This window comes from Streptomyces sp. NPDC088252, from assembly GCF_044740965.1.
Taxonomy (GTDB): domain Bacteria; phylum Actinomycetota; class Actinomycetes; order Streptomycetales; family Streptomycetaceae; genus Streptomyces.
Genome location: NZ_JBIURS010000025.1, coordinates 1 through 56,615, shown reverse-complemented (window position 1 = coordinate 56,615; position 56,615 = coordinate 1). Strand labels below are relative to the sequence as shown.

Here is a 56,615-nt window from a genome sequence, read left to right as displayed (position 1 = left end):
GGCGTGCGGGCTTGTCCGCAGGATTGTCCATGCCTCCTCGACAGCACGGGAGGCCGCGACCCGGGCGTCGGCCGCATCCCTCCACCCGGCGCCCCGCTGTTGGGTGGCTTCCTGCTTGAGTTGCCGGTGTTCCTTGCGGGAGGTGCCTGCCAGGCGGAGCGCGATCCGGCCCTTGCTGTCGGCGGCCGCGAGCTGGCTCAGGTGCTCGTCCGCCGTCGCCGCGTGGACGGCTGCCGCGGTTTCGCGGGCCTGTTCGGCACGCGCGACGGCCAACTGCTCGTCGGCGCGATCGAGCAGGGGGTAGATGGGGGCGACCTCACGCCGGCCCCGGGTCTCCCCGCGCGCCTTGTCGGCGGAGATCTGCTCCAGCAGGAGTCGTTCGGTCTCTGCGGCCTCGGCCGCCGCCCTTTCCTCCCGTCGCGCGTTGATGGGGCTGACTGCGATCAGTCGTGTCAGCTCCTGGTCGCTCCGGTCGCCGTACGGGCGCCTGGTCCACGGGCTGACCCGGGCCAGCTCCCGCTCCTCCTTCATGTCCGCGAGCTGCTGCTCCTGCTCGTCGGTCAGCCGGTACTCACGCCTCTGCTCGGGGGCCGCTCGCCGCGCCGTCGTGGACACCGACCGTGCGAGGGCGGCCCGTCGGTCGACGGTGCGGTTCTGCGACGGCACGGGCACGGGGGCCGGCGGTTCGTGAAGCAGGTCGGAGACCATCGCGTCCGGCTGCGACTGCCCCAGGAAGCGGGCGAAGGCGTCGACGACGCGCTCCAGGCGCTCCTTCTCGGTGCGGGCCGCACCGAGGCGGGCCTGGGTGGTCTCGTTCTCGATGACGGCGAGCGGCAGCCACAGGTGATTGGCGCGCTTGCCCCGGGTCAGGCCCGGGTACGCGGCGAAGGCGTTGGCGTCGTGCCCGTACAGCAGGCTGGTGTCGCAGGTCATGCCCTGGGAGGCGGCGATCGTCATGGCATATCCCAGCGACAGGGCTCCGGAGGCGACCTGGTCCGGCGTCAGCCACGCGGACACGAACGCGTCGTCCGCACCGCGGGTGCGCCATGTGATCTTGATCCGCCCGTCCTCGGCGATCTCGCTGACGACAGCCCGGTAGCCGTTGAGCAGGTCCGGGCCCTGTCCGCGGCGACTGCGGTAGTCGTTGGCGCGCACCCTGACGGCGTCGCCGATGGCGAGGGTGAGCCGGTCGCCGCCGGGCAGGGCGTAGGTGTGCGCGGTGCCGAGTTCGCCGGCGGCGCGGCGGATCTGCTGGGCCCCCGTGTTGAGCGCGTCGACGTCGGCGTTGCGGGCGGCGAGGACCACCAGTTGGTCGACGAGGTCGTGGGTGTCGGGCCACCGGTCGCGGCGCAGCTCGTCCCACGCGGTGAGGATCTGTGAGCGGGCCTCGTCGGCGGTCTCGACCGCGTGGACGCGGCCCCGGTCGGCGAGCAGGCGCAGCGCCTGGTCGTGGTCGCCGGTCCGCCAGACCTCCAGCGCGTGGCGTTCGGCGGCGTGCTCCTGGCGGCGGTACTCGTGCAGGGTGAGCCCGCCGACCAGCCGGTGGACCTCACGGAACCACCCGCCCGCCGCGATGTCCTGGAGCTGGATCGGGTCGCCGAGCACGCCTCCATCAACGTCGACTTGCCAGCCCCGGCGACGCCGACGACGGTGTCGATGCCGTGCCCACCGGTCAGCAGCTGGGTCACCGCCGCACGCTGCTCGTCGGACAGCTCGAAGCCGACCGCGACCTGGAACACGTCGACAGCGGACGCCGCCTGATCCCCGGTCAGCGCCACCGAGCCTTCGCCGTACCGGGCGAGCGCCTGGCCCCGGACGTACTCCTCCGCGTCCAGGATGTCCTGGGTGGTGTAGCGGGCGGTCGACGTCATGACGGTGGACCCGTAGTCCGGCACGCGGACCGCGTACCCGGCCACGTCCAGGACATCGTCGGCAATCTCGTCGAGGCGTCCGGGGGCGTCGTCCAGGCCATGCTCCAGCGAGTTGCCGACCGCCGCGAGCAGCTGCGCGCGACTGAACGTCTTGTCGCTGCGGGTGAGGCCGGTCTCCGGGTGGAACACGATCGCGGCGAGGTCGGACGGCGGCGGAATCCGCGGCCCGGTGTCAGGTCCGCCGGCGGCCGTGACGCGCGCCTCGGTGCGGTGGGGCGATGCCGACGGAGCAACGCCGCGCCGCACAGCGGGAGGCGGAACGCCCGGTGTGCAAGCGCTGCGGGCGGAAGTTCACGGACGAACGCTGGCAGGAGATCACCGTGCACCGGACCGCCGTACGGGCCGGGGACAAGTCCGTGTGCGGCCCTTGCCGCGCCGACGACGTCGCCCGCGAGGAAGCCGCTGCCGAAGCCGCCCGCCTCGAGGCCGCCGCGCTTCCGGAGCCGCAGGACGGCCCCGAGCCGGGCCGGGGCCGCGGATGGTTCCGCCGGCGGACCTGACGAAGGGGTACAAGTACCGGCTGGCCGCCGGAGACCTCGCCCGTTCGAGGGAACCGGCGGCTCGTGGCTTCGGCCGGTGCTGCCATGCCGGTTAGCATCCTGCCCGGCTAGTGGCGTACTGCCGATCACCGCCCGCTTCCGGAGCCACGCCGCCGGACGCGGAGGTCAAGGTCCTGCGGGGCCCGCTCCCAACCGTTCTGCGTTCCGTCGTGATCTACGGCAGTCGTACGAGCCGGTCCCGGTGGCGTGGCCCGGTCCGGCAGAGGAGTACGTCATGCCGAAGAACCAGTCCACCGCCGCGCAGACCGCCCGCCGGGCGAGCCGGAGCGGGGGCAAGTACACCGAAGCCCTGCGCCGCGCGACGACCGACGACGCGCCGCGCCCACCGCACGTCCTGCGGTTCCTGGCGGAGCGCTCGGGGAACCTCTACCACCTGGTCGGCGGGATCGCGGCGGCCTGGGCATACAGCGGACAGCGGGTCCTGCTCCTCGAGGAAGCCGAGGACTACTGGCGTTGGACCATGAGTGGCGTGGGTCGCAGCCGGAGCCGCCGCAAGAAGGAGACCGAGCCGGCCGCCCCGCCGGAGCCGACGACCAGCATGCTGTGGTCCTCCCCGGACGGCCCTGGCCTCCTGACCCGCCACACCTGCATGTGGGAGACCCGCCACCCGGCGCAGGAGAACAACCGCGGCTTCCCGCACACCGACCGCAGCCCGCTCGCGGCGGCGGTGGCCGATGCCATCGACACCTACGACGTGATCGTCCTCCTGCCGAGGTACTGGTCCTACCCCGACCGCGAGATCGCGACGGCGCATGTCGTTCTCGGGGAGATCGACGTCTTCCCGGACACCGACTGCAGGACCGTGCTCCCTGGCCCCGGAGGTGAAGAGAAGGGTGTCCCGCTGAGCCCCGAGCAGAGCGCGGCGGTTCTGCGGGAACGCTGTCTGGGTTTCCTCTTCGGATCCCCTCACCTCCCCATCGCCCTGGACGGGGTGATCTGGCAATCGAACTGGGAGCTGCCCGTCGATGCGGACTACCTGGAGGGCGTCGACCGGGACATGAACCGCGCCGGGCTGCGCCCCTTGGGCTGGTCGCTCGCCGGGCGGCGGCCCCTTCCGCACAAGCAGCTGCCCGAGCCCGACCAGATGAAGGACCCCAGCTTCGCCCAGCGCTTCCAGCCCATCGCCGCGCGCCTGTGCACAGCACTGGCCGCACGTCCCGCCGGCAGGAACTGACCTGGGAGGCTGGCCCGCACCGCGCCCGTGGGCCAGCCCTCCAGCTTCGCGGTCCTCTTGACCGGCTCTCTGCGCTGCGGGACGGTCGGTGCGCGCACCTATGCGCAACCACGTCGCAGGGGAGAGTGCCATGACGTTACGGTTCGTCGGGATCGACCCGAACACCGGAGGCGAGGGATCGCCCACGGTGTGAGTGGAAGAGGAGAGCGCGGACCTGGTCATCCAGGGCGAGGAAGCCGATGAGCTCCTGAAGGCCGTGGTCGGCTCCACCGAGTGGGTGGCCGGTCACAGGGCCGGGATTCCCCCGCACGAGCGGGTGATCCGGATTCCGTTCCGCATGGTGTCGATTCTGAGGGAGGCGTGCGATGCCGCTGAACGCGCAGCAGCTGAACACCGCGACGTTCGCTGAGCTGCTCGCCGACACCCATCACACGGCGGTCCACCTGGAGATGCGCGACATCTACACGGTCGGCGACGAAGCCGAGGACTTCGAGACCTTCCTGCGCACCGGCGTCCCGAACCTCGATCCGGCCCGTTCGTTCTGGCCCCAGTGGATGCCGCTCGTCAAGGACGCGGTCGCCCGCGGCGTGGTGATGCGCCGCGCGCGGATCGTCTCCGAGCCGGTCACCGACTACATCCGCTACGAGCATGCCATCACCCCGCTCAACCTCCAGGCCGGAGAGGACGTGCGCTGGCTGCCCCGCCGCCACGCCTCCGACATCCCGCTGCCCGGCAACGACTTCTGGCTCCTGGACGGCGAGATCGTGCAATTCCACCACTTCACCGGCACCGGCGACTGGGCACCGGACGGGAAGGAGCGCACCACCGACCCGGCCGCGGCCGCGCTGTGCCACGCCGCGTTCGAGGCGGTGTGGGAGCGCGGCATCCCGCACAAGAAGTACACCGTCCAGGCACCCTGAGCTGCTCATCCCCGTCTCCCCATCGTCCAGCGCACAAGCAGCCCGCGAAGCGCTCGCCGTGCGGTTGCAGCACCTGCGCAAGGACGCCGGCCTCACCGGGAAGGAACTCTCCGCCCGGTGCGGTTGGCATCCGGCGAAGACCACCCGCATCCAGAAGGGCGACGCCGCGCCCTCGGACACCGACATCCGCACCTGGTGTTCGGCGTGCGGCGCCGACGACCAGGCCGACGACCTCATCGCCACCGCACGTGTCGTCGACTCCATGTATCTGGAGTGGCGCCGCCTGCACCAGGGCGGCATGCGCAAGGTCCAGCAGGACTGGAACACCCTGCACGAGCGCACCCGCGTCTGCCGGGTCTACGTCTCCAACGTCCCGCCGGGCTTCTTCCAGACACCCGGCTTCGCCACCGCCCTCATGGAGCAGATCACCGCCTTCCAGGGCACCCCCAACGACGTCGCCGAAGCGGTCGCCGCCCGCATCGCCCGCTCCCGGTTCCTCTACGAGGGCGGCCACCGCTACGTCGTGCTCATGGAGGAATCCGTCCTGCGCTTCCGCACCGCCGATCCTGACGCCATGCGCGGGCAGCTGCGCCACCTCCTGGCCGTGATGCCGCTCGCCTCCGTCTCGCTCGGGATCATCCCGTTCACCGCGCAGCGCACCGTGTGGCCGCTGGAGGCGTTCTACCTCCACGACGACGTCCAGGCCGTAGTGGAGACCCTGACGGCTGAGATCAAGGTGAAGCAGCCGCGAGAGCTCGCCGACTATGCCAAGGCGTTCGCCGGCCTCGCGGAGATGGCCGTGTACGGCGAGCCCGCCCGCACGCTCATCCAGGCCGCGATCGACGCTCTGGAGTGAAGTCCCGCAATTCTCCGCAACTTCGTTGAGCGTGCGGACCGCAGGTGCGTAGCGTCGACGGCACCGACGGACCACCAGCCGGAGAGGCAGGGCCTCATGCGCGCACACACCGACTCCACCGCCCCGGCCCGGGAGGGCCGCGGCCTCCAGTCGCCCGCCTACGGCGTCCCCTCCCCGGCCCTGCTGGCCCGCGCGGACCGCGGCTTCGCCCGGTTTCTCGGCCAGCACAACGAGGACCAGGTCGACGGAGCCGACGGCGGCGAGGACCCCCAGCTCGGTCAGCCCCTGGCCGTCGTCGTCGTTGCGGATCCGCAGCGGCCACCCGGCCAGCACGCCGTCGACCTCGGCCGGGGCGCTGGTGATCAGGATGCCGTTGCCGGACTGCCTCACGTCCAGGTGCTGCATGCCAGCGGTGGAGTGGAACGCGGTGCCGAACCACTCCGTGGCCGACTCACCCGTGACCGGCTGCTCGCTCCCACCGCGCGAGCGGCGCGGCTTGTGCTGCTTATGACGTCCCATGATGTTGCCTCGCAGAAGTGACCCCGTGCACGGGCCGAATGGTCCGCTCAAACGGACAGCCCGATCACCCGGGTACGCCCAGAGAGTCGGCGTTCATCCATCCGGCCCACGGCGACCGCAACACCCCCTTGCAACAGCAGGGGTGCAACAGAGCCGTGTTGCACCCCTGATCTGCGGAAACACCCGATCTGAGCTGGGGCTCGGGGAGTGCGTTGCACTCTCGGAACAGCAACTGTCCTGTCTCGAACGATCTGGTCCTTGGAGGCTGCCCTGACCTGCGACGGCCTGATCAGCTGAGACGCGACGGGAGTCGGAGTCTCAGTTGGTCTGGTTCGCTGGGACTGGTTGATGGCACCGTCTCATGCGTTCTGGTCCGGCTCGGCTGTCTCGACGTGGTTCCAGCTCCATTGAGGCGGTCATCCTGCTCTACGCCTCCACTGAGTTGCGGGCTCAACCACGTCCTCTGGCGTGCCTGTTAAGGTCTTGCCGCCATGAACGGGTAGCGGTGATGCGCCAGGGTGATGGGGGCGGAGATGCGTCGCGGCGGGTCTGCTGGGGCTGGGTTGGTTGTGGTGTTGCTGCTTATGACCGGGTGCGGAGGAGGCGGCAGGAGCGAGACCGGCCCCTCGGTGACCCCAGCGCTGACCAAGGGGGTGAACACGGGCTGCGGCCACTACCTGAAGCCGGAAACGGTCGCTGCGGCGCTCGGCGACAACAAGTTCGCCGACGTCAACGGGCATTTCCAGGACGGTAAGGGGTCGTGCCTGGTCAATATCTCGGTCAGGGAGGCGGGCCGCAGTGGGAGCGGGCCGCTCCACACCGTCGCGAAGCTCTCGCTGGAGATCCTTGACTGGAAGGATCCCGCCCAGGTGGCCGAGTACGTCGGCGGGAAGTGTCACGCCACGTCGGCCGACGGAGTCACCAAGGCCTTCAAGGGGACCAAGGGGGCGTGCGGCACCTACCGGGCCGACCCTCCCGAGGAGTTCCTGGTCGGCGGCAGGGTGGACGCCTATGCGGGCGAGGGCGGGAAGCTGATCACAGTCACCGTCGACGGAGTCGACGGCACGCTGAAGCAGGACCGCAAGCACGCCTTCCAACTGCTGGCCGATGCCCGCGCCAAGATCTCCGGCAAGTGAAGCGCGGGGCTCAGTGCGCGTAGCGGGGACATGAACCGTCGGGGCTCGCTGCCTCAGAACAAGAGCAGGCCCGGGAACGGCCCGAGCGCGGGTGGGTGAGTCCAGAGAGGCGCGGCCCCCTGAGGCCAAACGAGGGCGGATAGTTCCGGGCACGCTCGCGCGAACACCCCTCCGTCCCGGCCAGATCGCTTGAGACCGCAGGCGAATCGGACCAGATTGTCTGAGACAGGGGCCAGGTCATCAAAGACGGGACAGCAACGGACCCCGGGCCTCCAAGAAGTCCGGGTGACCTGTCTCACCGGAGTTGGGTCGTGTCTCACTGAAGATGGACAGATGCTGGTCCGTCTCATCGAAGGTGGACAGCAGGCGCGCGACCAGCTCGAAAGTGGAAGGGCAAGGTGCCCTCGATCTGAGGAAAGCGCCGTCCGTGCGGTACGTGTCGCGCTACTGTTCCTACCTTGCGGCACTGACATGTTGGGAGATAACGATGGACCGGACAGAGCTACAGGCCAAGATCGACGAGCTGATGCGCCAGTACCACGACGAGGAGATTGACGGCGCAACCTACGCCCAGGCGATGATGGAGTTGACCGCCTCCGCCCAGGAGTGATGCCCGGTCCGCAGTTGATCCTCTCGGCATAGGGTGCGCAGCCGACCCGTCTGACCGAAGGTGTATCGATGCGCGGTAGCGCTGGTCACGCCCGATCTATCGATTACTTGGCCAGGGCCTCGGCGTCAGCGCGAGGCTACGGTCGTCTCACCGGCAGGCGCCTCTCCGGTGTCGGAGGCGGCGCACCATCGACGGTGAGTTCCGACTCCGGCTCCACTTTCGAGCTGGTCGCGCGCCTGCTGTCCACCTTCGATGAGACTGGGTTCTGGCGCGCTTTCCGTGAACCGGTCACGGTGGGTCATGCGACGTAGCTCAAAGGCTGTGGTTCCGGTGTGCTTCTGTGGCGAGAAAGTCTCGCGCCGCGGAGGTGACCCGGGTGCGAATGTGCTGCTGGTCCGGAGGTTGATCGTTCGGCAGGTCGAGCTCTCTCGCCAGATCAACGATGGGTTGCAGCACGTCGGGGTAGCCGAGTTCGGCTGCAGCTTCTTCATAGATCAGCTTCGCACCGCGCACGGGATCGAGTTGGCACGCCACGATCTGGCCGGCCCACCACTGGGCTGCGGTCCATCGCGCCTTGGCGAGATCGTCCGAGGCCAGCGGCAGCAGACCCAACTCTTCCAGCACAAGGTCGAACAGCTCGCGGGCCTGGGGATGCTCACCACGCGCGAGGCCGGCCAGCAAGGGCAGCGACGGAGCCTCGATGTCGGACATCAGGGCGTCCAGGCCCAACTGGACCAGGTAGGCGTCCGAGGGGCGCTGCCAGGGTTCCATGGCCAAGTCTGCAGCGGCCATGCGGATCAGGCTGATCGCTACTACTGCGTCCATGCTGTCGCACCCCTCATCATCTTTCCGCGGAGGCAAGTCCTATCACCGAGAGCCGGATGGTTGATCAGGTGGCCAGCAATACGCGCTTGCGTAGCAGAAACAGGCTCGGCCGAACATCTGCCGCTTGAGCATCTTGATCCTGTTGACGTGTCCTTCGACGACGCCGGAGTTCCAGGGCAGGGTCAGGCCGGCGATGACGGCGTCGCGGTCTCGGTCGATGCCGGCCGCGAGAGTATGGAGGCTGGGAAGGTCGTCCTGGCGGGCGGCGTCGAGCCACTGCGGGAGTCGTTCCCCCTGCCGCTCGGTGAGCATGTGGGCGAAGGATCGGACGTGACCGGTCAGGGCGTCGAGTTCGGGGCAGTTGGCAAGGACGGCCTTGAGCCGGATCTGTTCGATCTCGGTAAGCGTCTCGGGTCGGCTGAGGATCCATCTCGTCACCACGCGGGGTGCCGGCGGTTGCGCGGTGACCGGCCGTGGCGAGGTGCGCTTCTCTCGCAGGTAGGCGCTGACCCGGCCGTAGCTGCCTTGATAGCCCAAAGGAACGATCTCCTCCCAGAGCTTCCAGGCGTTGGTGCAGCCCTCGTCCCAACGTTCGTCCAGGTAGGGCTTGTACTCATCGAGGACTGAGGTCCGGTTGTGCTGCCACTGGCCGCGAAAGCGGTCTTCCGGCTTCGCAGCGTCGGCGAGGCTCTTGACGGTGCGGTGGGTCATGTTCAGCTGGCGCCCGATGGAACGGCGGCTGTGGCCGGATTCCAGCAGCGCGTGGACCGTGGCGTGCCTGGCTCGGACGCGGTTGGCGAACCGCTCGCTCCGCCATGGAGAGTCCGACTTCTCCTCGGGCGGCGCCTGTTCATCGGCCTTCGCCTCGCGATCGGGGACCGGGACGCGAAGGCACTGGCGGTGGCGGGCCACAGCCCGCTCAGCGGCCTCCACGAGGTTGTGCCACAAATGCCAGCGGTCGGCGACCTGCGTCGCCTGTGGTGCCCCGGCTGTGGCGCCTTCCGCGAAGAACGGCGCGCGGTCCCGGCAGACGATCTCGATCCCGGGTCGCTTCGCCAGCCATGCGGCCAGGCTGGACGCCTCTCGGTCAGGCAGCAGATCCACCGGCCGCCGGGTCTCGACGTCGACAAGCACAGTGCCGTAGACCCGTCCTTTGTGTGTGGCGTACTCATCAACACCAACCACCCGCGGGGCCGGGACTTCGGGTTCGGGCAATGCATCGAGCAGCCGCAAACACCGCGCTGCGGCTGACGGACACCCCGAAGGCCCGTGCCATCCGAGCGCCGGCCCGGCCGGCAAGGGCGAGACCCACCGCGGCGAGAGTCGACCGCAACCGCTCCGTCCACCTGCTGTGCCTCCGCGTCAGTCCCGGCATTTGCTCAGCGAACGCCCGCCGAGCACACGAAGGCTCCGGACAGAAGAACCGCCGTACTCGCAGTTGCAGGACGACCAGACGTCCCCCACTCGGCACGTCCGCTGGAAACCGCAGGTAAGAGCTGTGCACCCGGGTCGACTCGCTCCCACAGTCCGGGCATGCCGCCCCGTCCGCCGTACTGCAGGCGTATTTTCAGGCAACTTCCCGGAGCCCGATCGGAGCGTCAGCCGTCACTCAGCGTGCGCACATCACGGAAAGCGAGCCAGAACCCGACTTCGGGAGGCACCCCGCCGCTCCAAAACCGTGACGACGACCTCGCCGCCAACCGCGAGCTCATGGCCCAGCTCAACCGATCTGCACCACCGGGTCTGCTTGAAGTAGGAAGCTGTGCGCCAGGCCCATTGATCAACAGGTAGGGCGCGCGGGGGACGGCGCAGTTGATGGGCACGGGTCGGCGTCCGGCGAGAGTGTCGGGCATTCGACGGCAGGGCCGCTGATGGAGGGCGCTTCCGGCACGGGTGCACTGCCCCGGCGACTGCTATCCAGCCCCAGCAGCAGCCCCAAGGCCGCGATCACGCCCACTGCGGCAGAGATTGCGCCCACCAGGTCGCCGCGGGCCGGGAGGCCCCCGTGGGTACGCACGGCGTACTTGAAGACAGCAATCCCCACGATGCAGCCCATGATGAGGATCGGGGGTGATCTGAAAAGTCATGGAGGCCTCCGAATCAGAGGGCCCGTCTTGGCAACCGGGCCCGGGCTCCGGATCCCGTGTATCCCGTGTGTACACAAGGGACCTCAGTCCTTCCGGACGGGTTGGAGCCTGGAACCACCACCATCGACCAGCGCAATCGAGACCGGCTGCGGACGGCCGGCGGGTACTGCGCTATGGCGCATCCCGAAGGTCCGCCCGGATCGTGCACCCGCAGGCCGGGGCACCCGGACCATCACCGGGATTGTTGCCAGCGGAAGTCGCCACCGGTCCTCACTTGGACAGGACAGATGCCGAGTGCGTGTGAGACCGCACGCTCGTGCGCCGACGGGGCGGGTACGACGGGACACGGAGCGGCCCCCGACTTTCGAGCCGGGGGCCGCTCTCCATCCGGAAGTCACTGCGCCTGTACTGGGTCGGCGTGGTGGCGTCATACCGATCCGCGTCGACGTTGACGGACAGGTTCTTGCCTGGCTTCGGAGGGATGCTCACCGACCTCACCGTCCCGCGCGGCGCGCTCACGGTCGAGGAACGCGGCCACCGCGGGGAATGCGCGGTCGACCGACCGGCGGACGGACTTCCGCTTCGGCCTCCTCGGCGCGCAGCTTGCCGCGCAGGTAGTCGACGTCCAGGCGGTGTCCCGCGGGTCCTCGGCAAGCGCGGCCGTGGCGACGTTGCGGGCCAGGGCGGCGCGGTCGAGGGTGCGCCGGTCGTAGTCGGGAGTGTCGCAGGGGAGGGCGCGTGCGTCGAGGACGACCGCAAGCAAGTCGCGGACGGCCAGGCCGTTTCCCTAGGAACGCGTGGGCAACCGGGCGGCGCGCTCGCCAGGACGCGTTGCCTCTGCTTTCCCGGATGAAAGGACCCGATCCTGCTGGTGGTCCCGCCCGAACAGCCCGCGGCCGGGCGCGGCCACTGCTTCGTAAGCCGCGTCACCGTCGCAGGCGACAGCCCGGCCGCGCCGTCGAGGGACTGCTTCAGTGCTGGAACGAAGTCCCCGGACGACAGGCCGTGCAGATACAGCAGCGGCAGCACCTCGGAGATCTTCGGCCGCTCGCCATGTCCCTGACCGGCGGAATCCGCAACGACGTCACCCAGCTGCTGCCCCTGCTCGACAAGGTTCCCTCCGTCGCGGGCCTCGTCGGCCGGCGACGACGGCGCCCCGACATACTGCTCGCCGACCGCGGCTACGACCACGACAAGTACCGCCGCCTCGTCTGGGCCCAGGGCATCAAACCGGTCATCGCCCGCCGCGGCATCCCACACGGCTCGGGCCTCGGTGTTCACCGCTGGGTCGTCGAGCGGACGATCGCCTGGCTCCACGGCTTCCGACGCCTACGCGTCCGATGGGAACGATGCGACGACATCCACGAAGCCTTCCTCAGCCTCGCCACCTGCCTCATCACCCACCGACACGTCCAACGCCTTTGTTAGGACCTCTAACTGATCCGCTCACTCAGCGTGTCCGCACCACGCCAGTCACGGACGATGCGCCGGCTCCGTTCGGCACGAGCCCCGATCGTTGGGTAAGACGGCGTAAGAGGTGGCGCGGAAAGGGGTGCGGTCATGGTCGGCGGTTCGGGCGTTCGTCCCAGCGGTGAGTCATCCATGCTCGCCGGATCAGGCTGCGCACGGTGATGATCGTGTCGGTGAGGTCGAAGAATGCGTTGACGACGGGGGCGCGCCGCTCGTAGCAGCGGGCGAGCCGGTGGAAGGCTGCCATGCATGGGTGCGTTCGACGTGCCAGCGCTGACTGGCCTGGATGGGCGCCTTCTGGCCTTTGTGCGCGATGCGGCCGTGCAGGCCGCGTTCGTCGAGCATCGTGCGGGTCTTGTTCGAGTCGTAGCCGGCGTCCAGGTGGACGGTGACCTCGTCGGGCAACGGACCCAGGTCGTCCAGGCGGTCCAGGGTCGGGGCGAGCAGCGGGGAGTCATGGCAGTTGGCGCCGGCCAGAACACGACCGAGTGGAATGCCGTATCCGTCCGTCATGCCCGAGCGTTTCAGGCCCTGTTTGCCGCGGTCGACCGGGGAACGCCCGGCCACCTCACCGCCTCCTGGAGCTTTGGTGATGGAGCCGTCTACGGCGATCTGGTCGAGGACGAGACCGACGATCCGGTCGTAGGCGTCGAGCGCGATCTGCTTGAGTCGGGCGAAGACGCCCAGTCGTATCCATTCGTCACGGCGGCTGCGGATCGTGGTGGCCGAGCAGGTTGTGTCGGTGATCGCCTCGTAAGAACAGCCGAAGCGCAGCAGTTGCAGCATCTTGTCGAAGATGATCCGGTCGCTGATGCGTCGGCGGTGGCAGCCAAGTGGATGGTCCGGGTGGTATTCCGGCCGCTCGGGTAGCAGGACCGCGAATTGGTCCCAGAGCGGCTCGGTCAGCCATGATGGAAGCGCAGGCACAGGTCTCCTCGGTGATCACAGAGCGTTAGCAACTCCATGATCAACGGGACCTGTGCCCGCTCGGCTACCTACCTTCCCAACCGCGCCTATCCGCGCGGCCGAACAGCGTTGTCGAGCTTACGGCTACTTGCGCCCTCCACTGCCCTGCCCGCCGTTTCCGGCGCTTCAGCCGGTCGTGTTCCCGACAGGCCCGGCGAACCAGGGTGGTCGACCTGACCACTCGACAACGCGCGTGCCGGCAATGGCTGAGGAACTCTTCCCACGGAGCCTCTGCACACGGATGGCGAGAGCTTGGGCACTCAGATGCTGTTGGCGATGCGCTCGTGGTCCCGTTCGCCCTCGCGGGTCTGGATACCAGCGGCGAGCAGCTTGTGGGCGAGCTCGGTGACCTCATCGCCGAACGCCGCGAACAGGCCCTCGTTCTCAACGGCGTACGCCGCACGCGGAATCGGCTGCGCGACCGCGTCGACCGCAGCCTTCGTGATGGAGATCACCTCCGGCCGGAGGCCGGCGATCCGTCGGGCGAGGGTGTCGACGAAGGAATCGAGTTCTGCGGCGGGCAGGGCACGGTTGATCAGGCCGTACCGTTCCGCGAGCTCCGCGCCCACGAGTTCGGCGCCGAGGATGAGCTCCAGCGCGCGGGCCCTTCCTGCCAGGCGTGTCATGTTCACCGTGCCGCCGCCTCCGGGGAGGATCCCCATCAAGGACTCCGGCTGCCCCTGCCCCGACTTGCCGATCGCCGCGAATCGCATGTCCAGGTACATGAAGAACTCGTTGCCCGCGCCGCGCGCGAAGCCCGCCAGCTTGCCGATGGTGACCTGCGGCAGCGAGCGCACCTCCTCGCTCATCGCCTGGAGGATGTTCAGGCCTTCCGGGACGGTCGAGCCCGGCGCGGCCGCGATCGCAGCGCGAGTGGCTGCAGGCAGCGCGTCAGGGTCGGTGAGGTAGGCCATGTCACCGTGCGCAATGAAGAACTCCGGGTCAGCGCTCTCGAAGACAATGACGCGGATGTCGGCGTCGTCCCGCACACGCGCGACGAATGCCCGGAGTGACGGCAGGAGGACCGCGTCCATCAGATTGAGCGGCGGGTGATCGATGGTCACCGTCGCGACCCCGTCCGAGACGTCGATCGTCAGGGCGGGAAGGTCTTCGTAGCTCATGAGGTGGCTCCATTTCGCGGTAAGGGACGGCCCGTGATCGGGCCGCCGGCTGGGGACAGCGTCGCGAATCTCAGCGTCGCGACTGACACTGAGTGTCAGATTAGAAACCTGTATCCGAAGAAGCAAACGAGTGTGTCGGAGTACACTCGTGCCCATGAGCGCAGCGCCAGTCGGTACCCGTGAGATCAGCCGCCACGCGGTGCGAGCAGAGCTGGCCCGCGTCGCGTTCAACCGGTTCTGCCTCACCGGCTTCAACCAGGTCACCTTTGCCGACCTCTCCGAAGCCGCCGGAGTGTCGCGGAGCACCTTCCTGCGCTACTTCGGCACCAAGGAAGACGTGGTCCTGTTCGTTTTCGACCCTGTCGGTGACGTCATCACTGACGCGCTCGATGCTGACCGGGCCAACCAGGACGACTGGAGCAGGCTGCGCAACGCCCTGGAGTCAGCCGTGACGTTCCTCGTGCGCGACGTCCAGGAACTCGTGACGATCCTCGGCCTCATCGAGCAGACCCCAGCCCTGTGCGCACGCCTCCGCGAGAAGCAGGCTGAATGGCGACCAGGGATCGTCGCCCGACTGCAGAAGACAACCTCCTCGACCGACGGGTCATCGGTCATCGCCAACGTTCGCGTAGCGGCGGCGCTCGAATGCTTGTGGATCGTCCTCGGGCAATGGAGTGCGAGCGACGGCGAAGAGGACCTCGGCAAACTGCTGGACGCTGCGTTCGCCGCCTTCTCGACCCCGGCATGCCAGCAGACGGACGCTTCGTCGTAAAGGGCCGAGGCGGCGGCTTCCTCGGCGGTGCCGAAGCGGCCGAAAGGAGTGGTCGATCCGCCGGCGGTGATCGCGTCGTCGGAGTCCAGCCCGGCCGCGAGTGCAGGAGTGGGGTGTCGATCCATCCGAAGCGGATGGTGTCCACGCGCAGCCGTGCGGGGCCGACGAGGCCCCCACAGCGCCTATCTGCGCGACCTCTAAGTTGCGCCGCCACAGGATGGGCGGAGACGAATGACGGATCAACTGGACCCGTGGGAAGCCGAATTCAAGTGGCTGGAGAAGGGTGAGCGAGAGCCCGAGCCGCCCTGCGGTCGTTGCGAATGGTGCCAGGTTGCGCAGTCGGCGTTCGGCAACCTCCTCGACATCGCCGACGGCCTGTGGCGTCGTTACCAGTCTCCGGAGCAGAACAGCTTCACTGTCAATGGCCGCAACCTGCACCGGACGGTCTGCTCCTACATCCGGCGCGAGATGCCGACCGAACACGTTCGCCTGGAAGGGGAGGCGTACGACCTCGCTCTCCAGAAGTGGGCGCACGAAGATCACGACTACCACAGCGTGGGCGCAGCCAGGCGCTACAGCGCCCACCTCCTGCTCGAAATCATGACGCTTGGCGAAATTCAGGAGTGGATCGCTTCGAGGGTCCGGCCGCGCGGAAAGGCGGACTACAGGCTGTGCAAGGTGTGCCGTCCAGAGGTGCCTGCAGCCTCGTAGCGCCGCTGGCGTGAAGGCGATGAGGATGCGAGGACGGCATGCGGCGTTCAACAGCCCGATGCACACGCGGCCTGGCGGTCAGCTGTGGCGGGGGAGCCAGACGGGGGCGCTGCTGCCGCGGGGCAGCAGGACGTTGTGGAAGCGTCCGGGGGTCCTGGACATGATCACCTGGTCGGTGACGCCCTGGTAGTGGCCGCAGGGGGTGTCGGCGGTGAAGGTGTCCGGGTCGAGGTAGGCGTGCGGGGAGGTGGGGTCGGGGTTGAGTGCGATTTCGTGGGCGTAGGTGCGGTCGAAGGCGCCGAGGCTGAGGATCCAGGTGGCGACGCGGGTCAGGTTGAGGGTGACGTGGTAGCTGCCGCCGTCGGTGGCGCGGCGCATGAGCGCGGCGAGTGCGCCGGTGGTGGCCAGCCAGGACAGAACGTAGTCGTTGACGACGCTGATGTACGGCAGGCCCGGCGTGCTGGTCGGCTTGGCCGCGACACCGTCCTCGCCCTCCATCAGCATGATGCCGCTGAGCGCACCGGCCGTCTGGTCGAAGCCGACGCGCTGGGCCCACGGGCCGGTCTCGCCGGCCAGTGAGAAGCTGAGGTGGATGATGCCGGGGCGGATAGCCGCGGCCTCTTCGGCGCTGAGGCCGATCTTCTCCAGATAGCCGGGGCGGCGGTTGGCATAGAAGAGGTCGGCGTCACGCAGCAGTTGGTGGATCTTCGCCTGCCCCTCGGGGCCGTAGGGGTCGATGGTGGTGGAGCGGACGCCGACGTTGGCGCTGTTGTACGTGGAGTCGTGTTCCAGCTCGTTGGGCCGCCAGATGTTCAGCACGTCCGCACCGTGCTGGGCCAGGTCCCGGCCGACTCCGGCACCGGCGATGATGTGGCCCATGCCGAGAGCACGTACGCCTGACAGCGGCTGGTCGACGGCGGCGGTCAGGGGTTCGGGCTCGCTGTCGCCGATCTTCTCGATCTTGATGAGCGGTTCCTGGGCGATGTACTCGTACGCCGGTTCCCTGAGGAATTCCTCCGTGGTGCGCAGCATCGGCATGACCACGCCGATCTCATCGCCTGCCTGTTCGAGGTCCGCGGCGTTCCACTTGGCGATGGCATCGGCGACGGCCTGCTTCTCGGGCCAGGTGCGCAGCAGCTTGTAGACGTGGCTCTTGATCTTCGGGTAGGGGTTCAGCGGCATGACCCAGCGGCCGTCGCGTGCCTGGTAGAAGTCGAAGCCGAGAGGGTTGGCCGGATCCGAGGGGGTGCCGCCGGGGTAGCCGTTGAGCAGCTCCCACTTCTTGTCGTAGAAGGGGCACAGCCGGTGGGGGGCCCTGCGCAGGTCCATCGTGATGTCCTGGCCCTCGCCGCCGCGGTGCCGCCAGAGCGTGGCCAGGGCAACGGACTTTGCGGTCATGCCCAGGGCGGGAACGGCGCCCAGGCGCATGATGCTCGGGACGACCGGGTCGCTGCCGATGAAGGTGATCTTTCCCCCGCTGTCTTCGGGGCGCAGGCCGACCGAAGCGAGGACTTCGCGCAGGGCCTGGTGAATGTCGAAGCCGTCGTCGTGGGTGAGGGGGTTGCCGAGGGCCTTCTGGATGCGGTCGGCGAGTTCTTGAGCGCTCATGAATGGATCAGCCTTTGTGGTGTCTCAGGGTTTTCGATGGCGGTATGGGCCGGGGTGGGCCGGCGGTGCGGTTCCGCGGTCGGCTCAGCCGTCGAAGCTGTCACCGAGGGCCCGCATGAGGGCGATCTGCTTGCGGTCGCGTTCGGCGGCGAGTTCCCCGACGGTGCCGCCGAAGTCCTTGACCTGCTCGGTCAGCAGCTGCTTGGTGCGCTCGTCGAACGCGACCTTCTCCTGGGCCGTGTCGGCCCAGCGGCGCTCCATGCCGACACCCAGGTGGCTCATGAAGTGGGGCAGCCCGCCCTCGCCGCCGCCGAGGTGGAAGGAACGGAAGGGGCCGGCGACGGCCCAGCGCTGACCGAGGGAAGAGGTGACGATGTCATCCAGTTCTTGCATGGTGACGACGCCTTCGCTCACGAGGTGCACGCACTCGCGGAAAATCGCCGACTGCAGCCGGTTGGCGACGAATCCGGGCACCTCCTTGCGCAGCACCTGCGGACGCTTGCCGAGTTCGCGGTAGAAGGCGCGGGCGCGTTCGGTCGTCTCCTCCGAGGTCCACTCGCCCGGCACGACCTCCACCAGTGGCACCAGGTGCGGCGGGTTGAAGGGATGGCCGACGACGAGCCGTCCCGGGTGCGTGAGGACCGTGGCGATCTCGGTGGCGGGGATGCCGGAGGTGGAGGTGGCGAACAGGGCACCGGTCGGCGCGTTCTCCTCGATGGTGCGCCACATCTCGTGCTTGACCTCCAGCCGCTCCGGGCCGTTCTCCTGCACCAGATCCGCCGCGCGGACCGCAGTGGCCAGGTCCGGCTCGAAAACGAGCCGGACGGTGAGCTCCGAGGTGTCCAACCCGAGCGCCTGCAGCGCGGGCGCGGCCTGCGCGATGTGCCCGCGCACGGCCTCGTCGACGTCGGGCTGCGGGTCACTGACGGTGACGGACAGGCCGCGGGCCAGGAACAACGCCGCCCAGGAGGCACCGATGACACCTCCCCCCACCACGGTGACGTTGCGGATTCCAGCGATGCCGCCGTTCTCTGACATGCGGGATACCTTCTCTTCTCGGCGTGGGGGAGTGGTCAGGCCAGGTAGTCGTGGACGACCCGGGCGCGGCCCAGGGTCAGGTCGGTGAGGATGTGGGCGGCGGAGACGACCTCCAGGACCGGCAGGTCCGCGAGCGGGGCCAGTGCATGGGCGAAGAGCTGCAGTCGCGCGGGGCCACTCCAGGCGCCCTTGACCGTGATGTCGCTGATCTGTGACCTGACGAGTTCGCAGATGCGCGGTGAACCGTCGTAGTGCGGCAGCTTCTTGAGCATGAACGTCGGCTGTGTCAGCTCCTCGCGGGCCGCCTCGGTGGCCAGCGGCCGGTGCTTGTAGCCCATCGTCGCGCGGGCGACGGGCAGCGAGCCATGGTCGAGGGTGCCGACGAGAGTGTCCTGGTCGACGAACAGCCGGGGCCGGCCGGCCTTTTTCGGGAAGGCGCTGATCTCCCGCCCGCTCGCGATGGCGGGGAAGTTGTCTACATGCATCGACAGGCTGTACTCGCCCGTCTCGCCCTCGTACTCGACGACGGCGAGCTGACCGGATTCCGTGTAGTCGCCCAGCCCCGTGACGTCCGGCATCCGCATGACCTCGAAGCGGACCAGCGGCTCCACCACCCGCAGTGGCTCCGGCACGACCCGCTCCAGGGCCTCGGGGGCCGTCCGGTAGGTGATGTTCAGGTACTCGCGGTCGGTGAACCGGTACGGGCCCGCCGGGAAGGCCGGGGCATCCAGTGGTGTCGTCGGTGCGCGAACGACGTCCTCGGCTCGCATGGCTCTCGCCTGCCTCTCATATCCTTCCGGACTATCCGGAGCATAAAGGGGTTAAACGGGCAAACATCTCGGTCGACAGTCCTGGAGGGGTGTCCGGTGAGGCTTGCGCCATGTTGTGAGTTGCAAAACGCAACAAAGGCACTGTAGGTCAGGACCCTCGTTGTTGTAAAATGCAACTTGAAGTGAGGTACGTGGCGGACGTGTGATCACGTGCACGAGGCAGGGAATTACCCGGGCCCGGCCCGGCCCGACGCCACCGACCCGCGTTCGGGCGGGGCGCGGACGACAGGGAGGGACATACACGTGACCGATGACGACAGAGAGCTCCCGGGACTCGTCCGCGAGCTGGTGACCCTCTCGCGGCGCTTCCGGGCCAACGCCGAGCGGCTCCACCCGGACCTGAGCTTCGTCGACTATTCCCTGCTGTCGGAGATGGCCGAACGGAACGGGGTCCGAGCGGGAGACTTGGTGGGCCTCTACGGGCTCAACAAGTCCACCATCAGCCGCCAGGTCACCGCTCTGCAACGCGCCGGCCTGGTGGTACGCGAGGTCGCCCCGGACAATCGCCGCGTCCAGCTGTTGCACCTCAGTGACTCCGGCCGGCAACTCCTGGCCCGCGCCGATGCCCGGATGTTCCGCGAGGTCGACGCCCGCACCGCAGGCTGGTCCCCGGACGAGGTCAGGGCCCTGCGCAGCCTGCTCGTCCGCTACAACGCCGCTGCCTCCGCCATCACCGAGGACACCTGACCGATCCATTCGGACGTGCGTCAGCGGCCCGGGGGTGCGTGCCGGGGGCGGGTGGGGCGCGGTCGACGGCACGCACCAGGCACCCCGGCACCCAACAGGTCGCCACCTGGGACCTGCCCACCGACCCGGCGGTCGTCGCCGAGGCCCGCAGCACGAGCACCCGGCAGCTCGCCGCCCGGAGTCTGGATGAGCGCGTCGTCGTGGGCGGTGGCGGACGGGGCGGGGGCGGTCACGGGATCCTCTTGGTGCCGAGGGGCGGACGGAAAAGCGGCCCGGCGCCCTCGCGGGCGTCCGGGCCGTGTACGGGCGAGGGGTCAGGGCAGGCGGTGGTCCGCGTCCAGGACCGCGCCGCGCTCAGGGTGGTTCTCGTCGTAGCCGCGGGTGTTGCACTGGAGACCGCCGACGACGCAGTGGTCGACCAGGGCCTTGAGGGTGCGCTCCTCCCACGCGTTGAAGAAGTCGTAGTGGAAGGAGTAGCCGCGGCCGCTGGAGAGGTGGACCTGTGACATGTCGCCGTTGACCGGGAAGGCCATCTTGAACTCGATCATCGGCAGGGCGACCGGGTGGGAGGCCGGGCACACGTTGTCGTTGGTGCCGGGCTTGACCACCGGGTAGGCCATGTGGCTCTGGTGGTCGGGGGTGTCGAGGTACAGGCCGTTCCAGCAGCTGGGGGCCTGGAAACGGATGTTCAGCTGCACGTCGGGCCGGCTCGGACAGCTCGCCGGGAAGTCGACGTTGAAGAAGCTGTCACCGCATTCCCAGCCCTCGACGAAGCCCTTGTGGCTGCGGAACTCCTGGGCGCTCTGCATCGGACTGCCGACGACGTACCGCAGCCCCTTGGGGAAGGGACGCACGCTCCGGTAGTCGGTGACGCCCGACTTGTAGTAGATGACCTGCGGGCCCACGGGCAGGATCTTCTGGTCACCCTTGAACAGCGAGGGCATCCAGTACGCCGAGGAGTCCGCCGGCGCGTTGCACGTGGTGGGTCCGCCCGTCAGGGAGGCGGTGGTGGACTGGGCGTTCGTGGACGTGTTGCCCATGAACGTGTGGTCGTGGGAGGCGCCCGCCTGACCGGGGTAGACGATCGGGTCGTCCGGCGCGGTGTGGGTGACGGAGCAGTTGGCCTGGAACTCGTGGAAGTAGGCCGCCGGCGGTGTCGCGTGGGACGGGACGACGTCCGTGACCTGCGGGACTGCGGGGATGTAACCGTCGCCGTCGGCGTCGTCCGCCGAGGGGAGCGCGGAGGCCCCCATGACGTGGCCCTTGGCGGCACCCGACGCGTGCGCCCCGTGGGCGCCGGCGGCCGGGGCGGTGGTTTCCCCGTGGGCGGTGGCGGCGGTGTAGGTGTCGACCGTCAGGGCGGAGACTCCCAGGGCGGCGGCGAGCAGGAGGGCGGACAGGGTCCGGCCGCGGATTCTCATCGTGATCTCCTCGTTCTCCTCAGGGGGTCAGCTGTAGATGCCGAACTCGTAGAGCGAGTAGCCCCAGCCGGTGCCGCGTGCGGTGAGCTGGAGCCGGACGTTGGAGGCGGGGCAGGGGCAGTCGCCGTAGGAGGCCTGCGAGGAGGAGGCGGTGGTGGGCCGGTTCAGGGCGATGTTGGTGCCGGCGACGGGCGGGGCGACGACCTTGACGGACTTCGTCTCGATGCCGGCGTTGCCGCGGCCGTCCTCGGCCTGGACGTACACCTTCCACACGCCGAGCTTCTTGGGGGCTGTGACGGCGAAGGCCCCGTTGCCGAGGGAGCGGTACTGCGCGTCGATCAAGCGCTTGTCGCCGTTGGCGTAGTTGCCGCTCAGGTAGATCTTGGTGGTGACGGGGTCGCCGTCGGGGTCGCGGACGTCGGCGCGGACCGTGAACTCACCGCCGGCCGGGACGGATCCGGCGGGGGTGACGGTCATGCCGCTGATGACCGGCGGGGTGTTGTCGCCCTCGACGGAGCCGGTGTACGCCTTCTTGAGGGCGTAGTACGACAGACGCTTGAGGCCGTCCGGGATGAGGTTGAACCAGACGCCGCCGAAGTCGTGTTCGGTGCCGTAGTGGAAGACGGTCGCGCCGAGGGCGACGCCCCGGTGGCCGGTGACGCAGTTCCAGGCCCGGGTGTAGCCGTCGGCCTTCTGGACGTCGCTGGGCTCGTCGGGGACGCCGTTGGCGTCCTTCGGGGTCTCCCACTCACCGGCGGGACCGGTCTCGGTGATGATGTAGGGCTTGGTGTAGCCGCCCTCGACCCAGTCCTGCTGGACCCCGCACACGTCGCCGTATGCGTTCATCGAGTAGAGGTCGAGGTCGGGCGCGTTGCGCTTGTAGTAGGGCCAGGCCCCCGTCCAGGCGTCCGTGGAGGTGACGGGGTGGTCGGGGTCCATCGAGTGGATCTTCTTGGCGACGTCGTTGACGAAGGTGGTGTACGCGTCGCGCTGGGCCTCCAGCTCGGCGCCGCCGTAGCAGTTCTGCAGACCGAGGACGGACTCGTTGCCGACGTTCCACATGAGCGTGGCCGGGTGGGACTTGTAGGTGTCCACCCACTTCGCGAACTCGGTGAGCATCGTGTTCTTGTACGCGGTGTCCGTCACGTAGTTGACGCATCCGCCGGAGCCCGGCCCGCCGCCCGGCTGGAGCCAGAAGCCGTTGATGACCTTGACGCCGTTGGCGGCCGCCGCGTCGAGCAGCGGCTTGGTGGTGGCGTCCGTGCCCCAGGTACGAACGGTGTTGACGCCCAGGGACCGCACGTCGGGCATGTAGCGGGGGGCGTCGGACATCGCCGGGCCCCAGGTGACGCCCTTGACGGTGTACGGCTGTCCGCTGACGGTCAGCTGCCAGTTCCCCTGGCCGCCGGTGACCCGGACGGCGCCGCCCGGCTCGGGCTGGGCGGTCCCGTCGCCGTACACCCGGAACTCCCACAGGGAGTAGCCGTAGCCGGTGCCCCGGGTGACGCCCTGGAGGCGCACGTAGCGGCCAGCGCCGCTAACTGCCAGTTCATCGGTGCCCCCGTCGCCGTCGGTCACGGACCTGACGGTGCGCCAGTCGGTGCCGTTGTCGGAGAGCTGGATGTCGTACGCCTTGCCGTAGGCGCCCTCCCAGTCGAGGACGATCCGGCTGATTTCCGCGCGGGTCCCCAGGTCGACCTGGATCCACTGGGCGTCGCTCCACTGGCTGGCCCAGCGGGTCCCGGTGAGGTCGCCGTCGAAGGCGGCGGACGCCTTCCAGGCGTCTCCCTCGACGGAGGAGGCGGTGGCGGTCTTCCCCTGGGAGAGAAGGGTCTCGGCGGCGGAGGTGGGCGCCGCGCCCAGCATCGTGGCCGAGGAGGCGAGCAGGGCACCCAGGGAGACGAGTGAGCCTGTCGTGCGGGCGCGGTCACGTGCGCGCCTTTGTGTCGTGGGGGCGGTGGTCGCGGTCATGGAGGCTCCTGGACGGAGGGGGGAGGGGATCGCCTTCCGGGCGGCGCGGCGGGGACCGGGCGCCGCCCGGAAGGGGTGAGGGGGCCGGGAGGTGCCGGACGGGCGTGCGTTCCGGCGGGACCGTCAGGGGAAGGACACGACGGTGGACGGCACGGTCGAGGTGCCGGCGGGGACCGTGGACGCCCCGGTGTCGTTGATGACGTGGTTGTAGTGGCCCATACCGCCGAGGGACACCACCAGGAGGCTGTGGAACTTCACTCCCGGCTTGACGGGTGCCTTGAAGCCGTGGTCCTGGCGGATGTTCGGGTCCACGTCGTAGTTGCAGTAGCTGCCGAGGCCCCATGCCTCGTGGGTGTTCACGGAGTCGTCGACCCGGTAGGCGGCGTACCCCTTCGCCGCGCCGTTCTGGATGGCGGCCTGGTCGGGGGCGTCGTACGCCTTCTCGTTCTGGTAGAAGATCGTGCGTCCGCGCTCGCCGTACCACTCGACGTCGTACTTGTTGAAGTGCTCGACGAACAGTCCGGTGGCGAGGACGTCGTCGCCGTTGACGCGGACGCCGTAGTCGGCCCGGTTGGTCTCCCAGCCGACGCCCTCGCCGTGGTCGGCGCGCCACACCCAGGTGTGGTCGATGATGGCGTCGTCGCTGTTCACGACCATGCTGGTGGTGGCCTTGCCGGGGCCCGCGCCGCCGATGCGGATGTACACGTCCTGCACGGTGGTGGGGTTGGCAGCGTGGTCGGCGGAGGAGTTCTGCGGGCCGAGCTCCAGCAGGACCGGCGAGTTGACGGGGCCGGCGTCGATCAGGAAGCCGGCGAGGCGCACGCCGTCGACGTCGGCGACCTTCATCGCGGTGACGCCGTTGTCCGGGATGATCGTGGCGAGGCCGAGGCCGAGGACGATGGTGTTGGCGCGGTTCACGTCGATGGTCTGGTCGATGTGGTAGACGCCGGGCGTGAACAGCAGGTGCAGGCCCTGGGCCAGCGCACGGTTGATGGTCGCGGCGGTGGCACCCGGCTTGACCACGTAGAACTGGCTCAGTGGGATCGACTCGCCCTGCGGGGTGCCGCTGGCCCAGCTGGTGCCGCGGGCGTTGGTGCGCTTGGCGGGCGCGAAGACCTTGTACTCGTTGCCGTCGAGGTACAGGTAGGGCTTCTCGCGGGAGATCGGGGTGGTGTCGAGCGTGGTGTAGCGGGGCTCCGGGAAGGAGGTGGCCGGAGCGCCCTCGACCCCTGAGAAGACCTGGTTCCAGACGCTGTTGGACCAGCCGCCGATGGAGCTGTCCCGGGTGTACCACTGCTGCTGCGAGTAGTTGCCGATCTGGCCGTCGACCTTGGAGTCGGCGATGTAGCCGCCGCTGGCCCAGCCGTAGCCGTTCGGGGCGAGGTTGAGGCCGCCCTTGACGTGCATGCGGCGGAAGGAGGAGGCCTGCGAGACGGCCCAGCGGTCGGTGCCGTTGACCGGGTTGAGGGTCAGGCCCTCCGCGCCGCGCCAGAAGTTCTGGGTGGCGTTGCCGTTGAACCATCCGGCGTCGACGGTCACGTCGCCGTTGATGGTGGTGTCGCCGGGGCGCAGGCCCAGGCCGGCGATCTGCGTGTAGAAGCCGATCTGGGCGTTGAGCCCGTCGTATGTGCCCGGCTTGAAGAGGAAGGCGTGCCGGCCGTTGCCGAACTGGGCCGACTCCTGCTCTTGGAAGACCTGGTCCAGCTTGGCCTGGATGCCGGGCGTGGAGGGGTCGAAGACGTGCACGTTGGGGCCGAGGTCGCCGCCGCCGGGGAGGGTCGGGCCGCCGTCGTCGGTGGAGCCGTACACCTGGAACTCCCAGAGGGAGAAGCCGTATCCGGTGGCCCGGGTGTGGCCGTTCATCCGGATGTAGCGGCCGGTCCCGGAGAGGGGGACGTTGTCGGTGCCTCCGTCGCCCGCGGTGACCGAGGTGACGGTGCGCCAGTCGGTGCCGTTGTCGGAGGCCTGGATGTCGTAGCTCTTGCCGTAGGCGGCCTCCCAAGTGAGGACCGCGTGGCTCAGCGTGGCGCTGCTGCCGAGGTCGACCTGGATCCACTGGGCGTCCTGCCAGGCGCTGGCCCAACGGGTCCCGGTGAGGTCGCCGTCGACGGCGGCGGAGGCGGCGAACGCGTCGCCCTCGATGGAGGAGGCGGTCGCGGTCTTCCCCTGGGAGAGCAGGGTGGGGGCTGCTTGTGCCGTCGTGGCGGGGCCTAGGGCGAGCAGGCCGCCGGCCAGTGAGGTGACAAGTGCGCCGACGGCGGCCCGGCGGACGCGTGAGGCGGGTCGCCGGAAGACCGGCGGGGACCCGACGGAAGACATGGGGGTCTCCTCTGGATGCATGGGGGAAACATGGGAGAGCGCTCTCCCGAACCTTGCCTGCAGGGCGAGTTGACGGTCAAGGCGTATGGCACGACTTTTCTTTTGGCTTTCATTAAGTATCGACACGAACCCGCACGGGCCTGTGACAACGTCGCGGATACAGTGCACGGGTGGGGAATCGAGGACCGACACTGGAAGACGTGGCACGCGAGGCGGGGGTGTCGCGCGCGACTGTGTCCCGCGTCGTCAACGGTGTGCGCAACGTGGCTCCCGACATCCAGCGCAGCGTCCGCGACGCCATCGCCCGCATTGGCTACACGCCCAACCAGGCCGCCCGCTCCCTGGTCACACGGCGCACCGGAACAGTCGCCCTCGTCCTCTCCGCCACCGGCAGCGGCTTCACCGCCCGGGTGTTCTCCGACCCGTTCTTCGGGCGGGTCGTGGACGGCGTCCTGCCGGTCCTGCGCGAGCGCGCGATCCAGCCCGTGCTCCTGGTCGCGGAGTCGGAGCAGGCCAGGACCCAGCTCGTGGAGTACCTCGGCCGGGGCGGCGCCGACGGAGCCCTCGTGGTGCCGCTGGACGAGGACGACCCGCTGACGGCGATGCTCGTGGCGGCGGGCCTCCCCACGGTGCTGTTCGGCCGTCCCCACGACGGCGAGCGGATCGGCTTCGTCGACTTCGACAACGCGGCGGGCGCCCGGCTCGCCGCCGAGCACCTGTGGGCCACCGGCCGGCGGCGTCCGGCCACGATCGCCGCGCCGGCCACCGCCCCCACGGCCGACGAACGCCTCGACGGCTTCCGGAACGTGTTCGTGGCCCACGGGGTGACGTCGGTCCCCTTCGTACGGGGGCGGTTCACCGTCGACAGCGGCCGACGGGCCATGGCGAGGCTCCTGGAGGAGCACCCGGAGACCGACGCCGTGTTCGCCGCCAACGACCTGATGGCCCGGGGCGCTTGCCAGTACCTGCGGGAACACGGGGTCGACGTCCCCGGAACGGTGGCCGTCGTCGGCTTCGACGACTCCGTGGCGGCCCGCCGGGCGCGGCCCCGGCTGACCACCGTGCGCCAGCCGGTCGAGGTCATGGCGGCGGCGATGGCGGGGCTCCTGGTCGAGCGGATCGAGTCCGGCGGCGCCGAGCCCGCCTCGAAGGTCTTCGAGCCGGTGCTCGTCGTCCGCGAGTCCACCTGACGGTGGGGATCCGGGCGCCCGCTCCGGCTGCGAGGCGGTGGAAGAGCGCCTCGGTGCCGGGGAGCGCCCGCTCGTGGGTGAGGGCGGGGGCGGTCGCCGGGGGCGGTCTTCAGCACCAGGGGTCGCCCGTCGTCGAGTTCGAGCAGCCGGGCGGAGCTGTACTGCCCGCCGCCGAGGTCGGTGCCCCGGAGGAGGGCGACCGCGCGGAGGGCGCGACGCAGCCGTTCGGCGGTGAGCGCGTCGGCGTCGTCGGAACCAGGGGAGGGGAGGGGACGGCACGGGTGCCATGGGACGCTCCTGCGCGGAAGCCGGGGAGGGGGTGGCGGCCGCCGGGACTCGTGAAGGCCGCCCTGGCTGAGACGGGGCGGCCTTCATGACGGTCATGACGGGGCGCTCACGTCAGCCGGCCGTCGCCTCCCGGTGGGCGCGGACGATGTCCGCGTACCGGCGTCCGCTCGTCTTCACGGTCCGCTTCTGCGTCGCGTAGTCGACGTGGACGAGGCCGAAGCGCTTGTCGTAGCCGTAGGCCCACTCGAAGTTGTCGAGCAGGGACCATGCGTAGTACCCGGCGAGCGGGGCGCCCTTGCGGACGGCACGGGCGCAGGCCGCGAGGTGCTGCTCTAGGTAGCGGGTGCGCTCGGGGTCGTGGACCTCGCCGTCGGGGCCGACGGTGTCGGGGAAGGCGGAGCCGTTCTCGGTGACGTACAGCTTCCGCACGCCGTAGTCCTCGGTGAGCCGCAGGAGGAAGGCCTCCAGGCCGCCCGCGTCGATCTGCCAGTCCATGCCGGTGCGGGGCACGTCGGGGAGGCGGACCTCGCGGGCGTGCGGGACGGGGCCCGAGGGGTCGTCCGCGACGGTGACCGGGAAGTAGTAGTTGAGGCCGTGCCAGTCGAGGGGCGCGGCGATGGTCTCCAGGTCGCCGGGCCGCTCAGGGAGTTCGACCCCGTACAGCTCGCGCATGTCGGTGGGGAAGCCGCGGCCGTAGACCGGGTCGAGCCACCAGCGGTTGGAGTGGCCGTCCGCGCGGGCGGCGGCGGCGACGTCCTCGGGCCGGGTGGAGGCCGCTTCGACGGTGGAGTGGTTGGTGACCAGGCCGACCTGGGCCCCGGGGGCGGCGGCACGGATGGCCTGGGTGGCGAGGCCGTGCCCGAGGAGGAGATGGTAGGAGGCGCGGACGGCGGCGGTGAGGTCGGTGAGGCCGGGGGCCATGCGGCCCTCCAGGTGTCCGATCCAGGCGGAGCAGAGGGGTTCGTTGAGGGTGGCCCACTGGGTGACCCGGTCGCCGAGGCGGTCGGCGACGACGGAGGCGTACGCGGCGAGGTGTTCGGCCGTGCCTCGCTCGGTCCAACCGCCGTGGCTGTCCTGGCCCCGGTCCTGGAGGGCCTGCGGGAGGTCCCAGTGGTAGAGCGTGACGGATGGGGTGATCCCGGCGTCGAGGAGGCCGTCGACCAGCCGGTCGTAGAAGTCGAGCCCGGCAGCGTTGACGGGTCCGTCGCCGCCGGGGACGACGCGCGGCCAGGCGAGCGACAGCCGGTAGGCGTCGGTACCCAAGCCCTTCATGAGGGCGATGTCCTCGGGCCAGCGGTGGTAGTGGTCGCAGGCCACGTCGCCGGTGTCGCCGTTGTCGATGGCGCCGGGGACGCGCGAGAAGGTGTCCCAGATGGACGGGGTCCGGCCGTCCTCGGCCACGGCGCCCTCGATCTGGTAGGCGGAGGTTGCCGTGCCCCAGGTGAAGTCCGGAGGGAAGGCCTCCAGGTCGAGCGGGGTGGGGGAGTCGGTGGATTCGGACACAGGGAACCTCTTCGTGATCGGTGTGGAGAGGGACGTCACTTGACCGCACCCGCGGTGAGGCCGGCGACGAGGTAGCGCTGGAGGAGCAGGAAGCCGACGACGACGGGGACGCTCACCACCAGGGAGGCGGCCATCACCTGGTTCCAGTACACGTCGTTCTGGGTGGCGTAGCCCTGGAGGCCGACGGCGAGCGTGCGGGTGGTGTCGTTGGTCATGACCGAGGCGAAGAGGACCTCGCCCCAGGCGGTCATGAAGGCGTAGACGGCGACGGCGATGATGCCGGGCGACGCGGCGGGGACGATGACGCGGAACAGCGCGCTGATCGGCCCGCAGCCGTCGACCTTGGCGGCCTCGTCGAGCTCGCGCGGGATCGAGTCGAAGTAGCCCGTCAGCATCCAGATGGAGAACGGCAGCGAGAAGGTCAGATAGGTGAGGATGAGGCCTTCGCGGGAGCCGAAGAGGGCGATGCCGGTGGCGTTGCCGATGTTGACGTAGATGAGGAAGAGCGGCAGCAGGAAGAGGATGCCGGGGAACATCTGGGTGGAAAGGACCGTCACCGTGAAGACCCGCTTGCCGCGGAAGGTGTAGCGGCTGACGGCGTACGCGGCGAAGACCGCGACCGCCACGGAGAACACCGTGGCCGCGCCCGCCACGACGATCGAGTTCACGAAGTAGTCGGCGAGCGGGACGGTCTCCCAGATGTCGAGGTACGGGCGGAGCGTGAGCCCGGAGGGGATCCACTCGAACTTCCCCGAGACGTCCTCCAGGGGTTTGAGCGAGCTGGAGATCATCACGTACACCGGCAGGACGACGAAGCCGGTGAGCAGGGTGAGGAAGATCCGCCGGGTCCAGAGGAAGGAGCGGGGCGCCGCCATGGGGGAGCGCGGTGCCGTTTGCCGGGATGCGTGCTCAGACATCAGAGGTCTTCCTTCCGCGGCTGGTGAGCAGGAGGTAGACGCCGGTGACGACGAGGAGGAAGAGCAGCAGGAGCACGGACATCGCCGAGCCCGTGCCGAAGTTCCACGTCTGGAAGGACGACTGGTAGATGTGGAGCGAGATCAGGTCGGCGGCCTCGGGCGCCGCCTTGCCGAAGAGCACGAACGGCGTGTTGAAGTCGTTGAACGTCCAGAGGAACAGAACGAGCACGAGGACCTGGTTGACGGAGCGCAGCGACGGCAGGGTGATGTGCCGGACCTGCTGCCACACGCCGGCGCCGTCGAGCGCCGCCGCCTCGTACATGTCCCGGGGGATGTTCTGCAGGCCCGCCATGACGGTGAGGAAGGCGAAGGGCCAGCCCTTCCACACGGAGACGATCAGCAGGGCCCAGAAGCTGTTGTCCCCGATGAGCCAGAAGGCGGGGCTGTCGCCGATGCCGAGCTGGTCGTGGAGGACGTGGTTGATGAGGCCGTTGTCGCGCTGGAACATGAACGCCCAGGTGATGACGGCGGCGTAGACGGGCAGCGCGTACGGGACGAGGAACAGGGTCCGCAGGAAGCCGCGGCCGCGGAAGTTCTCCTGGAGGAAGATCGCGGCGGCCGTACCGAGGAGCCAGCACAGCCCCATGGAGAGCACGGTGAACAGACAGGTCGTCAGGAAGGACTTGAGGAGCGCCTGTCCGACGGGCGCGTCGAAGTCGATCGCGACCGTGTAGTTGTCCAGACCCGACCAGGGGGCCTCGCCCCAGTTCCGGATGTAGAACTGGGTGAGCTCCTTGAAGCTCATGGCGATGCCCATGAGCATCGGCACGAGGTGGACGAGGAGTTCGAGGAGCAGGGCGGGCAGGAGCAGCAGGTAGGGCAGTGCGATACGGCGACGCCCGGAGCGGCGTGGAGCGCGTGCCTCTCCGGGTGTGGCCTTGCGCACCGCCGGCTCGGTCGGGTGAGCGACGGCGGTTTCGGTCATGGTGGGGCGGCCTACTTCTTGGGCATCTGCTGCTGGGCCTTTTCGAGCTTGGCCTTCACGGACTCCGTGGTGACCGGGCGACCGGCGGCGGCGTCGGCGAACAGCTCCTTGACCGCAGTGCCGACGACGGTCTCGAACTGCGACTCCTCGGGCACCTGCGGCAGGGCCGCCGCGCTGGTGGCGAGGGTGTCACGGATGACGGCGAGCGACGGGTCGGCGAAGGCGGGGTCCTTCTGGGCGCTCTTGACCGGCGTGACCGATCCGTAGGTCTTGTTGAGGAGGATCTGCTCCTTGTCGCTCGTCATGTACTTCACGAACTTCAGCGCGCCGTCGAGGTTCTTGGTGTTCTTGAAGACGGCCAGGTTGATGCCGGCGACCATCGAGTTGGTCTGGGCGCCCTGACCGGGCTTGTCCGACGGGACCGGGGCGGGGGCCACACCCCACTCCTCCGGGCCCATGCCCTGCGAGGAGAAGGTCTGCGACGGGGTCTGCCACAGGACCATGCCGGTCTTGTTCTTGGCGAAGTCGCTGAGGGACTGGTTCTGCGCGTACTCGGCGTTGCCAGGGGCGACGATCTTCTGCGCGGCCATCAGGTCGATGTACTGCTTGACGGCGGCGACGGCTCCGTCGGAGGTGAAGTCGGGCTTGCCGTCGGCCGTGAAGAAGTCGGCGCCGTGCTGCTTGCCGAGAACGAAGACCTGGTGAATGTTGTTGGAGAGGTTGGAGCCCTCGACGCCGATGCCGGACTTGCCGCCCTTGCTGAGCTTCTTGCCGGCCGCGATCACCTCGTCCCAGGTGGTCGGCGGCTCGGCTATGCCCGCGTCCTTGAACATCTGCTTGTTGTAGTAGAGCGCGTAGGCCATGGAGTAGAGCGGGACGGCGGCCGGGTCCTTGCCCGGGGCGCCGGTGGAGCCGAGCGCGGAGTCCACGAAGCGGTCCTTGCCGCCGATGGCCTCCAGGTTCTTCGCGTCCCAGGGCAGGAGGGCGCCGGTGGACTGGAGCGAGGCGCTCCAGGTGTTGCCGATGTTGAGGACGTCGGGGCCCTGGCCGGAGGTGGTCGCGGTGAGGATCCGGTTCAGCAGGTCGGACCACGGGATCACCTCCAACTTGACCTTGATCCCGGTCTCCTTCTCGAACTGGTCGATCTCGGGCTGCAGAACCTTCTTGTCGACCTCCAGGCTGGCGCCCTGGTTGGAGGCCCAGTAGGTGAGGGTCTTCGGTGACGACTCGCTCCCCTCACCGCCGCCGCAGGCGGTGGCGGTGAGGGCGAGGGAGAGGGTGACGGCACCGGTGACAGCGGCTCTGATTCTGCGCATGGCTCCTGGGCCCTTTCGGGGACGAGGGGGCGTGCCGATGGGGGCGGGCTTCTGGGGGCCTCGCCGCGACATCGGCTTAATTTAGGATGTGAGTTAAACCCCATGAGAAGGTCGCGTCAAGGCCGGCGCTGCGGGTATGTTGCAAGGAACCACTCCAGAGACGGGGACCAAAGTGCACGCAAGAACTGGCCGTACGGTGCGTGACCTGCGGCGCGAGAACCGCACCTCCGTTCTGCGCAGGCTGTACTTCGACGGCCCGATGAGCCGCCTCATGCTCGGTCGCGCGACCGGCCTCAGCTCGGGCTCCGTCAGCAACGTGGTCGCCGAACTCGTCGCCGACGGCCTTGTCGAGGAGGCCGGCAGCGTCGACTCCGCCGGCGGCCGCCCACGCACCCTCGTCCGGATCACCCCGGCCAGCGGCTTCATGATCGGCGTCGACATCGGCGAGACCCGGGTGCGGATCGAGCTGTTCGACCTCACTCTCACGGAACTCGCCCGCGCCGAACGTCCGCTGGCCTGCTCGGGACCCCGTACGGCCCGCTACGACGTCGACCTCGTCGTCGACCACCTCCGCGAGGGCATCGCGGAGGTGCTGCGCACCGCGGACATACCCGCCGACCGCCTCATCGGGGTCGGCATCGGCGTCCCCGGCATCGTCGCCCACGACGCCGAGGACGGCGCCGTCGTGCACGGCCAGACCGTCGGCTGGGACGGCGTCCCCTTCGAACGCCTCCTCCGCGCCGCCGTCGACCTGCCCGAGTCCGTCCCCTACTGGATCGAAAACGGTGCCAAGACACTCGGCCAGGCCGAGATGTGGTTCGGCGCCGGCCGCGGTGCCCGCAGCGCGGTCGTCGTCCTCTTCGGCTCAGGCGTCGGCGCCTGCGTCCTCACCGACCCGATGGGGCCCGGACGGGCCCTCGAATGGGGGCACTTGACCGTACGGGTCCGGGGGCGCCGGTGTCGCTGCGGCGCCCAGGGCTGCCTGGAGGCGTACGCGGGCGCCGAGGCCCTCCTGGAACGGTGGCGGGAGGCGGGCGGACAGCCCCCGTCCGGGGCGGACGAGGAGACGGCGCTGACCGCGATGCTGGCGGTGGCCTACCCACAGGACCCGGGGACGGAGCCCGACGCGACCGCGCTCGCCGTCCTGGCCGAGACCGCCGAGTATCTGGGCGCGGGCTTCGCCGACCTCATCAACCTCTTCCAGCCCGAGCGGATCCTCGTCGGCGGCTGGGCCGGACTCCAGCTCGGCCCCCGCTTCCTGGAGACCGTGACCGGCTACGCGAAGGAGTACGCCCTCCGCTACCCGGGCAGCCGCACCTCTGTCGGCCTCGGCACCCTCGGCCCGGAGGCCGTCACCGTCGGCGCGGCCCTGCTGCCGCTCGTCGACTTCTTCGCCCAGGGCGGCCGGCGCCCCGAGAGCAAGCCCGGCATCCCCGCCCCCGCCTGGCAGTCGGCCCTCCAGGACCGGGTCTCCCCCTGAGCCCGCGCCGCCGGTGGGGCCCGTGCCCGGTCCGTCGCGCGGTGACGCCGACGTATGGTCCGCCCCTGCGCGACCCGCGCCGCCGCCGACCTCGACCCGGACCGCCGGGCCCCGGCACGCGGGCCGGTGCGCGCGCCCGCGCACCGCGCCCGGACCCGAGGCGCACTCCGCCGGCCGTCGCGGGCGGGTGAGCCCGGTGCACGGGGCCCCGCCGGACGGGACCACGAGCGCCGGGAGCGAGGACGTCTTCGCCGACGGCCGGGACGGCCCGCTCGCCCCTGCCCCAAGCCATGGTCGGGGCACGGGTGCCCGGTCTTCGAGCACAGACCTTCTCTGCTCGGACCGTACCGGAGTCACCTGGATGGCCATCGTGTGGATGCAGCGCTGCCGTACGTGAGCACGGCCATCGGACAACGCCCGTCCATCGCCTCGTCCAGCACGGCGACGTTGTCGGCCCGGGGACGCGGCGCCCATGTCGTCATGCGGCAGCCCTCCTGGTAGGCGCGCAGCAGCGTTACGGCGTCCTGGGTGCGCAGGAGGCGGACACATGAGAGGGGCCAGAAGGCCCCGCAGCCCGGGCTGCGGGACCTTCGCCCGTCCTGACCCGGGACGGTTACGGGTAGCTGGTGAGGTTCGCGACGTTGTTGGCGGAGTTGGACGGGCCTCCGGTGTTGTTGATCACGCGGCTGATAGTGCCCGTGCCACCGAGGGAGACCGTGACCATACTCGTGAAGCGCACGTTCGGGTTGTTCGGTGCCTCGATGGCGCGCGCGGCGGTCACGCCCGGGTTGACGTTGAAGTAGCAGTAGCTGCCGAGGCCGTACGCCTGGTGGCTGGTGACGGAGTCGGCCACCTTGTAGGCGGCGTAGCCCTGCGTCGAGCCGTTCATCCAGGCCGCCTGGTTGGGCGGGTCGTAGGGCATCTCGTTCTGGTAGAAGTACGTCCGGCCGCCGTTGCCGTTCCAGACGGTCTGGTACTTCTGGTAGTGCTCGACGAACAGGCCGTACATCGTGACGTTGTCGCCGTTCACCACGAGTCCGGTGTCGCCGGTGTTGCTGCTCCAGCCGACACCGCTGCCGTGGTCGGCGCGCCAGATCCACATGTGGTCGCCGATGACGTTGGCGCTGTTGACGACGAGGCTGGTGGTCGCCTTGCCGACGCCCGCACCGCCGACGCGGAAGTACACGTCGTGCAGGGAGGTCGGGTTCGCCGCGTGCGAGGCCGCGGAGTCGCGGGGGCCGACCTCCAGCAGCGTGGGGGAGCTGGTGGTGCCCGCGTCGAAGAGGACGCCCGCGATCTTCACACCGTCGACGTCCGCGACCGTCATCGCCGTGACCCCGTTGTCCGGTATGAGCGTGGCGAGGCCGAGGCCCAGGACGACGGTGTCGGGCCGGGTCACCCGCAGGGTCTGGTCGAGGTGGTAGACACCGGGGGTGACCAGGATGTTCTGGCCCGCGGCCAGGGCGGCGTTGATCTGCGCGGCGGTCGCGCCCGGCTTCACGACGTAGAAAGTGTCCAGGGACAGCGAGGTGCCGGCGGCGCTGCCGCTCGCCCAGCTGGTCGCGGTGGAGTTGGTGCGCACCGCCGGGACGAACACCTGGTAGGCGTCGGCCCCGTCCACGTACAGGAAGGGCTTCTCGCGGGTCACCGGGCTCTGCGCGACCGTCGTGTGCGGCGGGTTCGGGAAGCTGGTGGCGGGCACGCCCTGGCTGCCGACGAAGACCATGTTCCAGTTGGACCCGGTCCAGCCGCCGAGCTGCGCGTTACGGGTCAGCCACTGCTGCTGACTGCCCGAGTTGACACGACCATCGATCTTGCTGTCGGCGAGGTAGCCGCCGCTGGACCAACCGCCGTCGTCCAGCGCGAGGTTGCCGCGCAGGTGCATCCGGCGGTACGAAGCCGCCTGCGAGACCGCCCAGCGGTCGTTGCCGCCGGTCGGGTTGACTGACAGGTTCTCGGCGCCGCGCCAGAAGTTCTGCGTGGCGTTGCCCTGGAACCAGTCGGCCTCCGCGTGGACCGCGCCGTTGACGGTCACCGCGTCGGGGGTCAGGCCGAGGCCGAGGACCTGGGTGTAGAAGCCGACGTTGACGTCGGCGCTGTAGGTGCCCGGCTTGAACATGACGGCGTAGCGCTGGGAGCCGAACTGGTTGGTCTCCTGCTGCTTGAAGATCGAGTTCAGTCTGCTCTGGATCGTCGACGACGACATGGACGGGTCGAAGACGGCCACGTTCGGGCCGAGGTCTGCCGATCCTGCGGGCGGGGTCACGGGGGCCACCTGGAAACGTTGGGCGGCGGTGCCGTTGCAGGTGTACTGCACGAGCTGCACGCTGTCGGCGGTCGAGGCGGCGGGGTCGTCCAGGCACTTGCCGCTGTTGCGGTTGACGAAGTGGTAGGCGCCGCCACCCTCGTCGACGGGCAGCCACTGCTGGTTGGCGCCGCCGCCGTAGGTCCACAGCTGGACCGGGGCGTTGTCGGCCGTGGACACGTTCGTCACGTCCACGACCTGGCCGGCGTCGTTGCGGTTGTTGATGCGTACGTAGCCGCCGTTGGTCGCGGTGAAACTCCACTGCTGCGCGGTAGAGTCGTTGCAGGTGTACTGCTGAACCGTCGTGCCGTTGGCGGTGCCGGCGGCGCGGGCGTCGAGGCACTTGCCGCTGGCCGCGTTGACGACGGTGGCCCAGTCGATGGGCAGGGCGGCGGCTACGCGCGGGGCGGACGCGCCGGCGTCCGCGGGGGTCGCGGCGCCCGCGGGGGCGGCCGTGAGGAAGGACGCCGCCGCCACGGTGACCAGGCTTGCGGCCAGGTATCTGGTGGCGGGGCGTGAGAGTCGGAACACGGGTCCTCCTTGCCGAACGGGTCGGACGATGTGGATGGGGGATGCGGTCAGCCGGTGTAGGCGGCGAAGACGCGCGTGTAGTCCCAGGCGGACTGGCCGACGCCGGAGCAGCTGTCGGCCGGGCCGCCGGTGCAAGGGCGGTCGCGGTTGGCTGACCAGAAGGTCAGACGGGCCAGGTGGTGCTGCTGGGCGTAGCCGAGGATGGTACGGAAGTCCGCGACCGTCACCGTCTCGTTCTGGTCGGTGATGCCGTTCATCGACGAGATGCCCATGGTGCGGTAGGCCTGGTCGTCGCTGTAGCGGTACGCGTTCTTCAGCGCGTTCTTGAGGCCCTCGGCGGCCTGCACGGTCAGGTTGCCCATGTTCCGGCCGGCACCGCCGAAGTCGAACGGCATGATGGCCCAGGCGTCGACGGCCAGGCCGGAGGAGGCGGCCCGGTCGATCAGGCTGGTGTCGGGGCCGCTCTGCCCGGTGCCGATGGTGACGTACACCTTCAGACCGGGGTTGTTGGCCTTCACAGTCCTCAACGCGTCGACCGTGCGCTGCTGGACCGTCGGGTTGCTGTAGGCGTCGGCCTCGAGGTCGATGTCGATGGCCTTCAGCCCGTAGGCGTTGATCACCTTCTGGTACGCGGCGGCGAGTTCGCCCGCGCTGGAGCAGGAACTCTCCAGCTTGTTGCCGCTGTAGCCGCCGAAGGAGGGGATGATGTCGCCGCCGTTCGCGCGCACGGTGTTGACGGTCTGCTGGTCGACGCCGCCCGTGAGCGGCCGGCTGCCGTCCCACTGCGGGTTGCAGTAGCCGTTGCTGAGAACGAAGGCGAGCGTGAACCACTTGACGCCGGTGGCGTTGGTGATCGTGGTCGGGCTCGGCGGGCTGCCCCAGCCGTTGTAGAGGTAGGGCGCCACGGCCATGGACGTGGCCGGCGGGGGGCCGCTGTCCGCGACAGGCGCGGTCCACTTCTGGTTGCTCGCGCCGGTGCAGGACCAGATCTGGGCTCGGGCGCCGTTGGCTGACGACCTGTCGGTGACGTCCAGGCACTTGTCGGCCTGCTGGTTGACGATGTCGCGCGCGGCGGTGACGGTCCACTTCTGATTGGCTGCGCCGGTGCAGGACCACAGCTGGACCTTTGCACCGTCGGCGGTCGAACCGCCGGTGACGTCGAGGCACTTGCCGAGGGCGCGGAGGGTGCCGTCGGAGCCGACCGTCCACTGCTGGGCGGCGGTGCCGTTGCAGTCGTAGAGCTGCACGGCCGTGCCGTCGGCCGAGCTGGCACCGGCGACGTCGAGACACTTCCCCGCCAGTCCGGTGATGGTGCCGGTGGCGGCCTGGGCGGGGCCGGCCATGAGGAGGCCGGCCGAGAGGGTGAGTGCGGCGAGGGACGCGACCGCGAGCAGAGGTCTGGCCATGGGGGGTGATTGGCCTTTCATGCCAGGGGAACGCAGTCCCAACACCGCTGTGCGGTAAGAGTGTTGAGTGCATTCCAAGGACTTTGTTTAAGGCGTGAAAATAAAGGTCCGGACCATCGTCGTCAAGAGGTGAAGCAACACCTGGGTTGCAATCGCCTCGATCCGCATGAGTTGAACATCAGGCACCCCACGGACGTGCGTTGTCCGGAAGACGGCCGCGCGAGGCGTCCGTGCGGCCCCGCGGACGGCGGAAGTGCCTTTCCCTTGCCGCATCAAGCAACGTTCGCCCTGTTCCGGTGGGTGAGTTGTCGCCTGGTAATGTCGCCCTCTTCGGCTGGGGGCAGCCTGCTGGGGTCTTGACGGGATGCACGGTGACTTCTGCAGATGACGATGTCCTCGCCGCAGCGGTGGCGAGGGTCGCGAAGACCTTCGGCAGTGTGACGGCTCACGCAGACGAGAGCGGCTGCGGCCGGTGCTTCGACGAGAGTGAGGTCGAGCGGCTGCGGACTCCTGGCGTCCCGCTCCCGAAGGGCCTTGTCCGTCGGATCGCGCAGAAGGATCCCTTCCACTGGGATGACCAGCCCGCGATCATTCGACGGGTCCTGCCGCAGCTCGTCGTGGTGCTCGCCGAGGGCACGGCCGAGTCCGATCTCATGGCCCGTGGACTGGCCGCGGCAGGCTGGTCGCAGTGGCCCGACGAGCAGGCTGGCGCAGTGGCCGGTTTCCTGGAGGCATGGTGGACCCAGACCCTGCGGACGGAGCCACCGCCCGTCTCTGTGTGTGCGGTGTTCGAGAGCTGTGTGACCGCGAGCTCCTCGGTCACTACGTGGCTGGCCCGCTGGGAGGCGGAGATGAGCCGGGTCGCCCGCCGTCACCTGGCTGACAGCGTCGGTTGGTGGCGGGAGGAGCTGACGTCCGATGCTTCGCCCTTCACCTGGTGGTGGGGAACCGAGGCGGAAGAGCAAGCTGCCTGGCACGTGATGAAGACATGGCTGGCCGGTCAGGCCCAGGCAGCCGTGGTGCGGGCCTGACCGGCAGTCGTGAACGCAGGCGCAGTCGGATTCAGGCGACGGTCGGCGGTCGTACGTGCGCAGGGCGATGAAGAGGCTGGCGGAGTTCGGGCTGGCGGAGACGAACGGCAAGGTGGGCAAGCACCAGATCTGGAACCTCACCCGGGAAGGGCAGAAGGCTCTGGCCGACGGCAACGAACTGCCTCCCCGACCGAAGGCCGGCACCGGAGCGAAGGCCGTTCGAGCCGGGTTCGGTCCGCACGGCGTCGCGGTGACGGACATGATCCTGGCCTTCGGCGGCCGGAAGTATCTGACCGACTGGCAGGTGGAGGTCAACCACGCCATCAAGGAGACCGGTCTGAGCTTCAACACCGACGCCGTCCTCGCGCTGCCGACCAAGACCAGCGAGGCGCGCCTCTTCGAGCTCGACAACGGCACCATGTCGCAGGCCCGGCTCGCCAAGGAGGTCTGGGACTACGAGCACTACGCCAGGCACCGCGTCTGGGAAGGCGCCCGCGGCACGATCGGCGGAACGTACCCGTTCTGGCAGCGCCACCGCTACACCCGCTCCCAGACCTTCCCGCGGCTGCACGTCGTCCTGGCGGGCAAGGAAGAGCACCTGCTCGACAACCGCCTCCAGGCGCTCGCCGCCGACGTGAAGGGCATCACCGTCGCGGTCTGGGTGAACACCCCGCCCCGGCTCCAGCGCGGCGAGCCCTGGTAGGAGATCGGCGTCGACGACCCATACCGGCGCCGGGCTCGATACCCCGAACCGGCGGGCCGCTGAGGCAGACCTGCCGGAGACGAGGACGCTTCCCCACGCAACAGCCGTGGGAGAGCGTCCTCGCGGACCGCACCGCGTCGGTCAGGCCGGGGCGGCCTGCTGCGCCAGCGCAGCGAGTGGGGAGCGCCGGCCTTTCTCCATCGCGCGCAGTTGCTGCCAGTCGACCTCCGGGTGCGCGGGGACGACGGCGTCGACGGACGCCGTGGTGTGGAGCGCGACGTCGACGGCCCCGGCCCGGCTTGTGCCGAAGCGGACCTCGATCGACTGCGGCGAGCGGACCCAACCGAGCCGCACCATCCAATCGAACTCAACCCTGCGCACCCCAAGCCGGGTGGCGGCCTGCTCAGGCCCGAGCGGGGTGTCGGCGGCGACCAGGTCCGCCAGGTCCTCGCGCTGGCAGACCTCCGCGACCTGGCCGGGGCGGTGCAGCGTCCCGTCCGGGTTCGCGCTCAGGTCGACCAGCAGGCCGCGGTCGACGAACCGCCGGACCACGAAGGCCGTCACGTTCGCCTTCTCGCCGATCACGTTCGGGGTGCCGAGTGCGTCGGCGATCCGGTCGGCCGCCGCGCCGCCGGAGATGGGCGGGGAGGGCATCGCGGCCCGGAGGGCGTCGGCGTCCAGCGCCTCCACAGCGGCCCGGGACCACTGCCACGAGGACGCGTCTGGTTCGGGGACAAGGCCGGTGTGCCGCGCCCACCGGAAGGTGGCTGCGGGCACCTCCAGGCGCTTGGCGGCCTGGCTCGCGTCGCACTCGGTTCGTCGCATGAGATCACCTCTCGCTCGTTCGCCGGAAGCGGCGAACAAAACATGGCAGAACACATGAAAAGCTGTCAATACTCCTTGAAAATGGGCAAGTTGGACGCGTACCGCTAGAACTGCGCCCGCGTACGCGAGGGAAAATCACCCGCCCGGGCGCCACTGCGAGCGCCGACCGAGCCGCCCGCCATCGAGGAGGCGACAGACGCCGGGCCGCCGGTGACCGCCCGCCCGGCGGGACGGCTCCCGAAGTCGCCGCGCCGCCTGGCGGGATGACGAGGGCCACGGCGCGCACTGCGCCCTGGCCACGGCGTACTCAGGTGCTCCGATGCCATCAACCGGAAGGCAGCCATGAGGCTCAGCAAGCAGCAAGAGAAGGAAGCGACGCCGGCGAACTATGGCTACCCGGGAGACCTGTGGTACGCGATGGCCCGTCTCCACGCAGCCCACCCCGAGCCGGTCGGCCACAGCGTGCCGTTCGAGCGGCCGTCGGCGCTGCTGTCGATCGCGGAGCCGGACGATCTCGTCCTCGCGGCGCGGGTGGGACTGTCCGGGAAAAAGACGATGGGCCACCTTCACGACCTGATCGATACGGTGACGCGCGGCCTCGCCGGGGGCAGTCGGATCGGCGACTTCGCTCTCGTGCCCGACGTCGTGCTGGAGGTCATGGTCGGCAAGCGGCATGAACTGGCGCTGCACACCGGCCACGTCGCAGGCCTCACCCAGCTCCTGCGGGACTCCCTTGGCACTCTCGGTGCCCGCAGCACACCAGGGGGCGGCCAGTGCTTCCACTGCGAGGGAACCGGGCGTGCCCGCCCGCTGTGGGAGCGGTCGCGGTCAGCCGGCTACGACGTCGCGTAGTTCCCGCACAGCGCGCTCGCGGTGGTGCTGGGCGGGGATCGCCTCGAACAGGTCCAGGGCGCGGCGGCGGACCAGGCCGGTGCGATAGTCCGCGGGCAGCGCCGTCAGGGCGTCGACCGCATGGCGGCACGCCTGCTCGGTGTCGCCGTCGTGATGGGAGCACGCCGCCGCGTCGATGTTCAGCAGAGTGCGCGTCATGGTGCTGGTCGGCGCGGACAGTTCCAGGGCGCGCTGCTGGCTCTCCCGGGCGCGACGGGTGTCCCCGAGGGTGGTGAAGGCGTGGCTGAGGTGGACGTGGTGTTTCTGCTCGTCGTACGTCAGCCAGGTGTCCGACCGCTCGGACTCGGGGAGCCGGCTCATGAGGGCGTCGGCAGCGGTGAGCGCGGCGCGGGCCTGCTCGCTCTGGTGGTTGAGGGCGTAGGTGCGGGCGGCGACGGCGGCCGCCAGCACCGCGGCGGCGGTCGGCCGGGTGCCGGCCGCCTCCGGGCCTGGTCGGCGAGGTCGGCCGCTGCCCTCGGAGCGCCGTAGTTGAGCGGCACCATCGCCTCCCGGGCGAGGACCCAGGCGTGCAGCTGCTGGTCGCCGGATTCGGCGGCGGCCCGGGCGGCGGTGGCGAACCAGGCACGGGACTCCCGGCGGCTGCCCAGATCATGTAAGACGATCGCGGTCATCCCGGCCATCTGCCCGGCCGTTCGGCACAGCCTGGCCCGGACGGGTGCGGGCTGCGGGACGGTGAGCAGCGGGCGCAGGGTCGTGAAGTCGGTGACCAGGTCGGCCAGAACACGGGTGGGCGCCTGTCCGTGGTAGCCGTATCCGTAGCTCTCGGCTGCGGCCTCGAGGTCGGCCAGGTCCTGGGGAGCCTCGGGGGAGAGGGTCTGGTCGACGTCGGTCCGGGCGGCGGTGAGCGCGGCGAGGGCCGGAGCGGTGAGGCCGGCGGCCAGCGCGCCACGCAGCAGGTTGCGGCGCTTCATCGGATCTTCTCCATGGTCGGACTCCGTGCTGAGAACGGCGGTGTCTTCCCAGGGTTGCGCAGCAAGGCCCAGTAGGGCACCGGGAATGCGCAGTCCGCCGGCGATTCGCTCGACAGTCGTGAGGGCGGTGACAGCTGTGGTGCCCCGGGCGATCTGGCTGACCCGCTCGGCTTTCAGCGCGCACGCTTCGGCGATCCGGTTGAAGGAGATCCCGGTTCGCGCAGGGCCCGGACGAACGCCGGGTTGGTCAGCAAGCGGTGCGGCACTTGGGCGGGTGACGGCGGTAAGTCGTCCACAAGTCCCCCAGAACGCTCGTGGAATGACAGTGTGTCAGCCCAACGACCATACCCACCGTGGGGGCCCCATCACGGGGTTATCGCCCGCATGGTTCGCGGCTGTACTGGCGGTGTCCGTGGCCGTGCCGTCCAGGGCCCGGCCACCAGCCCACAGGAGGATTCCATGCAGAGTCCCGCCACACCCCCGCCCGCCACGTCCGGGCCACAGGCCGGCGGCCTGGTCCGCTCCCGCAGGTCGATCGTCGCCGCCCGGGGCCGCAACGCCATCCCCTCGGACGGCGGCGGCACCGGCAAGAGCGACGGCAACGACTGACGGATCGGGAGCCCTGACGCGATGACGCGCCTGTCCATCGTGGAGTGCCTGGGCGAGGACTTCCTCGCCCAGGCACTGCACCGCGAACACCGCCACGTACCCGGCGCGATCGATGTCGCCGGACTGATGACCTGGGACGACCTCAACCAGATCCTGGCCGGCCACCGCATGGAGCCGCCCCGGATGAGGCTGTCCCGCGACGGCGAGACTCTGCTGGTCGGCGCTGGCGCCCACCTGCGACGGCGGTCACAACTACGGCTGCTGGGCACCGGCACTCGCCGACTACATCCCCCGGCTCCAGGCCTCGTTCGGCACCGCGGGCCGATCCCCGAAGGAACCAGGCCCGACCCCCGGCCGGCGTCCGCCCGCCGGCCGGGCGGTCGTCAAGAGGGGCTCGCACCATGGGAGTCCGATCGGCTCGCAACGTCCGGTGCGTGCGATCGCAAGGCGCCGGAGGGTCCTCGGACGGGGTTCTCCCCGCCGGGCCTCGGCCCCCCATCACCAGCCGCCGCTGCCGCTCGTCCAGATGCGGGAACAACACCCCCAGCTTCACGGCGAGTTGATCACGGACCTCATCGGAGGCGCTCGTACCACAACAACGAGCCGAATCCCGCGAAGCAACACGTTGATTCTCTGCGAACTGTGAGGTGAGCGGCTCCGCGGCATCCGGTCACGGAGCCTTGGCAAGAACCCGTTTGGCGAACCACGGTGACCACTGCTACTTTTCCGGAGGCCGTGCGAGAGAACGAGGAGGTGGTACCCGTGAACGCAGTATCGACGTGGGTGCTCTCCTCCGGGGTCACGGTCGGACGATAGACAGGTCGTCCGGGAGCGCCATTCCTGTGCACTCCCGAAAGGCACGACCATGCATTTCACTTCTGAACAACGCCTCGACGACAGTGTCATCGAGCGCGGATTCACCCTCGGCGAGATCCCCGGCATCCTGTGGACGCCCGCGTCCGCGTCCGCATCCGCACCGGCGCCGCTGATCCTGCTCGGCCACCCCCCGCTCGGGCTGGGCAAGATGTACCCCCGGCTGGTGGCCCGGGCCCGGCGCGCCGCGGCGGAGGGTTTCGCTGCGGCCACCATCGAGCTCCCCGGGAGCGGTGACCGGCCCCGTTGGGCCGCCGCCGAGCAGGCCCGCGCCGACCTGCGCCGGGCGATGGAGGCCGGCGAGCCGGTCGGCGACGAGATCGTCGACGCCCTCGTCCTCCCGCTCGTCGAGAAGGCGGTCCCGGAATGGCAGGCCGCCCTGGACGCTCTCCTTTCGCTGCCCGAGATCGGCGGCAAGGTCGGATACTCGGGGGGCGTGATCTCCATCGGCATCCGGCTGGCGGTGGTCGATCCGCGCATCGCGGCCGCCGGTCTGTTCGCCGGGAGTTTCGTGCCTCGCGCCATGTTCGAGGAGGCCCGCCAGGTCACCATTCCGCTGCACGTCCTGCTGCAGTGGGACGACGAGGGCAACGACCGGCAGGCGGCCCTGGACCTGTTCGACGCCTTCGGCTCCAAGGAGAAGTCCCTGCACGCCAATATGGGCGGGCACACCGGCGTCCCGCAGTTCGCAGGAGACGCCGCGGCCCAGTTCTTCACCCGGCACCTGAAGTGAAGCCGGGCGGTCAGGCCGCCAGCAGACGGTAAGCCGCGCCGACCAGGACGCCGCTCATCGAGGACAGGTCCCGGCCCTCCTCGACGGCGGTGGCCAGCGGATGTACAACCGCCCCGATCGCGGCGGTACAGGCCACCTCCGGTACCGGCCGGTCGGGGCGGCGCGAGGGTGCGTGCCCGCCGGGCGGGCACGCACCGCTCCCCCTCAGGCCGACCGGGTCAATCGGCCGCCGTGAAGTAGGCTGCCGGATCAAGGGAGTTGAGAGCGATCCAGCGCTGCGTCGTCGCTTCGGCGGGCGCCTGGCCGCCGCCCGCCGAAGCGCGGAAGAAGCCCCGCACGTCAAGAGCGATGCGGGGATCGTCGTCGATGCGCCGCGCCATGTCGTAGTAGACGGACAGCTCATGGACGCACCGCGGGCTGGCGGTCGGGCAGGAGCAGTCGACGCTGTCGAGGGCCGGCGCGGGCGGATGGCCCACGTCGGCGATCGCGCGGAACGGGTCGTCGGTGAGCAGGGGCTGGATGCCGCTCAGCCGGCGGGAGATCTCGGCCGTCGCCTCCGGGGACGTGTTCGGCGGTATCCCTCGGACATGACGGGCGCGGAGTGGGCCGTGGCCCGGTCGCTGCTGCCGGGGCTTGTGATCCGGGCGCGGATAGAGCGGCGCGGCTCGATCTCCCGGGGCTCCCCGCCAGGTCCGAGGGAGGCGTACATCTGGCGTGCCGGCGTCCGCCCTGCGTGCTGGTCGGCACCTGCACATTTCCACGGAACGGGGCCGGGGCCGCCGGAACGCGCCGGCGACCCTGCGGGCCGTCTTCCCGTCTGTCTCTGCCTGGTCAGCGGCACAGCGCCGTGTCGACGGCGGCCTCCACCCGCTGGGAGGCTGCACCCGTCGGGGCGGTGGTTACCGCGATGCCGACGGCACGTCCGTCCTCTGTGACGCCTCCTCGTGTCCGGTATCCCAGGGCGGTTCCGCCGTGGCCCCAGTAGACGCCGCCGCATGACAGCGGCGTGCTGGTCAGGCCCAGTCCGTAGCGGACGCCGGGGCCGCGTGCCTCTGCGGGGACGGTGGTGCGCATCTGGGCGAGCTGGGCCGGGGGCAGGAGTCTGCCGTCGAGGAGGGCGGTGTAGAAGCGGTTGAGGTCGCTGTTGGTGGAAACCAGAGCACCCGCGGCCCACCCCATGGACATGTCCATGGTGGTGTAGTCGATCAGAGGTCCGTCGGCCTCTTCCCGTTCGTAGCCCTTGGGGTGGGGCTCGTGGAGGGTCGTCTCTCCGGGCTTGGGGAAGTAGGTGTGGCGCAGTCCGATGCGGTCGATGATGCGCCGGTCGATCTCCTCACCTATCGGGCGGCCGGTGACCTTCTGGATGATCAGGCCCGCGACCAGGTAGTTCGTGTTGCTGTACTCCCACTTCGCGCCCGGGGAGAAGTGGGCCTCCTGCTTCAGGGCGCCGTCTAGCAGATCGCGCGGCTCGAAGTACCGGTACCGGACGGCGGGGAAGTCCGCGAAGATGGGGGATTCCATGTATTCGGGCAGGCCGCTGGTGTGCTGGAGGAGCTGGCGGACGGTGATGTGGCGTCCGTCGATCCCCTCACCGCGCAGCAGACCGGGCAGGTAGGTGTCGACGGGGGCGTCCAGGACGATCTTCTTCTCGGCGACCAGCTGCAGCGCGACCACGGCCGTGAACGCCTTGGTGTTGCTGCCCGCCCGCACCTGCCCGTCCTTGGGTACCTTCGCCCCGGTCCCGAGGTCACCGACACCCGCGGTGTAGTTACGCGTCCGGCCCTCACGGTCCGTGACGCTCGCCAGCGCGGCAGGCATCCGGTCGTCGAGCACCAAGGCGTTCAGGCTGCTCTGAACAGCGTCCGGCCTGGCGGCGGAGGCCGCGGACGGCAACAGCGCACCGGTGGTCATGACGGCTCCGGTGAGCACGGTCACGGCCAGCAGGGCCTTACGCCGGCCACCTTGCGAAAGCGTGGGACGAAACCTCGGCGATACACGTGCGTACATGGAACAACTCCTGTCGTGACAGCGAAGAGCGATCGAAGCGTGAGTCGGTACGCGCCTCGGCGGTGAGGGTGGCGGATTCCGACTCCGGGACCGGATACGGGCTCTTGCGAGATGTGGGGCAATGTCGGACGGGCCGTTGCTCTGGTGGCCTGGCGACGCTTGTGAGCACGGGCCCGCCGGGGTATCGGTCGCCGTTCCCGCGAGCGGGAGCGGCGACCGATACCGTCAAGGGCCGGTGGCGGCAGGGGCCCGCCCACCGGCCTGACCCGCCCTCATCGGGCGTCTGCGGCCGCGGTGCGGGCTTTCCGGTTGGGTCAGTGAGGGTTTCAGCGGCACAGGGCCGTTTCGACGGCGGCCTGTGCGTGCTGTTCGGTGGCGCTGTCGGCCGGCATGGCGGTCAGTGCGATGTTGACCGCACGGCCGTCCTCCGTGACACCTCCCAAGGTGGCGTATCCCGGAATGGTTCCGCCGTGGCCCCAATAGACGCCGCCGCACGGCAACGGCGTGCTGATCAGGCCCAGTCCATAACGGACACCCGGGGCGCCTGCGGGGACGGTGGTGCGCATCTGGGCGAGCTGGGCCGGGGGCAGGAGTTTGCCGCCGAGGAGTGCGGTGTAGAAGCGATTGAGGTCGCTGTTGGTGGTGATCACCGCACCCGCGGCCCAGCCCCAGGACGGGTCGAGTTCGGTGACATCGCGCCAGGGCGAGTCGGCTGTGTCCCGGTGGTAGCCCTTGGCGTGGGGCTCGTGGATGGTCATGTCTCCGGGGGTGGGGAAGTAGGTGTGGCGCAGTCCGATGCGGTCGACGATGCGCCGGTTGATCTCCTCGCCCAGCGGGCGGCCGGTGACCTTCTGGATGATCAGGCCCGCGACCAGGTAGTTCGTGTTGTTGTACTCCCACTTCGCGCCCGGGGAGAAGTGGGCCTTCTGCGCGAGGGCGCTGTCGAGGAGCTCGCGCGGCTCGTAGTACCTCTGCGGATCCTTGAGGACCGCGCGCTTGTCCAGGTATTCGGGCAGGCCGCTGGTGTGCTGGAGGAGTTGGCGGATGGTGATGTGGCGTCCGTCGATGCCTTCGCCGCGCAGCAGGCCGGGCAGGTAGGTGTCGACGGGGGCGTCCAGGGCGAGCTTCTTCTCGGCGACCAGCTGCAGCGTGACCACGGCCGTGAAGGCCTTGGTGTTGCTGGCCGCCAGTACCTGCCCGTCCTTGGGTACCTTCGCGCCGGTCCTGAGGTCGCCGACACCCGCGGTGTAGTGACGCGTCCGGCCCTCGCGGTCCGCGACGCTCGCCGACGCGGAGGGTATCTGGTCGTCGACCACCAAGGTGTTCAGGCTTCTTTGAACGGGGTCCGGCTTGGCGGCGGAGGCCGCGGACGGGAACAGTGCACCGGTGGTCATGACGGCCCCGGTGAGCACGGTCACGGCGAGCAAGGTCTTACGTCGGCCGCCTCGCGAAAGAGTGGGACGGAACCTCGGCGATACACGTGCATGCATGGACAACTCCTGTCGGTAGGGGAACAACATCAGTGGGTCAGTGAGAGGTGGTCGTGGTGCGACGGGCCTGCCGGTGGCTCGGCCTGGTCCTGTGATGGTCGCGGCGCATGAAGGAACGGCTTTCCGCTCGTGCCCCCGCCCGAGGACGGGAAGCATGAGAGAGGCGGGACCTGGTTCCGCTACGTGATTCGCGGAGACTTTCGGCGGCGCAGCAGCCGGCGGGCGGGCAGCATGACAGCCGCCGTGCCCGACAGGAACACAGTGCCGAGTACGGCCGCGCAGACCGAGGGGGACACCGACAGCGCGGACAGACCGGTCACCGCGCCGCCGAAGGTCAGCAGCGTCACCGCCGCGACCAGGGAGCCGACGGCGGCCCCCGTACCGAGTACGAGGCAGGTCTCCAGCCGCAGCATCGCCAGAACCTGGCCGCGGGTCGCGCCGATGAGCCGGAGCAGAGCCAGTTCACGACGGCGGGACGCGGTGGCGACGGCCAGCGTGGTCACCACGCCGATCAGGGTGAACAGGGAGATCGCCGCGACTGCGAGCAGTCCGGGCAGGGCCTGCTGGCGTGCCTTCTCGGTGAGGGCCGCACTGTACTGTCCGGCGGACGTGGCACGGGTCCCGGGGAAACGGTCGAGCACCGGTCGCAGGTCGGCCGCTCCCTTCACCAGGAGGTAGTCGTCGTGGCCCGCGTCGGTGACGTGGGCGGCGACCACATCGTGAGGCAGCAGGACATCCCCGAAGCCCTGTCCCCGGTCGTAGACGGCCACCACCTCGGGTCGGATCACGGTGCCGTCCCCGAGCCAGAGAGACACGGTCGAACCGACCTTGGCCGCGCTGGCCACGTTCGAACTGAGCGCGACCGTGTTCTTGCCGCGCAGGCCCTTCAGCAGGCCCGCCTTCACGTCCGGGTCCAGATTGGACAGTGCGCCCTTCACGCCTTGGGTGGGCAGGGACTGGAGCTGGTCCGCGACCGACATCACCACGGTGGTGCGTTTCACCGCGGTCACGGTCCCCGGTCCGGCCGTCCTTTCCACCGCCCGGTACATGGCCCGGGGCACGCCCGGCCCGTTCGAGACGAGCACCTGGTCCGCTTGCAGCCCCGCGGCTGCCTGCGTCCGGGTGGCGTTGACCGCGGTGGTCTGCACGAACAGCTGGCTGGCGCCGAAGGAGAGCGCGAGCGCGATCGGCGTGATCACCGACGCGAGTCGCACGGCCGCGGCGGTGGCCGTGTCGGTGGCGAGCCGGCCCGGGACCGGGAACAGGAGGCGCATGACGGGGCTGAGGACGACGATTCCCCCTCGGGCGATCGAGGGACCCAGGAGGGCCGCCGCCCAGATGAGGGAGAGTACGAGTCCGCCCATGGCCGCGGTCGCCACCTGCCCGCCGAACGCGAACGCGGTGCCAGCCGAAGCGAGACCGACGACCAGGAGCACCAGGCCGGTGATCACGCGCCAGCGCGGTAGCCGAGTCGGTTCGGCGGAGGTCTCGCTCACGGCCTGGGCCGGCCGGATCCGGGATACCCGTCGTGCCGCGAGCCAGGCGGAACCGACCGCGGTGAGGACCGTGAGCGCCAGGGCACCGACGACAGGAAACGGTCCCAGAGCGAGCCCCAGCCCCGGGGGCAGGACCCCCTGCTCGGCCATGAAGCGGTGCAGCAGGGTGCCGAGCCCGAGCGACAGCAGACCGCCCAGGAGCGACGCCGGTACCGTGACCTTGAGCGTCTCGCGGACGATCACCCGGCGGACCTGCCGGGGGGTGGCACCGATGGCGCGCAGGACCGCGAGCTCGCGGGTCCGGTCCCGTACGGACATGTCCAGGAGACCCGTCACGATCAGCAGCACCACCAGGAGGGCGACACCGCCGATCGACGCACACACGCCGATCAGGTCGAGTCGTGCCGCCGCCACCTCCGGGTTCTCGACGTCGCCGCGACCCGCGCCGGTCGCGACGACGAGACCGGGGGCGGCTGCCCGCAGCGACTGGGCGGACGTCTTCTCCGTGCCGAGCACGACCAGCGCGTCCGCACGCTCGGGACGGCCACTGAGGACCTGTGCCGTGCGCTGACCGAACCAGACGTCGTGGCCTGCGGCGGACCGGTCGGCCACCAGGCCGGTGACCCGGTAGGGCTCCGGCGCCCTGCCGCCGACCTGGAGACGGACGGTGTCACCGACGGCCCTGCCGCCGCCGGAGTCCACCGCAACTTCGTGTTCTGCCTGCGGAGCACGGCCGGCGCGCAATTCGACAGCGGTGAGCGCGGTCGCATCCCAGCCGCGGCCGGTCCGCACGGCCCCGTCGGCGGTGACCACCGGCAAAGAGACGTCCGCGACCACCTTTGTGACTCCTGGTACCGCGCGTACCCGGTCCGTCACCGATACCGGTACCCGGGCCCGCTCCACCAGCGGCCTGGCATCGGCCTGGTCGTCCCGGACGGTCTCCACGCGCTGGCTCGCGGCGACGACAGCCACGGCGCGCTCATAGCGGTCGGCCGATCCGTGCGCCCGTAGTGCGGACTCCAGCAGGACCCCGAACGCGCCCGTCAACGCAGCCGCGCACAACAGTGCCGCCGCCACTCCGGCGGCGATCCCGCGCCTCACAGCGTGCCCCAATGGGCCAGGACGGCTGCGGCGGAGGGAGTCGTGAGCTCGTCGACGATCCTGCCCCCGCTCAGGAAGACGACGCTGTCGGCCCAGGCCGCCGCCACCGGGTCGTGGGTGACCAGCACGACCGTCTGCCCCATCTCGTCGACCGCGTCACGCAGCAGTTTCAGGACGTGCTCGGCCGACCTCGGATCGAGCGCGGCTGTCGGCTCGTCGGCGAAGACGATCTCCGGGCGGGTGACAAGCGCTCGGGCGACCGCCACACGCTGCTGCTGGCCGCCGGACAAACGTGCTGGAAGCCGGGCCAGGTGGCCGGCCATCCCCACCCGGTGGACCACTTCGTCCAGCCAACGCCTGTCCACCTGGCGGTTCCCGAGGGACAGCGGGAGGGTGATGTTGCGCTCGACATCCATCGAGGGCATGAGGTTGTAGCCCTGGAAGACGAACCCGATCCGTTCACGGCGCAGCCGGGTCAACTCCGTCTCGCGGAGCCCGCCCATGTCCAGATCCCCGAGCCGTACCGTTCCGCTGCTGGGCCGGTCGAGGCCGGAGGCGCAGTGCAGGAAGGTGCTCTTGCCCGATCCGGACGGGCCCATGATCGCGGTGAGACTGCCCTTGCGGAACCCCCAGCTGACCCGGTCCAGCGCGGTCACCTCGCCATAGGACTGGGAGACCTCCTCCAGGGACACGGCGAACGGCGTGGCCTGGGTCGTCGTCATCGGTTGCATGATGGGTCCTTCGGTTCCCTCGATCGGTCAGAACGGGTACCGAACGTAATCGCGCAAGCCAAGCAGACGGCAGCGGTCTCTCCCCCGAACCGGAGGTGTAGCGCGCTCCACCTGCCAGGTGGAGCGCGCACTTATGACAAGGGAACCCCCGTGAAGTACGGTCTTGCTCCATGGACCTGAAGGCAAGAGTGCTCCACAGCCTACGATCCACGAGGTATCTGCTGGGTGGACTCGCCACCGCTCTACCTTCGCTGGTTGGTTACGTTCTGTTGCCGCTCGTCTGCTTCTCGCTGATCTTCGCGCCGATCCTTCCGTGGGCGGTGCGGCCGTTGCGCGCCTTGGCCGATGTCGAACGCCGACGCGCCGAACGCGTTCTCGGCCGCCCCGTACGCCGGCCCTACCCGACGCCCGAAGACAATGCCTACCAGCGGACGCTCCAACTGCTGCGGTTCCCAAGTACCCGCAAGGACGTGGCATGGATGCTGGTTCACGGCATCGTAGGGCTCGTCCTTCCCGTCCTCGTCCTGGGAGTGCTGCTCAGTCTGCTGCTGACGATCTCCATCCCGCTGTGGTGGTGGACCCTGCCCGGCGGAACCCTCACCCTCCTCGCGGCCCCCCTCACCACCTGGATGCAGGCGATCGTCCTGTCCGCGGTGTGTGTCTGGCTCTTCGCCGCCCTCTTCTTCTGGCTGGCCCCCGCCACGGTGAAGCTGGAGACATGGATCGCGGAGATCATGCTCGGTACGTGGACCGGCGCCGGCCGGCGGATCGAGGAACTGACCGCCTCGCGCGCGGGAGCCCTCCAGGCCCACGAGGCGGAACTCCGACGGATCGAACGCGACCTCCACGACGGCACCCAGGCGCAGCTCGTGGCGGTGGCCATGCGCCTGGCCCTGGCCGAGCGCCGGTTCGACAAGGACCCCCAGAGTTCCAGGAGAATGGTGCTCGAGGCCAGGACCACCGTGGACGAAGCACTTGTCCAACTGCGCACCGTCATCCGCGGTATCCACCCGCCGATCCTCTCCGACCGGGGACTGAACGGAGCCATCCGCTCCCTGGCCGCAGGCCGGCCGATCCCCACCACCCTGGACCTGCCCGAGACCGACCGCCGCCCCCCCGCCGCCGTCGAGGCGGCCGCCTACTTCGTCGTCGCCGAGGCGCTGACCAACATCGCCCGGCACAGCGACGCGAGCCTTGCTCAGGTGTCGCTCCGGTACGACGGCCCCACGCTGCGCGTCGTTGTGCGGGACGACGGGTGCGGCGGGGCCGCACCCGGCTCCGCCTCGGGCAGCGGACTTGCCGGGGTGCGCCGACGGGTCGCCGCCCTGGACGGTACGACGAGGATCGACAGCCCTGTCGGTTCCGGAACGACGATTGAGGTGGTGCTGCCGTGCGGATCGTGATCGCGGAGGACAACGTCCTTCTCCGCGAGGGCCTGATTCTGCTCCTGGAGGACGTCGGGCACGAGATCGTGGCCGTCGTGGGAAGCGGGCCCGAGATTGTCCCCGCCCTGCTGGAACACCGGCCGGACGTCGCCGTCCTGGACGTCCGGCTGCCGCCCGGATTCCGCGACGAGGGGCTGCGTGCCGCCATCGAGGCCCGGAAACTCGTTCCCGACCTGCCGCTCCTGGTGCTCTCCCAGTACGTCGAGGAGAGCTACGCCGCTGAACTGCTCGGACAGGGCGCCTCGGGGATCGGCTACCTGCTCAAGGACCGTGTGGGACACATCGAGGAATTCCAGGACGCGCTGGAGCGCGTCGCTGCGGGCGGAACGGCGCTGGACCCCGAGGTCGTCTCCCAGCTGATGAGCCGCCGGGACCCGCTCGACGCGCTGTCCCCCCGCGAACGGGAGGTACTCGGGCTGATGGCGCAGGGCCTGGACAATCCCACGATCGCCACGACCCTGTTCATCACCGAACGTTCCGTCAGCAAGCACATCGGCAGCATCCTCGCCAAGCTGAACCTGCCGCCGAGCGACAGCGGTCACCGCCGGGTCCTCGCGGTGCTTGCCTACCTGAACGCCTGACCCGCGTCCCGGACGGCCGTCCCGTGCGGCGACGTGTCCGTCGCTGCACGGGTGTAGCGGGCTACACCTCCGGTTCGGGGGGACGGTCCGATGTGCCGACCGGGGGCGGAGGGAGAAGGTAGACGGCGTAAGAGATCCCACCCCCTGCCGCCCATCGGGCCGCCGGGGGCGCACAACAGGAGGAACCCCTGATGAAGCCCGTGCTCTGGCTGCTGCTCTTCGTCTCCACGGTGGCGGCGGTCTACGTCAGCACCTTCGCCCACTACACCGGCACCACGAGGGTCCTGGCCGGGGTCGGCACCGGCGTCGTCTTCGTCGGATCGGCGCTGGGAGTGTGGCTGACCAGCGGCAAGAAGTGACCCGTAGCGGCGAGAGCACCTGAGGAGGGGGTGTCCGGCAGCGAGCCGGACACCCCCTCCTCACGCGTGACGCGGAAAACGGACACCCCCTCAGGAGGTGTAGTCCGCACCACTCCCGAACGGGGAGTCATCCCTGTCGTTCCGAAAAGACGCCGTTCATAGGCTCTTTTGTACGGACACAGGGCCTTCCTTCCCTCGCCTCTACGGAGAAGCAACTGATGCGCTCGCTCACTCGAACCACGCGACGGCACACGGTGATCGCGGTATCGGCAGCCTGCCTGCTCGTCCCCCTGGCGGCCTGCGCACCGGACGACGGGCCGCGCCCGGCCGCCTCGGCCGACAGAGCCGCCCCGGCCGCCCCGAAGAACGGGGGGAAGCGCGACGGACGACTGGACAAGCGGCTGGACCGCGTCACGATCCTGGAACTCCAGGAGGACATGAAGGGCAAGCGGCTGACGTCCGAGGAACTGACCCGGGCATACCTGGACCGCATCCATCGCCTCAATCCCCGTCTCAACGCCGTCGTCACGGTGAACCCGGACGCACTGGACCTCGCGCGCAAGAGCGACGACCTGCGCCGCACCGGTGAAGTCCGCGGCCCCCTGGAAGGCATTCCCGTCCTCATCAAGGACAACATCGACACCGCGGACCGCCAGCCCACCACCGCCGGCTCCACGGCCCTGCTGCACTCCAAGCCAGCCCAGGACGCCTTCCTGGTCAAGAAACTGCGCGACGCGGGCGCCGTGATCCTGGGCAAGGCGAACATGTCGGAATGGGCCAACTTCCGGTCTTCCGAGCAGACGGCTGGCTGGAGTGCCACCGGCGGCCAGACCCGCAACCCCTACGTGCTCGACCGCAGCCCCTGCGGTTCCTCCAGCGGCTCCGCGGCCGCCGCCGCGGCCACCCTGGCTGCGGTGACCATCGGCTCCGAGACGGACGGCTCCATCGTGTGCCCCGCGAGCGTCACCTCCACCGTCGGCGTTAAGCCCACCCTCGGCATGGTCAGCCGAAGCGGCATGATCCCCATCACCAACCGCCACGACACCGCTGGCCCGATCGCCCGCAACACGACGGACGCCGCCCTGACGCTCTGGGCCATCCACGGCTCGGACGCCTCCGATGCCGACACCGCCGATGCCGACACCGCTCTCCCCACCGACTACCGCACCGTACTCGACCCGAACGCCCTGCGAGGCAAGCGCATCGGAGTGTGGCGCAAGGGCCACACCGGCATCGACTCCGACGTGGACCGCGTCTTCGAAGCGACCGTCCAACAGCTGCGAGCACTCGGCGCAACCATCGTCGAGGGCGCTGACGTGGCCGACTCGAAGGACATGATGCAGAAGGACATGCTTCCCGCCGTACTGACCGAGTTCAAGCACGACCTCAACACCTACCTGGCCACCACCCCAGGTCCCCACCCCAAGAACCTCACCGAACTCATCGAGTTCAACAAGCAGAACTCCGCTATAGAAATGCCGAAGTTCGGCCAGGAACTCTTCGAGATGGCTGACAAGACTGACGGAGACGTGAACGCCCCGGCCTACAGGCAGCACCGCGACGCCGCGACCCGGCAGGCCCGCCAGGCCATCGACAGCGTCCTCGCCGAGCACCGGCTCGACGCCATCGTCACCCCCACCAGCATCCCCACCCCCACCATCGAAGCGCTCGACCCCACCCCCTTCGAAAGCTCCACCCGCAATTCCGCAGTGGCCGGCTACCCCCACATCACCGTGCCCGCCGGCTACGCCAAGGGCACGCTGCCGCTCGGCGTCTCCTTCCTCGGAACGCGCTACAGCGACGCGACGCTGCTCAGCTACGCGTACGCCTTCGAGAGGGCCACCCCGGTCCGCAAGGCGCCCACCTACCTCCCCACCCTGCCCGGCCGGTCTTAGAGGACGTTAAGTCCGTTTCTAGATGATCTGGCGTCGCCCGTTCGTGGGTACGGAGTCGCTTGGGCTGACCCGCGTGTCGTGAGCATGATGGGGTCGAGGTATGGAACGGATGCCGTACTCAACGGACTTGCCCGACGGGCAGTGGGCGTTGATCGAGCCGCTGGTCACCGCCTGGAAGCAGGATCGGGTGTCGCGCTCGGCGACCGGGGACCCGGGCTCCTGCGACCTGCGCGAGGTCGTGAACGCCCTGCTGTACCAGAACCGGACAGGGTGTCAGTGGCGGCTTCTTCCGCACGACCTACCGGCCTGGTCGGCGGTGTTCTACTACTTCACCCTGTGGCGCGAGGACGGCCTTGACCAGCGGATCCAGGACATCCTGCGCTGTTAGGTACGGGAGCGGGCCCGGCGATTAGAGGACCCGTCCCTGGTGATCATCGACGCCCAGTCCGTCCGCGTGGCGGCGGGGGTGCCGAAGGAGACGACGGGACTGGACGCGAACAAGAAGACGCCGGGCAGGAAGCGGGGACTCGCCGTCGACGTGCTGGGCCTGGTCATCGGCGTGGTGGTCCTGGCCGCGAGCGCGCACGACAACGAGGCCGGCATCGCCCTGCTGGACCAGGCGGCCGAACGGTGCGGGATGCGCTTGGAGAAGGCCCTGGCCGACCAGGGCTTCAAGGACGCCGTGATCATCCACGGGGCGGTGAACGACATCACCGTCGAGGTGGTCCGCCGCAACCCCGACACCCAGGGCAAGGGCTTCGTTCCGCAGCCGAAGCGGTGGGTGGTCGAGCAGGTCAACGGCACCCTCATGCTCCACCGGCGCCTCGCCCGCGACTACGACCACCGGCCCGACAACGCCGCCTCCCGCGTCTACTGGGCCTCCACCGCGGGCATGCTCCGCCGCCTCACCGTCCCGAGCCCCGCCTGGCGCGACGAGATCGAGCTGGCCGTGTGAACGTCACCGAACTCCTGCGGCTGCTGCAGACCGAACACGACGAGACCGCCGCACGCGCCGACCACCTGCGCGAACAGATCGAGCGGCTCACCACCGCCCTCGCCGAGACCGAAGCCCGCCTGGCCGAGCTCGCCGCCACCCGCAAGGTCATCGACGGCCTCACCCTGCCCGACCACGAACCGACCCCCGCGCAGACCACCACCGCCACCGTCTACCAGCGCATCGTGACCGCCTTCAACGAACATCCCGGACGGGTCTTCCGGGTTCGCGACCTACACGAACTCCTCGGTCTGCCTACCGACGAGCCCTCGATCAACGTCACCCGCTCCCGACTGGGACGACTCGTCCGTCAGGGACTCCTCGACCAACCCGGACGCGGCCGCTACCAGAAACGGACTTAACGTCCTCTTAGGGCTCGCAGAGAATCAACATGCGGGTTTGGTCTCTTGCGGGGGTTCGGTCCCGTATTTTTCGAGGTAGGCGGTCACGTCTGTGGGGGTGCGGA

The 56,615-nt window shown here is 69.7% G+C and carries 47 protein-coding genes and 8 pseudogenes (1 of these 55 running past the window's edge); 25 read left to right on the top strand and 30 right to left on the bottom strand.

Translation table 11 applies throughout. From position 1 onward, the window contains the following. A protein-coding gene (locus ACIOHC_RS35230; protein WP_401845505.1) for an AAA family ATPase crosses the window boundary here: on the bottom strand, positions 1–1,605 show its 5' portion. Its footprint begins 387 nt before the window's first position; the window shows 1,605 of its 1,992 coding nt (coding positions 1–1,605); the start codon lies at positions 1,603–1,605; its stop codon lies off the left edge, out of view. A gap of 48 nt (positions 1,606–1,653) precedes the next feature. Next, positions 1,654–1,871: pseudogene (locus ACIOHC_RS35225) on the bottom strand (hypothetical protein); the annotation flags it as partial. A gap of 278 nt (positions 1,872–2,149) precedes the next feature. Between ACIOHC_RS35225 and ACIOHC_RS35220 the strand changes: the two are divergent. The 8 genes and pseudogenes from ACIOHC_RS35220 to ACIOHC_RS35185 all read left to right on the top strand — a co-directional run bounded on the left by ACIOHC_RS35220 (position 2,150) and on the right by ACIOHC_RS35185 (position 7,706). After that, entirely contained in the window at positions 2,150–2,431 is a 282-nt protein-coding gene (locus ACIOHC_RS35220) for a hypothetical protein (protein ID WP_401845503.1), read from the top strand. Positions 2,432–2,705: 274 nt separating this feature from the next. After that, positions 2,706–3,665 carry a hypothetical protein gene (locus ACIOHC_RS35215; RefSeq protein WP_351086967.1) on the top strand — a complete coding sequence of 320 codons (960 nt, stop codon included), beginning with the start codon at positions 2,706–2,708 and terminating at the stop codon, positions 3,663–3,665. A 130-nt stretch (positions 3,666–3,795) separates the two neighbouring features. Next, a pseudogene (locus tag ACIOHC_RS35210) lies at positions 3,796–4,074 on the top strand (hypothetical protein). Continuing rightward, positions 4,031–4,585: a DUF6879 family protein gene (locus ACIOHC_RS35205; RefSeq protein ID WP_401845501.1), complete on the top strand. Its 555-nt coding sequence runs from the start codon at positions 4,031–4,033 to the stop codon at positions 4,583–4,585. Before ACIOHC_RS35210 ends, ACIOHC_RS35205 begins: the two are co-directional and overlap by 44 nt. A 7-nt stretch (positions 4,586–4,592) precedes the next feature. Further along, the gene (locus tag ACIOHC_RS35200) at positions 4,593–5,441 is read left to right on the top strand and encodes a helix-turn-helix domain-containing protein (protein ID WP_401845586.1); all 849 of its coding nucleotides are present in this window, start codon (positions 4,593–4,595) and stop codon (positions 5,439–5,441) included. Between the two features lie 96 nt (positions 5,442–5,537). Next, positions 5,538–5,981, top strand: coding sequence for a hypothetical protein (locus ACIOHC_RS35195; RefSeq protein ID WP_365692502.1), 444 nt, complete (start codon positions 5,538–5,540; stop codon positions 5,979–5,981). A gap of 608 nt (positions 5,982–6,589) precedes the next feature. Next, complete coding sequence (locus ACIOHC_RS35190; protein ID WP_401845498.1) at positions 6,590–7,096, top strand: hypothetical protein; 507 nt, start codon at positions 6,590–6,592, stop codon at positions 7,094–7,096. Positions 7,097–7,583: 487 nt separating this feature from the next. Beyond that, positions 7,584–7,706 (top strand): hypothetical protein, encoded by a 123-nt coding sequence (locus ACIOHC_RS35185; protein WP_329219709.1) that lies wholly within the window; start codon positions 7,584–7,586, stop codon positions 7,704–7,706. A gap of 312 nt (positions 7,707–8,018) precedes the next feature. Here the strand turns inward: ACIOHC_RS35185 and ACIOHC_RS35180 are convergent, their stop codons facing one another. The 5 genes and pseudogenes from ACIOHC_RS35180 to ACIOHC_RS35160 form a co-directional block, all read right to left on the bottom strand. After that, positions 8,019–8,531: a hypothetical protein gene (locus ACIOHC_RS35180; RefSeq protein WP_401845496.1), complete on the bottom strand. Its 513-nt coding sequence runs from the start codon at positions 8,529–8,531 to the stop codon at positions 8,019–8,021. A gap of 42 nt (positions 8,532–8,573) precedes the next feature. Further along, the gene (locus ACIOHC_RS35175; protein WP_401845495.1) at positions 8,574–9,764 is read right to left on the bottom strand and encodes an ISL3 family transposase; all 1,191 of its coding nucleotides are present in this window, start codon (positions 9,762–9,764) and stop codon (positions 8,574–8,576) included. Continuing rightward, positions 9,703–10,059, bottom strand: a pseudogene (locus tag ACIOHC_RS35170) (transposase family protein); the annotation flags it as partial. The pseudogene ACIOHC_RS35170 and the gene ACIOHC_RS35175, both read right to left, overlap by 62 nt. A gap of 986 nt (positions 10,060–11,045) precedes the next feature. Further along, a complete protein-coding gene (locus tag ACIOHC_RS35165; protein WP_351084003.1) occupies positions 11,046–11,381 on the bottom strand; it encodes a hypothetical protein in 336 nt (111 codons plus the stop codon). A 143-nt stretch (positions 11,382–11,524) separates the two neighbouring features. Beyond that, positions 11,525–11,662 (bottom strand): annotated as a pseudogene (locus ACIOHC_RS35160) (IS256 family transposase); the annotation flags it as partial. Between ACIOHC_RS35160 and ACIOHC_RS35155 the strand changes: the two are divergent. Then, positions 11,663–12,046: pseudogene (locus tag ACIOHC_RS35155) on the top strand (transposase); the annotation flags it as partial. 130 nt (positions 12,047–12,176) lie between these two features. Here ACIOHC_RS35155 and ACIOHC_RS35150 read toward each other — a convergent pair. Beyond that, a pseudogene (locus tag ACIOHC_RS35150) lies at positions 12,177–13,015 on the bottom strand (IS5 family transposase). Positions 13,016–13,314: 299 nt separating this feature from the next. Beyond that, positions 13,315–14,175, bottom strand: a complete 861-nt coding sequence (locus tag ACIOHC_RS35145; RefSeq protein ID WP_351084057.1) for an enoyl-CoA hydratase/isomerase family protein — start codon at positions 14,173–14,175, stop codon at positions 13,315–13,317. Between the two features lie 154 nt (positions 14,176–14,329). Between ACIOHC_RS35145 and ACIOHC_RS35140 the strand changes: the two genes are divergently transcribed. Together ACIOHC_RS35140 and ACIOHC_RS35135 are read left to right on the top strand one after the other, a co-directional pair. Beyond that, entirely contained in the window at positions 14,330–14,947 is a 618-nt protein-coding gene (locus ACIOHC_RS35140) for a TetR/AcrR family transcriptional regulator (protein ID WP_351084005.1), read from the top strand. 231 nt (positions 14,948–15,178) lie between these two features. Further along, complete coding sequence (locus ACIOHC_RS35135) at positions 15,179–15,658, top strand: hypothetical protein (protein WP_351084007.1); 480 nt, start codon at positions 15,179–15,181, stop codon at positions 15,656–15,658. Between the two features lie 78 nt (positions 15,659–15,736). On the opposite strand, the gene ACIOHC_RS35130 is transcribed toward ACIOHC_RS35135, so the two are convergent. The 3 genes from ACIOHC_RS35130 to ACIOHC_RS35120 all read right to left on the bottom strand — a co-directional run bounded on the left by ACIOHC_RS35130 (position 15,737) and on the right by ACIOHC_RS35120 (position 19,074). After that, entirely contained in the window at positions 15,737–17,266 is a 1,530-nt protein-coding gene (locus ACIOHC_RS35130; RefSeq protein WP_401845493.1) for a CoA transferase, read from the bottom strand. 84 nt (positions 17,267–17,350) lie between these two features. After that, the gene (locus tag ACIOHC_RS35125) at positions 17,351–18,304 is read right to left on the bottom strand and encodes a 3-hydroxyacyl-CoA dehydrogenase NAD-binding domain-containing protein (protein WP_351084013.1); all 954 of its coding nucleotides are present in this window, start codon (positions 18,302–18,304) and stop codon (positions 17,351–17,353) included. 35 nt (positions 18,305–18,339) lie between these two features. Next, positions 18,340–19,074: an acetoacetate decarboxylase gene (locus ACIOHC_RS35120; RefSeq protein WP_351084015.1), complete on the bottom strand. Its 735-nt coding sequence runs from the start codon at positions 19,072–19,074 to the stop codon at positions 18,340–18,342. A 303-nt stretch (positions 19,075–19,377) separates the two neighbouring features. Between ACIOHC_RS35120 and ACIOHC_RS35115 the strand changes: the two genes are divergently transcribed. After that, complete coding sequence (locus ACIOHC_RS35115; protein ID WP_351084018.1) at positions 19,378–19,821, top strand: MarR family transcriptional regulator; 444 nt, start codon at positions 19,378–19,380, stop codon at positions 19,819–19,821. Positions 19,822–20,135: 314 nt separating this feature from the next. Here the strand turns inward: ACIOHC_RS35115 and ACIOHC_RS35110 are convergent, their stop codons facing one another. The 3 genes from ACIOHC_RS35110 to ACIOHC_RS35100 all read right to left on the bottom strand — a co-directional run bounded on the left by ACIOHC_RS35110 (position 20,136) and on the right by ACIOHC_RS35100 (position 25,532). Beyond that, positions 20,136–21,242: a DUF1996 domain-containing protein gene (locus ACIOHC_RS35110; RefSeq protein ID WP_351084022.1), complete on the bottom strand. Its 1,107-nt coding sequence runs from the start codon at positions 21,240–21,242 to the stop codon at positions 20,136–20,138. 27 nt (positions 21,243–21,269) lie between these two features. Further along, positions 21,270–23,213 carry a discoidin domain-containing protein gene (locus tag ACIOHC_RS35105; RefSeq protein WP_401845489.1) on the bottom strand — a complete coding sequence of 648 codons (1,944 nt, stop codon included), beginning with the start codon at positions 23,211–23,213 and terminating at the stop codon, positions 21,270–21,272. Positions 23,214–23,336: 123 nt separating this feature from the next. Continuing rightward, positions 23,337–25,532 carry a discoidin domain-containing protein gene (locus ACIOHC_RS35100; RefSeq protein ID WP_401845486.1) on the bottom strand — a complete coding sequence of 732 codons (2,196 nt, stop codon included), beginning with the start codon at positions 25,530–25,532 and terminating at the stop codon, positions 23,337–23,339. A 170-nt stretch (positions 25,533–25,702) separates the two neighbouring features. Here ACIOHC_RS35100 and ACIOHC_RS35095 point away from each other — a divergent pair, with 170 nt between their 5' ends. After that, a complete protein-coding gene (locus tag ACIOHC_RS35095; protein WP_351084027.1) occupies positions 25,703–26,722 on the top strand; it encodes a LacI family DNA-binding transcriptional regulator in 1,020 nt (339 codons plus the stop codon). A gap of 399 nt (positions 26,723–27,121) precedes the next feature. On the opposite strand, the gene ACIOHC_RS35090 is transcribed toward ACIOHC_RS35095, so the two are convergent. The 4 genes from ACIOHC_RS35090 to ACIOHC_RS35075 are packed head-to-tail and all read right to left on the bottom strand — an operon-like array spanning position 27,122 to position 31,731. Next, the gene (locus ACIOHC_RS35090) at positions 27,122–28,513 is read right to left on the bottom strand and encodes a GH1 family beta-glucosidase (RefSeq protein ID WP_351084028.1); all 1,392 of its coding nucleotides are present in this window, start codon (positions 28,511–28,513) and stop codon (positions 27,122–27,124) included. A gap of 35 nt (positions 28,514–28,548) precedes the next feature. Beyond that, positions 28,549–29,388 (bottom strand): carbohydrate ABC transporter permease, encoded by an 840-nt coding sequence (locus ACIOHC_RS35085; protein ID WP_351084061.1) that lies wholly within the window; start codon positions 29,386–29,388, stop codon positions 28,549–28,551. A gap of 34 nt (positions 29,389–29,422) precedes the next feature. Continuing rightward, positions 29,423–30,415 (bottom strand): carbohydrate ABC transporter permease, encoded by a 993-nt coding sequence (locus ACIOHC_RS35080; protein WP_401845481.1) that lies wholly within the window; start codon positions 30,413–30,415, stop codon positions 29,423–29,425. 11 nt (positions 30,416–30,426) lie between these two features. Next, entirely contained in the window at positions 30,427–31,731 is a 1,305-nt protein-coding gene (locus tag ACIOHC_RS35075; protein WP_351084032.1) for an extracellular solute-binding protein, read from the bottom strand. A 136-nt stretch (positions 31,732–31,867) separates the two neighbouring features. Here ACIOHC_RS35075 and ACIOHC_RS35070 point away from each other — a divergent pair, with 136 nt between their 5' ends. Beyond that, on the top strand, positions 31,868–33,211 hold the full coding sequence (locus ACIOHC_RS35070; RefSeq protein WP_401845479.1) for an ROK family protein: 1,344 nt from the start codon (positions 31,868–31,870) through the stop codon (positions 33,209–33,211). 613 nt (positions 33,212–33,824) lie between these two features. Here the strand turns inward: ACIOHC_RS35070 and ACIOHC_RS35065 are convergent. Next, positions 33,825–36,047: an RICIN domain-containing protein gene (locus ACIOHC_RS35065; RefSeq protein WP_401845477.1), complete on the bottom strand. Its 2,223-nt coding sequence runs from the start codon at positions 36,045–36,047 to the stop codon at positions 33,825–33,827. A 47-nt stretch (positions 36,048–36,094) separates the two neighbouring features. After that, the gene (locus ACIOHC_RS35060; RefSeq protein WP_401845474.1) at positions 36,095–37,453 is read right to left on the bottom strand and encodes a lectin; all 1,359 of its coding nucleotides are present in this window, start codon (positions 37,451–37,453) and stop codon (positions 36,095–36,097) included. Between the two features lie 371 nt (positions 37,454–37,824). Here ACIOHC_RS35060 and ACIOHC_RS35055 point away from each other — a divergent pair, with 371 nt between their 5' ends. Both ACIOHC_RS35055 and ACIOHC_RS35050 read left to right on the top strand, forming a co-directional pair. After that, positions 37,825–38,484: a hypothetical protein gene (locus ACIOHC_RS35055; protein WP_351084040.1), complete on the top strand. Its 660-nt coding sequence runs from the start codon at positions 37,825–37,827 to the stop codon at positions 38,482–38,484. A gap of 52 nt (positions 38,485–38,536) precedes the next feature. Next, positions 38,537–39,187, top strand: a pseudogene (locus tag ACIOHC_RS35050) (replication-relaxation family protein); the annotation flags it as partial. 141 nt (positions 39,188–39,328) lie between these two features. Here ACIOHC_RS35050 and ACIOHC_RS35045 read toward each other — a convergent pair. Next, on the bottom strand, positions 39,329–40,012 hold the full coding sequence (locus ACIOHC_RS35045; RefSeq protein ID WP_401845471.1) for a hypothetical protein: 684 nt from the start codon (positions 40,010–40,012) through the stop codon (positions 39,329–39,331). Positions 40,013–40,354: 342 nt separating this feature from the next. Here ACIOHC_RS35045 and ACIOHC_RS35040 point away from each other — a divergent pair, with 342 nt between their 5' ends. Then, positions 40,355–40,864, top strand: coding sequence for a hypothetical protein (locus ACIOHC_RS35040; protein ID WP_351084044.1), 510 nt, complete (start codon positions 40,355–40,357; stop codon positions 40,862–40,864). Here ACIOHC_RS35040 and ACIOHC_RS35035 read toward each other — a convergent pair. After that, positions 40,841–41,224 (bottom strand): hypothetical protein, encoded by a 384-nt coding sequence (locus tag ACIOHC_RS35035; RefSeq protein ID WP_401845469.1) that lies wholly within the window; start codon positions 41,222–41,224, stop codon positions 40,841–40,843. The genes ACIOHC_RS35040 and ACIOHC_RS35035 overlap by 24 nt on opposite strands. Continuing rightward, the gene (locus tag ACIOHC_RS35030; protein WP_401845468.1) at positions 41,221–41,835 is read right to left on the bottom strand and encodes a hypothetical protein; all 615 of its coding nucleotides are present in this window, start codon (positions 41,833–41,835) and stop codon (positions 41,221–41,223) included. Before ACIOHC_RS35030 ends, ACIOHC_RS35035 begins: the two co-directional genes overlap by 4 nt. Before the next feature lie 459 nt (positions 41,836–42,294). Here ACIOHC_RS35030 and ACIOHC_RS35025 point away from each other — a divergent pair, with 459 nt between their 5' ends. Both ACIOHC_RS35025 and ACIOHC_RS35020 read left to right on the top strand, forming a co-directional pair. Beyond that, positions 42,295–42,444, top strand: coding sequence for a hypothetical protein (locus ACIOHC_RS35025; protein WP_384280627.1), 150 nt, complete (start codon positions 42,295–42,297; stop codon positions 42,442–42,444). 865 nt (positions 42,445–43,309) lie between these two features. Then, complete coding sequence (locus ACIOHC_RS35020; protein WP_401845465.1) at positions 43,310–44,050, top strand: alpha/beta hydrolase; 741 nt, start codon at positions 43,310–43,312, stop codon at positions 44,048–44,050. 10 nt (positions 44,051–44,060) lie between these two features. Here the strand turns inward: ACIOHC_RS35020 and ACIOHC_RS35015 are convergent, their stop codons facing one another. The 6 genes from ACIOHC_RS35015 to ACIOHC_RS34990 all read right to left on the bottom strand — a co-directional run bounded on the left by ACIOHC_RS35015 (position 44,061) and on the right by ACIOHC_RS34990 (position 50,866). Then, entirely contained in the window at positions 44,061–44,186 is a 126-nt protein-coding gene (locus ACIOHC_RS35015) for a hypothetical protein (protein WP_365692518.1), read from the bottom strand. An 82-nt stretch (positions 44,187–44,268) separates the two neighbouring features. Beyond that, the gene (locus ACIOHC_RS35010) at positions 44,269–44,526 is read right to left on the bottom strand and encodes a hypothetical protein (protein WP_401845462.1); all 258 of its coding nucleotides are present in this window, start codon (positions 44,524–44,526) and stop codon (positions 44,269–44,271) included. Positions 44,527–44,881: 355 nt separating this feature from the next. After that, entirely contained in the window at positions 44,882–46,057 is a 1,176-nt protein-coding gene (locus ACIOHC_RS35005; protein ID WP_401845460.1) for a serine hydrolase domain-containing protein, read from the bottom strand. Positions 46,058–46,383: 326 nt separating this feature from the next. After that, positions 46,384–47,484, bottom strand: a complete 1,101-nt coding sequence (locus ACIOHC_RS35000) for a serine hydrolase domain-containing protein (protein ID WP_401845583.1) — start codon at positions 47,482–47,484, stop codon at positions 46,384–46,386. A gap of 242 nt (positions 47,485–47,726) precedes the next feature. Further along, positions 47,727–50,144 (bottom strand): FtsX-like permease family protein, encoded by a 2,418-nt coding sequence (locus tag ACIOHC_RS34995; RefSeq protein ID WP_401845459.1) that lies wholly within the window; start codon positions 50,142–50,144, stop codon positions 47,727–47,729. Continuing rightward, positions 50,141–50,866 carry an ABC transporter ATP-binding protein gene (locus ACIOHC_RS34990; protein ID WP_351086910.1) on the bottom strand — a complete coding sequence of 242 codons (726 nt, stop codon included), beginning with the start codon at positions 50,864–50,866 and terminating at the stop codon, positions 50,141–50,143. Before ACIOHC_RS34990 ends, ACIOHC_RS34995 begins: the two co-directional genes overlap by 4 nt. A 179-nt stretch (positions 50,867–51,045) precedes the next feature. Between ACIOHC_RS34990 and ACIOHC_RS34985 the strand changes: the two genes are divergently transcribed. The 6 genes and pseudogenes from ACIOHC_RS34985 (at position 51,046) to ACIOHC_RS34960 (ending at position 56,511) form a co-directional block, all read left to right on the top strand. Then, positions 51,046–52,278, top strand: a complete 1,233-nt coding sequence (locus ACIOHC_RS34985) for a sensor histidine kinase (protein ID WP_401845456.1) — start codon at positions 51,046–51,048, stop codon at positions 52,276–52,278. Then, the gene (locus tag ACIOHC_RS34980; protein ID WP_351086913.1) at positions 52,266–52,901 is read left to right on the top strand and encodes a response regulator transcription factor; all 636 of its coding nucleotides are present in this window, start codon (positions 52,266–52,268) and stop codon (positions 52,899–52,901) included. The genes ACIOHC_RS34985 and ACIOHC_RS34980 overlap by 13 nt, the downstream gene beginning before the upstream one ends. A 191-nt stretch (positions 52,902–53,092) precedes the next feature. Further along, a complete protein-coding gene (locus tag ACIOHC_RS34975) occupies positions 53,093–53,260 on the top strand; it encodes a hypothetical protein (RefSeq protein WP_351086915.1) in 168 nt (55 codons plus the stop codon). A gap of 218 nt (positions 53,261–53,478) precedes the next feature. After that, complete coding sequence (locus ACIOHC_RS34970) at positions 53,479–55,155, top strand: amidase (protein WP_401845454.1); 1,677 nt, start codon at positions 53,479–53,481, stop codon at positions 55,153–55,155. 100 nt (positions 55,156–55,255) lie between these two features. Continuing rightward, a pseudogene (locus ACIOHC_RS34965) lies at positions 55,256–56,110 on the top strand (IS5 family transposase). Continuing rightward, on the top strand, positions 56,107–56,511 hold the full coding sequence (locus ACIOHC_RS34960; protein WP_351079962.1) for a type IV toxin-antitoxin system AbiEi family antitoxin domain-containing protein: 405 nt from the start codon (positions 56,107–56,109) through the stop codon (positions 56,509–56,511). The pseudogene ACIOHC_RS34965 and the gene ACIOHC_RS34960 overlap by 4 nt, the downstream one beginning before the upstream one ends. The last annotated feature ends 104 nt before the right edge of the window (positions 56,512–56,615 follow it).

What these genes read in the sequence shown, in the direction of transcription:
- ACIOHC_RS35135 (WP_351084007.1), top strand. Translation starts at nt 15,179, where the DNA reads ATGACGGATCAACTGGACCCGTGGGAAGCCGAATTCAAGTGGCTGGAG.
- ACIOHC_RS35180 (WP_401845496.1), bottom strand. Translation starts at nt 8,531, where the DNA reads ATGGACGCAGTAGTAGCGATCAGCCTGATCCGCATGGCCGCTGCAGAC.
- ACIOHC_RS35185 (WP_329219709.1), top strand. Translation starts at nt 7,584, where the DNA reads ATGGACCGGACAGAGCTACAGGCCAAGATCGACGAGCTGATGCGCCAG.
- ACIOHC_RS35120 (WP_351084015.1), bottom strand. Translation starts at nt 19,074, where the DNA reads ATGCGAGCCGAGGACGTCGTTCGCGCACCGACGACACCACTGGATGCC.
- ACIOHC_RS35040 (WP_351084044.1), top strand. Translation starts at nt 40,355, where the DNA reads ATGAGGCTCAGCAAGCAGCAAGAGAAGGAAGCGACGCCGGCGAACTAT.
- ACIOHC_RS35005 (WP_401845460.1), bottom strand. Translation starts at nt 46,057, where the DNA reads ATGTACGCACGTGTATCGCCGAGGTTTCGTCCCACGCTTTCGCAAGGT.
- ACIOHC_RS35145 (WP_351084057.1), bottom strand. Translation starts at nt 14,175, where the DNA reads ATGAGCTACGAAGACCTTCCCGCCCTGACGATCGACGTCTCGGACGGG.
- ACIOHC_RS35105 (WP_401845489.1), bottom strand. Translation starts at nt 23,213, where the DNA reads ATGACCGCGACCACCGCCCCCACGACACAAAGGCGCGCACGTGACCGC.
- ACIOHC_RS35035 (WP_401845469.1), bottom strand. Translation starts at nt 41,224, where the DNA reads ATGAGCCGGCTCCCCGAGTCCGAGCGGTCGGACACCTGGCTGACGTAC.
- ACIOHC_RS35130 (WP_401845493.1), bottom strand. Translation starts at nt 17,266, where the DNA reads ATGAGCGCTCAAGAACTCGCCGACCGCATCCAGAAGGCCCTCGGCAAC.
- ACIOHC_RS35075 (WP_351084032.1), bottom strand. Translation starts at nt 31,731, where the DNA reads ATGCGCAGAATCAGAGCCGCTGTCACCGGTGCCGTCACCCTCTCCCTC.
- ACIOHC_RS35195 (WP_365692502.1), top strand. Translation starts at nt 5,538, where the DNA reads ATGCGCGCACACACCGACTCCACCGCCCCGGCCCGGGAGGGCCGCGGC.
- ACIOHC_RS35205 (WP_401845501.1), top strand. Translation starts at nt 4,031, where the DNA reads ATGCCGCTGAACGCGCAGCAGCTGAACACCGCGACGTTCGCTGAGCTG.
- ACIOHC_RS35045 (WP_401845471.1), bottom strand. Translation starts at nt 40,012, where the DNA reads ATGCGACGAACCGAGTGCGACGCGAGCCAGGCCGCCAAGCGCCTGGAG.
- ACIOHC_RS35140 (WP_351084005.1), top strand. Translation starts at nt 14,330, where the DNA reads ATGAGCGCAGCGCCAGTCGGTACCCGTGAGATCAGCCGCCACGCGGTG.
- ACIOHC_RS35080 (WP_401845481.1), bottom strand. Translation starts at nt 30,415, where the DNA reads ATGACCGAAACCGCCGTCGCTCACCCGACCGAGCCGGCGGTGCGCAAG.
- ACIOHC_RS35020 (WP_401845465.1), top strand. Translation starts at nt 43,310, where the DNA reads ATGCATTTCACTTCTGAACAACGCCTCGACGACAGTGTCATCGAGCGC.
- ACIOHC_RS35100 (WP_401845486.1), bottom strand. Translation starts at nt 25,532, where the DNA reads ATGTCTTCCGTCGGGTCCCCGCCGGTCTTCCGGCGACCCGCCTCACGC.
- ACIOHC_RS35070 (WP_401845479.1), top strand. Translation starts at nt 31,868, where the DNA reads ATGTTGCAAGGAACCACTCCAGAGACGGGGACCAAAGTGCACGCAAGA.
- ACIOHC_RS34975 (WP_351086915.1), top strand. Translation starts at nt 53,093, where the DNA reads ATGAAGCCCGTGCTCTGGCTGCTGCTCTTCGTCTCCACGGTGGCGGCG.
- ACIOHC_RS35110 (WP_351084022.1), bottom strand. Translation starts at nt 21,242, where the DNA reads ATGAGAATCCGCGGCCGGACCCTGTCCGCCCTCCTGCTCGCCGCCGCC.
- ACIOHC_RS34970 (WP_401845454.1), top strand. Translation starts at nt 53,479, where the DNA reads ATGCGCTCGCTCACTCGAACCACGCGACGGCACACGGTGATCGCGGTA.
- ACIOHC_RS35060 (WP_401845474.1), bottom strand. Translation starts at nt 37,453, where the DNA reads ATGGCCAGACCTCTGCTCGCGGTCGCGTCCCTCGCCGCACTCACCCTC.
- ACIOHC_RS34990 (WP_351086910.1), bottom strand. Translation starts at nt 50,866, where the DNA reads ATGACGACGACCCAGGCCACGCCGTTCGCCGTGTCCCTGGAGGAGGTC.
- ACIOHC_RS35215 (WP_351086967.1), top strand. Translation starts at nt 2,706, where the DNA reads ATGCCGAAGAACCAGTCCACCGCCGCGCAGACCGCCCGCCGGGCGAGC.
- ACIOHC_RS35030 (WP_401845468.1), bottom strand. Translation starts at nt 41,835, where the DNA reads ATGAAGCGCCGCAACCTGCTGCGTGGCGCGCTGGCCGCCGGCCTCACC.
- ACIOHC_RS35025 (WP_384280627.1), top strand. Translation starts at nt 42,295, where the DNA reads ATGCAGAGTCCCGCCACACCCCCGCCCGCCACGTCCGGGCCACAGGCC.
- ACIOHC_RS35125 (WP_351084013.1), bottom strand. Translation starts at nt 18,304, where the DNA reads ATGTCAGAGAACGGCGGCATCGCTGGAATCCGCAACGTCACCGTGGTG.
- ACIOHC_RS35220 (WP_401845503.1), top strand. Translation starts at nt 2,150, where the DNA reads ATGCCGACGGAGCAACGCCGCGCCGCACAGCGGGAGGCGGAACGCCCG.
- ACIOHC_RS34985 (WP_401845456.1), top strand. Translation starts at nt 51,046, where the DNA reads ATGGACCTGAAGGCAAGAGTGCTCCACAGCCTACGATCCACGAGGTAT.
- ACIOHC_RS35085 (WP_351084061.1), bottom strand. Translation starts at nt 29,388, where the DNA reads ATGGCGGCGCCCCGCTCCTTCCTCTGGACCCGGCGGATCTTCCTCACC.